At 41.8% G+C, this 57,671-nt stretch carries 59 protein-coding genes and 4 pseudogenes (1 of these 63 running past the window's edge); 14 read left to right on the top strand and 49 right to left on the bottom strand.

The features are described 5' to 3' along the window. Positions 1–55 precede the first annotated feature (55 nt). Positions 56–601, top strand: a pseudogene (gene ytvI, locus ACYQY7_RS05600) (sporulation integral membrane protein YtvI); the annotation flags it as partial. A gap of 24 nt (positions 602–625) precedes the next feature. Here ytvI and ACYQY7_RS05605 read toward each other — a convergent pair. The 7 genes and pseudogenes from ACYQY7_RS05605 to cyoE all read right to left on the bottom strand — a co-directional run. Continuing rightward, the gene (locus tag ACYQY7_RS05605) at positions 626–1,084 is read right to left on the bottom strand and encodes a DUF420 domain-containing protein (RefSeq protein ID WP_461201125.1); all 459 of its coding nucleotides are present in this window, start codon (positions 1,082–1,084) and stop codon (positions 626–628) included. A 14-nt stretch (positions 1,085–1,098) separates the two neighbouring features. After that, a complete protein-coding gene (gene ctaG / locus ACYQY7_RS05610) occupies positions 1,099–1,968 on the bottom strand; it encodes a cytochrome c oxidase assembly factor CtaG (RefSeq protein WP_461201180.1) in 870 nt (289 codons plus the stop codon). Positions 1,969–2,050: 82 nt separating this feature from the next. After that, positions 2,051–2,383: a cytochrome c oxidase subunit IVB gene (ctaF, locus tag ACYQY7_RS05615; protein WP_461201126.1), complete on the bottom strand. Its 333-nt coding sequence runs from the start codon at positions 2,381–2,383 to the stop codon at positions 2,051–2,053. A 4-nt stretch (positions 2,384–2,387) separates the two neighbouring features. Beyond that, a complete protein-coding gene (locus tag ACYQY7_RS05620; protein ID WP_461201127.1) occupies positions 2,388–3,008 on the bottom strand; it encodes a cytochrome (ubi)quinol oxidase subunit III in 621 nt (206 codons plus the stop codon). Continuing rightward, positions 3,008–4,876, bottom strand: coding sequence for a cytochrome c oxidase subunit I (gene ctaD / locus ACYQY7_RS05625; protein ID WP_461201128.1), 1,869 nt, complete (start codon positions 4,874–4,876; stop codon positions 3,008–3,010). Before ctaD ends, ACYQY7_RS05620 begins: the two co-directional genes overlap by 1 nt. Before the next feature lie 29 nt (positions 4,877–4,905). Next, complete coding sequence (coxB, locus tag ACYQY7_RS05630) at positions 4,906–5,970, bottom strand: cytochrome c oxidase subunit II (RefSeq protein ID WP_461201129.1); 1,065 nt, start codon at positions 5,968–5,970, stop codon at positions 4,906–4,908. Between the two features lie 86 nt (positions 5,971–6,056). Next, a pseudogene (cyoE, locus tag ACYQY7_RS05635) lies at positions 6,057–6,908 on the bottom strand (heme o synthase); the annotation flags it as partial. Between the two features lie 433 nt (positions 6,909–7,341). Between cyoE and ACYQY7_RS05640 the strand changes: the two are divergent. Continuing rightward, positions 7,342–8,289: a COX15/CtaA family protein gene (locus tag ACYQY7_RS05640; RefSeq protein ID WP_461201130.1), complete on the top strand. Its 948-nt coding sequence runs from the start codon at positions 7,342–7,344 to the stop codon at positions 8,287–8,289. Positions 8,290–8,313: 24 nt separating this feature from the next. Here the strand turns inward: ACYQY7_RS05640 and pyc are convergent, their stop codons facing one another. The 3 genes from pyc to ACYQY7_RS05655 all read right to left on the bottom strand — a co-directional run bounded on the left by pyc (position 8,314) and on the right by ACYQY7_RS05655 (position 13,386). After that, positions 8,314–11,754 (bottom strand): pyruvate carboxylase, encoded by a 3,441-nt coding sequence (gene pyc, locus ACYQY7_RS05645; protein ID WP_461201131.1) that lies wholly within the window; start codon positions 11,752–11,754, stop codon positions 8,314–8,316. A gap of 64 nt (positions 11,755–11,818) precedes the next feature. After that, complete coding sequence (gene ftsW, locus ACYQY7_RS05650) at positions 11,819–13,021, bottom strand: putative lipid II flippase FtsW (RefSeq protein ID WP_461201132.1); 1,203 nt, start codon at positions 13,019–13,021, stop codon at positions 11,819–11,821. 74 nt (positions 13,022–13,095) lie between these two features. Next, a complete protein-coding gene (locus ACYQY7_RS05655; protein WP_004891276.1) occupies positions 13,096–13,386 on the bottom strand; it encodes an Fpa/YlaN family protein in 291 nt (96 codons plus the stop codon). Between the two features lie 140 nt (positions 13,387–13,526). Here ACYQY7_RS05655 and ACYQY7_RS05660 point away from each other — a divergent pair, with 140 nt between their 5' ends. Then, positions 13,527–14,021, top strand: coding sequence for a peptidyl-prolyl cis-trans isomerase (locus tag ACYQY7_RS05660; RefSeq protein ID WP_461201133.1), 495 nt, complete (start codon positions 13,527–13,529; stop codon positions 14,019–14,021). 23 nt (positions 14,022–14,044) lie between these two features. Here ACYQY7_RS05660 and ACYQY7_RS05665 read toward each other — a convergent pair whose 3' ends face one another. Further along, on the bottom strand, positions 14,045–15,376 hold the full coding sequence (locus ACYQY7_RS05665) for a PhoH family protein (RefSeq protein ID WP_461201134.1): 1,332 nt from the start codon (positions 15,374–15,376) through the stop codon (positions 14,045–14,047). A gap of 110 nt (positions 15,377–15,486) precedes the next feature. On the opposite strand from ACYQY7_RS05665, the gene ACYQY7_RS05670 reads away from it, so the two are divergent. Then, positions 15,487–16,071: a YhcN/YlaJ family sporulation lipoprotein gene (locus tag ACYQY7_RS05670; RefSeq protein ID WP_461201135.1), complete on the top strand. Its 585-nt coding sequence runs from the start codon at positions 15,487–15,489 to the stop codon at positions 16,069–16,071. A 19-nt stretch (positions 16,072–16,090) separates the two neighbouring features. Here ACYQY7_RS05670 and ACYQY7_RS05675 read toward each other — a convergent pair whose 3' ends face one another. After that, positions 16,091–16,546 carry a pyridoxamine 5'-phosphate oxidase family protein gene (locus ACYQY7_RS05675; RefSeq protein ID WP_461201136.1) on the bottom strand — a complete coding sequence of 152 codons (456 nt, stop codon included), beginning with the start codon at positions 16,544–16,546 and terminating at the stop codon, positions 16,091–16,093. A 255-nt stretch (positions 16,547–16,801) separates the two neighbouring features. On the opposite strand from ACYQY7_RS05675, the gene ACYQY7_RS05680 reads away from it, so the two are divergent. Continuing rightward, positions 16,802–17,002 (top strand): YlaI family protein, encoded by a 201-nt coding sequence (locus ACYQY7_RS05680; protein ID WP_461201137.1) that lies wholly within the window; start codon positions 16,802–16,804, stop codon positions 17,000–17,002. A gap of 98 nt (positions 17,003–17,100) precedes the next feature. On the opposite strand, the pseudogene ACYQY7_RS05685 reads toward ACYQY7_RS05680, so the two are convergent. The 4 genes and pseudogenes from ACYQY7_RS05685 to typA all read right to left on the bottom strand — a co-directional run bounded on the left by ACYQY7_RS05685 (position 17,101) and on the right by typA (position 20,438). Further along, positions 17,101–17,896: pseudogene (locus tag ACYQY7_RS05685) on the bottom strand (Rpn family recombination-promoting nuclease/putative transposase). Between the two features lie 114 nt (positions 17,897–18,010). Continuing rightward, positions 18,011–18,292 (bottom strand): hypothetical protein, encoded by a 282-nt coding sequence (locus tag ACYQY7_RS05690; RefSeq protein ID WP_461201138.1) that lies wholly within the window; start codon positions 18,290–18,292, stop codon positions 18,011–18,013. After that, positions 18,289–18,591, bottom strand: a complete 303-nt coding sequence (locus tag ACYQY7_RS05695; RefSeq protein WP_461201139.1) for a YlaH-like family protein — start codon at positions 18,589–18,591, stop codon at positions 18,289–18,291. Before ACYQY7_RS05695 ends, ACYQY7_RS05690 begins: the two co-directional genes overlap by 4 nt. Positions 18,592–18,602: 11 nt before the next feature. Then, positions 18,603–20,438, bottom strand: a complete 1,836-nt coding sequence (gene typA / locus ACYQY7_RS05700; protein WP_461201140.1) for a translational GTPase TypA — start codon at positions 20,436–20,438, stop codon at positions 18,603–18,605. A gap of 105 nt (positions 20,439–20,543) precedes the next feature. On the opposite strand from typA, the gene ACYQY7_RS05705 reads away from it, so the two are divergent. Continuing rightward, entirely contained in the window at positions 20,544–20,726 is a 183-nt protein-coding gene (locus ACYQY7_RS05705) for a DUF5325 family protein (RefSeq protein WP_461201141.1), read from the top strand. Here the strand turns inward: ACYQY7_RS05705 and ACYQY7_RS05710 are convergent, their stop codons facing one another. The 8 genes from ACYQY7_RS05710 to ACYQY7_RS05745 form a co-directional block, all read right to left on the bottom strand. Further along, on the bottom strand, positions 20,727–21,509 hold the full coding sequence (locus ACYQY7_RS05710) for an inositol monophosphatase family protein (protein ID WP_461201142.1): 783 nt from the start codon (positions 21,507–21,509) through the stop codon (positions 20,727–20,729). It lies immediately after the preceding gene. 50 nt (positions 21,510–21,559) lie between these two features. Beyond that, on the bottom strand, positions 21,560–21,748 hold the full coding sequence (locus tag ACYQY7_RS05715; RefSeq protein WP_461201143.1) for a hypothetical protein: 189 nt from the start codon (positions 21,746–21,748) through the stop codon (positions 21,560–21,562). Positions 21,749–21,833: 85 nt separating this feature from the next. Beyond that, positions 21,834–22,103 carry a UPF0223 family protein gene (locus ACYQY7_RS05720; protein WP_461201144.1) on the bottom strand — a complete coding sequence of 90 codons (270 nt, stop codon included), beginning with the start codon at positions 22,101–22,103 and terminating at the stop codon, positions 21,834–21,836. Between the two features lie 31 nt (positions 22,104–22,134). Then, on the bottom strand, positions 22,135–23,094 hold the full coding sequence (locus ACYQY7_RS05725) for an NAD(P)H-dependent flavin oxidoreductase (protein ID WP_461201145.1): 960 nt from the start codon (positions 23,092–23,094) through the stop codon (positions 22,135–22,137). A 192-nt stretch (positions 23,095–23,286) separates the two neighbouring features. Next, positions 23,287–23,937 (bottom strand): ABC transporter ATP-binding protein, encoded by a 651-nt coding sequence (locus ACYQY7_RS05730; protein ID WP_461201146.1) that lies wholly within the window; start codon positions 23,935–23,937, stop codon positions 23,287–23,289. An 18-nt stretch (positions 23,938–23,955) separates the two neighbouring features. Beyond that, entirely contained in the window at positions 23,956–25,476 is a 1,521-nt protein-coding gene (locus ACYQY7_RS05735; protein WP_461201147.1) for a hypothetical protein, read from the bottom strand. After that, positions 25,477–26,259: an ABC transporter permease gene (locus ACYQY7_RS05740; RefSeq protein WP_461201148.1), complete on the bottom strand. Its 783-nt coding sequence runs from the start codon at positions 26,257–26,259 to the stop codon at positions 25,477–25,479. An 86-nt stretch (positions 26,260–26,345) separates the two neighbouring features. Then, entirely contained in the window at positions 26,346–26,726 is a 381-nt protein-coding gene (locus tag ACYQY7_RS05745) for a hypothetical protein (RefSeq protein ID WP_461201149.1), read from the bottom strand. A 344-nt stretch (positions 26,727–27,070) separates the two neighbouring features. On the opposite strand from ACYQY7_RS05745, the gene ACYQY7_RS05750 reads away from it, so the two are divergent. Then, the gene (locus ACYQY7_RS05750) at positions 27,071–28,537 is read left to right on the top strand and encodes an aminotransferase class I/II-fold pyridoxal phosphate-dependent enzyme (protein WP_461201150.1); all 1,467 of its coding nucleotides are present in this window, start codon (positions 27,071–27,073) and stop codon (positions 28,535–28,537) included. 116 nt (positions 28,538–28,653) lie between these two features. Here ACYQY7_RS05750 and ACYQY7_RS05755 read toward each other — a convergent pair whose 3' ends face one another. Beyond that, on the bottom strand, positions 28,654–28,767 hold the full coding sequence (locus ACYQY7_RS05755; RefSeq protein WP_019417972.1) for a GapA-binding peptide SR1P: 114 nt from the start codon (positions 28,765–28,767) through the stop codon (positions 28,654–28,656). A 132-nt stretch (positions 28,768–28,899) separates the two neighbouring features. After that, the gene (locus ACYQY7_RS05760) at positions 28,900–29,199 is read right to left on the bottom strand and encodes a DUF3055 domain-containing protein (RefSeq protein WP_461201151.1); all 300 of its coding nucleotides are present in this window, start codon (positions 29,197–29,199) and stop codon (positions 28,900–28,902) included. Between the two features lie 127 nt (positions 29,200–29,326). Here ACYQY7_RS05760 and ACYQY7_RS05765 point away from each other — a divergent pair, with 127 nt between their 5' ends. Next, positions 29,327–29,707, top strand: a complete 381-nt coding sequence (locus tag ACYQY7_RS05765; RefSeq protein WP_461201152.1) for a DUF1885 family protein — start codon at positions 29,327–29,329, stop codon at positions 29,705–29,707. On the opposite strand, the gene ACYQY7_RS05770 is transcribed toward ACYQY7_RS05765, so the two are convergent. From ACYQY7_RS05770 to pdhA, 5 genes are all read right to left on the bottom strand, one after another. Next, positions 29,695–29,931 (bottom strand): hypothetical protein, encoded by a 237-nt coding sequence (locus ACYQY7_RS05770; protein ID WP_461201153.1) that lies wholly within the window; start codon positions 29,929–29,931, stop codon positions 29,695–29,697. The two genes, ACYQY7_RS05765 and ACYQY7_RS05770, sit on opposite strands and share 13 nt — an antisense overlap. A 78-nt stretch (positions 29,932–30,009) precedes the next feature. Beyond that, positions 30,010–31,422 (bottom strand): dihydrolipoyl dehydrogenase, encoded by a 1,413-nt coding sequence (gene lpdA / locus ACYQY7_RS05775; protein WP_461201154.1) that lies wholly within the window; start codon positions 31,420–31,422, stop codon positions 30,010–30,012. 4 nt (positions 31,423–31,426) lie between these two features. Continuing rightward, entirely contained in the window at positions 31,427–32,719 is a 1,293-nt protein-coding gene (locus ACYQY7_RS05780; protein WP_461201155.1) for a dihydrolipoamide acetyltransferase family protein, read from the bottom strand. Between the two features lie 48 nt (positions 32,720–32,767). After that, entirely contained in the window at positions 32,768–33,745 is a 978-nt protein-coding gene (locus ACYQY7_RS05785; protein WP_043968180.1) for an alpha-ketoacid dehydrogenase subunit beta, read from the bottom strand. Between the two features lie 3 nt (positions 33,746–33,748). Next, positions 33,749–34,855, bottom strand: coding sequence for a pyruvate dehydrogenase (acetyl-transferring) E1 component subunit alpha (gene pdhA / locus ACYQY7_RS05790; protein ID WP_461201156.1), 1,107 nt, complete (start codon positions 34,853–34,855; stop codon positions 33,749–33,751). 382 nt (positions 34,856–35,237) lie between these two features. On the opposite strand from pdhA, the gene def reads away from it, so the two are divergent. Next, positions 35,238–35,792, top strand: a complete 555-nt coding sequence (def, locus tag ACYQY7_RS05795) for a peptide deformylase (protein ID WP_461201157.1) — start codon at positions 35,238–35,240, stop codon at positions 35,790–35,792. Positions 35,793–35,867: 75 nt separating this feature from the next. Here the strand turns inward: def and ACYQY7_RS05800 are convergent, their stop codons facing one another. The 3 genes from ACYQY7_RS05800 to ACYQY7_RS05810 all read right to left on the bottom strand — a co-directional run bounded on the left by ACYQY7_RS05800 (position 35,868) and on the right by ACYQY7_RS05810 (position 39,171). Beyond that, entirely contained in the window at positions 35,868–36,644 is a 777-nt protein-coding gene (locus ACYQY7_RS05800; protein WP_461201158.1) for a Cof-type HAD-IIB family hydrolase, read from the bottom strand. A 544-nt stretch (positions 36,645–37,188) separates the two neighbouring features. Then, positions 37,189–38,079 (bottom strand): hypothetical protein, encoded by an 891-nt coding sequence (locus ACYQY7_RS05805; RefSeq protein ID WP_461201159.1) that lies wholly within the window; start codon positions 38,077–38,079, stop codon positions 37,189–37,191. Positions 38,080–38,121: 42 nt separating this feature from the next. Then, positions 38,122–39,171 (bottom strand): hypothetical protein, encoded by a 1,050-nt coding sequence (locus ACYQY7_RS05810; RefSeq protein ID WP_461201160.1) that lies wholly within the window; start codon positions 39,169–39,171, stop codon positions 38,122–38,124. Positions 39,172–39,731: 560 nt separating this feature from the next. Here ACYQY7_RS05810 and ACYQY7_RS05815 point away from each other — a divergent pair. From ACYQY7_RS05815 to ACYQY7_RS05825, 3 genes are all read left to right on the top strand, one after another. Further along, positions 39,732–39,947 carry a DNA-dependent RNA polymerase subunit epsilon gene (locus ACYQY7_RS05815; RefSeq protein ID WP_461201161.1) on the top strand — a complete coding sequence of 72 codons (216 nt, stop codon included), beginning with the start codon at positions 39,732–39,734 and terminating at the stop codon, positions 39,945–39,947. Continuing rightward, the gene (gene rnjA / locus ACYQY7_RS05820; RefSeq protein WP_461201162.1) at positions 39,944–41,611 is read left to right on the top strand and encodes a ribonuclease J1; all 1,668 of its coding nucleotides are present in this window, start codon (positions 39,944–39,946) and stop codon (positions 41,609–41,611) included. The genes ACYQY7_RS05815 and rnjA overlap by 4 nt, the downstream gene beginning before the upstream one ends. Before the next feature lie 412 nt (positions 41,612–42,023). After that, positions 42,024–42,515 carry a hypothetical protein gene (locus tag ACYQY7_RS05825; RefSeq protein WP_461201163.1) on the top strand — a complete coding sequence of 164 codons (492 nt, stop codon included), beginning with the start codon at positions 42,024–42,026 and terminating at the stop codon, positions 42,513–42,515. A gap of 95 nt (positions 42,516–42,610) precedes the next feature. Here the strand turns inward: ACYQY7_RS05825 and ACYQY7_RS05830 are convergent. From ACYQY7_RS05830 to fadH, 9 genes and pseudogenes are all read right to left on the bottom strand, one after another. Further along, positions 42,611–43,288 (bottom strand): annotated as a pseudogene (locus tag ACYQY7_RS05830) (potassium channel family protein); the annotation flags it as partial. Then, positions 43,276–43,734 carry a TlpA family protein disulfide reductase gene (locus tag ACYQY7_RS05835; RefSeq protein WP_461201164.1) on the bottom strand — a complete coding sequence of 153 codons (459 nt, stop codon included), beginning with the start codon at positions 43,732–43,734 and terminating at the stop codon, positions 43,276–43,278. The gene ACYQY7_RS05835 and the pseudogene ACYQY7_RS05830, both read right to left, overlap by 13 nt. Then, positions 43,731–44,873 (bottom strand): N-acetyldiaminopimelate deacetylase, encoded by a 1,143-nt coding sequence (locus ACYQY7_RS05840; protein WP_461201165.1) that lies wholly within the window; start codon positions 44,871–44,873, stop codon positions 43,731–43,733. The genes ACYQY7_RS05835 and ACYQY7_RS05840 overlap by 4 nt, the downstream gene beginning before the upstream one ends. A 43-nt stretch (positions 44,874–44,916) precedes the next feature. Next, positions 44,917–45,624 (bottom strand): 2,3,4,5-tetrahydropyridine-2,6-dicarboxylate N-acetyltransferase, encoded by a 708-nt coding sequence (gene dapD, locus ACYQY7_RS05845; protein WP_461201166.1) that lies wholly within the window; start codon positions 45,622–45,624, stop codon positions 44,917–44,919. A 61-nt stretch (positions 45,625–45,685) separates the two neighbouring features. Next, a complete protein-coding gene (cbpB, locus tag ACYQY7_RS05850; RefSeq protein ID WP_461201181.1) occupies positions 45,686–46,105 on the bottom strand; it encodes a cyclic-di-AMP-binding protein CbpB in 420 nt (139 codons plus the stop codon). A 431-nt stretch (positions 46,106–46,536) separates the two neighbouring features. Continuing rightward, entirely contained in the window at positions 46,537–46,776 is a 240-nt protein-coding gene (locus ACYQY7_RS05855) for a YkuJ family protein (RefSeq protein ID WP_003396622.1), read from the bottom strand. Between the two features lie 99 nt (positions 46,777–46,875). Next, positions 46,876–47,112, bottom strand: coding sequence for a hypothetical protein (locus tag ACYQY7_RS05860; protein ID WP_461201167.1), 237 nt, complete (start codon positions 47,110–47,112; stop codon positions 46,876–46,878). A 39-nt stretch (positions 47,113–47,151) separates the two neighbouring features. Further along, positions 47,152–48,366 carry an EAL domain-containing protein gene (locus ACYQY7_RS05865; protein WP_461201168.1) on the bottom strand — a complete coding sequence of 405 codons (1,215 nt, stop codon included), beginning with the start codon at positions 48,364–48,366 and terminating at the stop codon, positions 47,152–47,154. 93 nt (positions 48,367–48,459) lie between these two features. Further along, a complete protein-coding gene (gene fadH / locus ACYQY7_RS05870; protein ID WP_461201169.1) occupies positions 48,460–49,215 on the bottom strand; it encodes a 2,4-dienoyl-CoA reductase in 756 nt (251 codons plus the stop codon). Between the two features lie 145 nt (positions 49,216–49,360). Here fadH and ACYQY7_RS05875 point away from each other — a divergent pair, with 145 nt between their 5' ends. Next, positions 49,361–50,209 carry a metallophosphoesterase gene (locus ACYQY7_RS05875; protein WP_461201170.1) on the top strand — a complete coding sequence of 283 codons (849 nt, stop codon included), beginning with the start codon at positions 49,361–49,363 and terminating at the stop codon, positions 50,207–50,209. On the opposite strand, the gene crcB is transcribed toward ACYQY7_RS05875, so the two are convergent. From crcB to ACYQY7_RS05895, 4 genes are read right to left on the bottom strand one after another with little or no spacing between them, the layout of a single operon-like run. Then, positions 50,204–50,536, bottom strand: coding sequence for a fluoride efflux transporter CrcB (gene crcB / locus ACYQY7_RS05880; protein WP_461201171.1), 333 nt, complete (start codon positions 50,534–50,536; stop codon positions 50,204–50,206). The genes ACYQY7_RS05875 and crcB overlap by 6 nt on opposite strands. Next, the gene (locus ACYQY7_RS05885; protein ID WP_461201172.1) at positions 50,533–50,919 is read right to left on the bottom strand and encodes a fluoride efflux transporter FluC; all 387 of its coding nucleotides are present in this window, start codon (positions 50,917–50,919) and stop codon (positions 50,533–50,535) included. Before ACYQY7_RS05885 ends, crcB begins: the two co-directional genes overlap by 4 nt. Before the next feature lie 9 nt (positions 50,920–50,928). Next, a complete protein-coding gene (locus ACYQY7_RS05890) occupies positions 50,929–53,016 on the bottom strand; it encodes an RNA degradosome polyphosphate kinase (protein ID WP_461201173.1) in 2,088 nt (695 codons plus the stop codon). A gap of 2 nt (positions 53,017–53,018) precedes the next feature. Further along, positions 53,019–54,530 carry a Ppx/GppA phosphatase family protein gene (locus tag ACYQY7_RS05895; protein WP_461201174.1) on the bottom strand — a complete coding sequence of 504 codons (1,512 nt, stop codon included), beginning with the start codon at positions 54,528–54,530 and terminating at the stop codon, positions 53,019–53,021. A gap of 97 nt (positions 54,531–54,627) precedes the next feature. Here ACYQY7_RS05895 and ACYQY7_RS05900 point away from each other — a divergent pair, with 97 nt between their 5' ends. Beyond that, positions 54,628–55,068, top strand: coding sequence for a YkyB family protein (locus tag ACYQY7_RS05900; protein WP_461201175.1), 441 nt, complete (start codon positions 54,628–54,630; stop codon positions 55,066–55,068). An 84-nt stretch (positions 55,069–55,152) separates the two neighbouring features. Here the strand turns inward: ACYQY7_RS05900 and ACYQY7_RS05905 are convergent, their stop codons facing one another. Both ACYQY7_RS05905 and ACYQY7_RS05910 read right to left on the bottom strand, forming a co-directional pair. Beyond that, the gene (locus ACYQY7_RS05905) at positions 55,153–56,730 is read right to left on the bottom strand and encodes a putative bifunctional diguanylate cyclase/phosphodiesterase (protein ID WP_461201176.1); all 1,578 of its coding nucleotides are present in this window, start codon (positions 56,728–56,730) and stop codon (positions 55,153–55,155) included. Between the two features lie 92 nt (positions 56,731–56,822). Next, positions 56,823–57,671 carry the 3' portion of a Ger(x)C family spore germination protein gene (locus ACYQY7_RS05910; RefSeq protein WP_461201177.1) on the bottom strand. 264 nt of this gene lie beyond the right edge of the window, so 849 of the gene's 1,113 nt are visible here — the last part of the coding sequence; its start codon lies beyond the right edge, outside the window; the stop codon is at positions 56,823–56,825.

Genomic DNA, 57,671 nt, shown 5'->3' on the forward strand with positions numbered 1-57,671 from the left:
CCGTTTGTCTCTTTTTAAATGGTAATTATTGTAACAAAAATTGCTCAACTACAGTACTTTATTTTTATTTATGCACGACTTACCGAAAATACGCGAAGCGATCTTTTCGCATTTAACAGAGGAAACGAAAGAAAAAGTACATTTTATGATGTCTCGTCTATCATATGTCGTATTCGGCTTTTGGAAAGCACAATTTCTCGTTAGTTTAATTATTTTTGCCGTATCGCTAGTAGGATTGTTGCTTATTACACCAAAAGTGGCGTTGTTTACTGCGTTTATCATTTGGGTGGTCGACTTCATTCCAATTATTGGTTCCATTCTCGTGATGGCTCCATGGGCTATTTTCCATTTCATCACAGGGGACACTGTATTAGCCACAAAACTATCAATTCTTGGCGTCGTTTTGCTTATTTTACGCCGCACAATTGAACCGAAAATCATGGGAGCGCATATCGGGTTGTCGCCGCTAGCCACGCTCATTTCCATGTATTTAGGTGTAAAAATCATGGGGGGGCTCGGACTTATCTTATTCCCACTGCTACTGATCGGCATAAAATCAGCGAAAGAAGCAGGTATTATTAAATTCAACTTTAAATTGTAAAGAGGGTGACAATTCACCCTCTTTTTAAAATCCTAAAATGGCTTTAATGACAGATGTCGTTTCACCGCCACGGTAAAACACGTATAACAACAAATAAACAGCAACGCCTGTTGTTGCGGTGAAAAACCAAACGATGCTTGTCACTGGACCAATTTTTTTATGGCGTACCCAATTTTTTTTCACCGCGGAAAGCAACGTCACAATGCCAAAAACGGCACCCGCAGTCGCTAAAAAAATGTGGAAAAACAAAAAGATTGTATAATAAATTTTTATATCGTCTGGACCACCGAAACTTGTATTGCCAATAAAGATCGTACGCGACAAGTAAATGATGAAAAAGGCAAGCGCAAAAGCGGCGGCAAGCCACATCGTTTTTTCGTGTTTCTTCACTTGCTTTTGGCGAATAAAATACCAGCCAACCGCTACAAGAATCGCACTAATGACAATAAAGCTTGTACTAATCGTAGGTAAAATCGGTACCATAACTTCTCCCCTCTTTATTTTGTTGTTTGAACAGCGATCGTTTCCTCATCTCGTTCTTTCCGATACCATGCAATAAAAATGTAAAACAACATGACTCCGTATACAATTTCTTGAATAATTTTCATCAATACACCACCGAGCTGTTGGTCGTGTAGTAACGACATCGAGCTAAACATTTCTGGTCCGCTCAACTCAAGCGATGATAACGTGCTTTGTGGCACACAAAGCGCTAACGCGTTCATCCATGCAGCAGGATCGTAATATGTGGCATATAACGGCGTATCGGCAAAAATAATGAGCGCACATGCTGGTGTAAGCAACACTCCATCAGCGAAAATGTAGCCGATTTTTTTCAAGCCAGATAATGTTGAAAAGCCTTTTACTTCATTGACGAGTGGCCACCACATGATCATCGCGGAAATAAAAATGGCAATTGTCATGAACGCATGTAGCCACATATTTGTTTTTACAACATCGAAAATAAGCGGCACATGATATAACGAGAAAATCCCATTAAACAAAAATAAGGCGATGAGCGGCTTCGTGAAAAACATAAACGTTGAACGAATGATTTGAATACGAAAAAGCGCTTCAAACATCCACGATGGAATGCCTTTAATGAGAAGCGGCGGCACCATTAAATAAAGGACAGCCATTTGCGTCATATGCGCACTAAACATTAAATGACCTAACAAATCGACCGGAGAACCTTTGCAAATGTAAAGCAAAACAATCGCAGTAACAAACAACGTTTTTTGTTTTGTCGTCGTCGGCTGTTTTGAACGGTTTACGAGCCAAAAATAGGCGATCGTCACAGCGACTAAAAAAATGAAAAAGTACGGACTCCACATCGCTTCAAAACCAAATATACTTAACGGCATCATATTCACCTCGCTTTTTTCCGATTTTATTATACTACAAACGTAACAAACGTGAAAAGAAAAGAAGCTAGCAGATGCTAGCTTCTTAAATCCAAACGATCGTTAAAAATGCCCAAATGGTAACGAACGCTACAACGACACCACCGTATAAGAAAAGCGCTGGAAGTTCATGCCCTTTATGACTCATATGCATAAAGTAATACAGTTGGAAAATGACTTGCACAACCGCTAACAACAAAATGAACGGTACAGCAAACCAAGCGGAAAATCCTTCATATCCAACCGCAAAAAAAGCGATGAGCGTTAAGAAAATCATTAACGTAAATGAAATGATTTGATGTTTCATTTCTTCCGCATTTTTTTTACGACGATATTGCACATCTACTTTTGGGTTTTGTACATGTGTATGATTTGCCATACAATCACCCCACCATTCCCATTAAGTATACGACCGTGAAAATGAACACCCAAACGACGTCGATAAAGTGCCAATATAAGCTTGCGACGTAAAACTTCGGTGCGTTATATAAGTTTAACCCACGTTTTGCGTTACGAACCATTAATGTAATAATCCAAAGTAAACCGAACGCCACGTGACCGCCGTGCGTCCCAACTAACGTATAAAACGCTGAAGAAAACGCACTCGTTGAAAACTTAAATCCTTCATGTACGTACTCTGTAAACTCGTAAATTTCAAGCGCTAAAAAGGCTGCGCCAAGCAATACGGTAATGCCGAGCCAAAGCTGCATTTTTTTAAAGTCAAAATTACGCATATGATGCATTGCGTATACGCTTGTTAAGCTGCTTGTAAGTAGTAGCATCGTCGCTAAAAAGACGATTGGCATTTGGAACAATTCTTTTCCAGATGGCCCGCCTGCTACAGAATCTTTCAGCGCTAAATATGTGGCGAAGAGAGAGGCGAACAATACCGTCTCTCCCCCGAGGAAAAACCAGAAACCTAAAAACTTATTTTTCCCTTCAAGGGTCGCTTTTTCAGGCTCTGCCGGAAACGTCTCTGCCGTTAATTTTTCTTCCACATGCATTATGCCCCAGCCCCCTTCTTCTCTGCTTCCATCACTTCTTCTTTATGAATATGGAAGCCGTGGTCATCGATAATTGAACGGAAGAACATCGCACCAAGCGTAATAAGTAATCCGACTACGCCAACCGGTGTTCCCCACGCATGATCTTGATGGAACAAGAAACCGAATGCCGCTACAAATAAGCCAAGCGAAATGATAAAAGGTAAAATGGATGGATTTGGCATATGAATGTCACCAAGCGGCTCTGCTGGTGTTAACCCTTTTTTGCCTTCCATTTTTTCAATCCAATATGCATCTAAACCACGTACAAGTGGCGTTTGCGCAAAGTTGTACTCTGGCGCTGGCGAAGATACTGCCCATTCCAACGTGCGTCCATCTTCCCATGGATCGTTGCCAACGCGCTTTCCTTTTACTGTTGTCATAACAACGTTTGCTAATAACACGACTGTACCTGCTGCCATGAAAAATGCACCAACAGTACTAATCATATTTCCTGTTTCAAATCCTTGACCAGGCAAGAATGTGAACACGCGACGTGGCATACCCATTAAGCCAAGGAAATGTTGAATAAAGAACGTTAAATGGAACCCGATAAAGAATAACCAGAATGTTACTTTTCCTAATTTTTCATCTAGCATTTTACCAAACATTTTTGGCCACCAGTAGTGAGCCCCGGCGAGTAGCGCAAATACAACCCCACCGACGATAACGTAGTGGAAGTGGGCAACGACGAAATAGCTGTCATGGTATTGATAGTCTGCCGCAGCTGTCGCGTTCATAACCCCTGTCACCCCACCGATAACGAACGATGGAATGAACGCTACCGCATACATCATTGGCGTTGTAAAGCGAATGCTTCCGCCCCACATTGTAAATAGCCAGTTGAAAATTTTAATTCCTGTTGGAACGGCAATTGCCATTGTCGCAACCGCAAAGATGGCGTTCGCAATTGGACCCATACCAACTGTAAACATATGGTGCGCCCATACCATGAAGCCTAAAAATCCGATTAACACCGTCGCAAATACCATTGAAGAGTAACCGAATAAACGTTTGCGCGAGAACGTTGCGAAAATTTCCGAGAAAATACCAAACGCTGGCAAGACGAGAATGTATACTTCTGGGTGACCGAAAATCCAGAACAAGTGCTCCCAAATAATCGTATTTCCACCAAGCGCTGGGTCAAAGAAGTTTCCACCGAACAAACGATCCATCATCATGAAAATCAAACCGACTGTTAATGGCGGGAACGCGAATAAAATAAGCGCAGATGTAACAAACGTTGCCCATGTAAACATCGGCATGCGCATATATGTCATTCCTGGTGCGCGCATATTAATGATTGTAACGAGGAAGTTAATCCCACCAATTAACGTTCCGAGACCAGAAATTTGTAATCCTAACACGTAAAAGTCAATACCGTGTGTTGGTGATGCGAGTGATAACGACGCATACGATGTCCAACCTGCATCAGGTGCTCCACCTAAAAACCACGATAAGTTTAAAAATACACCACCGAAGAAAAACAACCAAAATCCAAGCGAGTTTAAAAATGGGAACGCTACGTCGCGCGCACCGATTTGAATCGGTACAACAGCGTTCATCATCGCAAACACGAGCGGCATCGCCGCAAGGAAAATCATCGTCGTTCCGTGCATCGTTAACACTTCATTGTAGAAACCCGCACTAATGAAGTCATTGTTTGGCACGGCGAGCTGAATGCGAATAATCATCGCTTCTAAACCACCGAGCAGGAAGAAAATTCCGCCGGCAATTAAGTACAAAATCGCAATCTTTTTATGGTCTACTGTCGTTAAGTAGTCCCAAATGACTGCGCCGACACCTTTTTTCCGAGCTAACGTACTCACAGTTTAACCTCCCTTTATCGATAATCCCCTTACTCAACTGATAATGTCATTAAGTATTTTGTTAATGCTTCAAGCTCTTCATCAGACAATGCTGGATAAGTGCCTGTCATTTTGTTGCCTGGTTTAATTTTCTCTGGATCTTTTAACCAAGCTTTTAAGTTTTCTTCATTATGTTCTAAAATGCCAGCAATGCGTGAACGGTCTGCAAAGTCCGCTAAGTTAGGCGCCAAGCGTGCTTGCTCTGGACGACCATCAATCGGTGTCACCGCGTGACAGCCAATACAGCTTTTGTTAAAAATTTCTTCCCCTCGTTTCACAACAGGATCTGTGGAAGCAACAGGTTTTGCATTTTTCATTTTTTCTATCCATTGATCAAACTCAGCGCGAGGAAGCGCCTTCACTTTAAAATCCATTAAAGCGTGTGACGGACCGCAAAGCTCCGCACATTTTCCGTAAAATAGACGTCCTGCCTCTTCGGCACGTTTGTCATCAAATGTGAGGAAAAATTGGTTTGTGTTATCTGTATTTGTATCCATTTTTCCTCCAACTGCAGGCACCCAGAACGAGTGTTTGACGTCAGATGCTTTTAAGTTGAAATATACACGCTCACCTGTTGGGACAACTAAATCTTGGCTTGTAATAATGCCGTAGTCCGGGTACTCAAACTCCCACCAGTATAAGTTCGCGCGAACATTTACGACAACGACGTCGCGTTCTTTTTCGTTCATCGGTTTTACATCCGCCAGTTTAAACGTGTATAAAACCGTTGGAACAGCTAAGATGATGAGTAAAATGATCGGAATAACTGTCCAAATAATTTCAAGCGTGTGGCTTCCTTCCACTTGCTTTGGAATTTTGTTTTCTTCCCCTTTCCGACGACGGAAGCGAGTCACAACGTAAAGGAAAATGATTGTTACAACCGCAATGACGATGACCATGATGGCCGTGCTGAGCAGCATAAGTTTGTACTGCATGTCAGCTACTTCTCCTGCTGGCTGAAGCGTCGATAAAAACGGCTTACCGCAACCAGCTAGCAAAAGCGCCATGGCGGATACGAGAGAAACCAAGCGCCAATTTCGTAGCCACTTCTTCATAGCCTAATCAAACCCCTCTTTCGATTATGAAATAAAGTGAAATATATACATTCTTTCTTTACAAAAAGAAAGAATTGTAAACCTTTTTAATCAATCGTGACAATAACCATGGTGACAAATAAAATGGTCAAATAGTTTAACGAATAAATGAACATCCATTTCGCCCATTTCATATCGTCTTTCATCTTAAAGCCCGCTAATCCGAGCGCTAGCCAACCGACGTTTAACAACGTCGCAATGACTAAAAACGGAACACCTAATGAAAATAAGTAAAATGGAAGCGGTAAAAGTGCCACAATCCAAATGACAATTTGTCGTTTTGTCACCGCAAATCCATGAACGACAGGGAGCATCGGAATGCCCGCTGCACGATATTCTTCACATCGCTTCATCGCCAGCGCTAAAAAGTGCGGCGGCTGCCATAAAAACATAAGCAAAAACAAAATAATCGGAACGATGTGGAAGGCGTCATCGACTGCCGTCCAACCAATAACCGGCGGAACTGCACCAGAAATGCTTCCGATGACGGTATTAAACGTATTGCTTCGCTTAGACCACATCGTGTATAAAAAGACGTACGTCACAACGCCAATCAGTCCAACGACCGCAGCAGTAACGGTTGTCATTAATAAACTTAGCGTACCGACGGCGACAAGAAGGACGCCAAACCAAAGCACACGCTTTGGATCTACACTTCCGCTTACCGTTGGACGACTTTTCGTCCGCTCCATTAAATGATCAATATCGCGATCGATAAAATTATTTAATGCGCACGAACCTGCAATGACGAGCGCAGATCCAACAAGCGCGAAAAATACAGTATGCAAATTGCTTAAAAATCCTTTTCCTGTAAAATGAAAAGCTAGCCAAAGTCCTGTAAACGTCGTAATTAAATTGGAGTTGACGATGCCAATTTTCACGACTGCCAGCACATCTTTTAAAGCACCTGATTGTATTTTTGTTGTTTTTACATCTTCGACTACATCCGCCATGTGCCGCCACTCCTCTCTTATGCCTTTGAAGGCGTTTCCATTATATACACGATAACGATATGTCGTCTCTGTATATTAAAGCACATTTCTTCGTCAATTTGTGAACTTTTTTTGTCTTAATTGTGTCGAATTTGTGTCAAAAAGAGATTATTACGATGAAAACGTTGAAAAATAACTGCACTTATATTTCTAGCAAACTCCATACAAATATTCAACTACATTTGTCACGTTTGCTATATTGTAAAATAATAAAACTTTGCGCTTTTCGACATTTTCCGCTAATATGAGAGTAGAATTTTTCACACGTATTTCACATTTATTATACAGTTTTTACTAGACATTTGCTATATAAAATTTTTATGTTAAGGAAGTGAATACATTGCAACGTCTTTTAAAATGGTTTGCTGTAGCGACGACAATCGGCATGCTTTTCGTTTTAATTGGTGGAGCGCTTGTAACGAAAACAGGATCAGGTATGGGTTGTGGTCGTTCGTGGCCGCTTTGTCACGGACAGCTCATTCCGTCTAATATTACGTCAGAGCTGCTGATTGAATTAAGCCACCGCGTCGTCTCCGGTGTCGTTGGATTGATGGTGCTTATTTTATCAATTTGGGCTTGGAAAGCGATCGGGCATATTCGTGAAACGAAATTTTTGGCGATCGTTTCATTCGTCTTTCTCGTTTTGCAAGGACTGATCGGTGCCGCTGCAGTCGTGTGGGGACAATCGGACGTTGTCCTTGCGCTTCACTTTGGGATTTCATTAATTTCATTTGCAGCCGTCTTTTTATTGACGTTGTTTATTTTTGAAGTCGATAAAAAATTTGATGCCGCATCTGTTGTGCTTGATCACAAGATGAAATTTCACATTTACGGCATTATTGCGTATTGCTATATCGTCGTGTATACAGGTGCGCTCGTTCGGCATAAACAGGCGAGTTTAGCGTGCCCGAGCTGGCCGTTTTGCGCGCAAACACGGTTGTTCCCGACGCAACTACATGAATGGGTACAAATGGGACACCGTTTTGCAGCAGGGTTATTGTTTGTTTGGATTTTAGTGGCAACGATCGATGCGATGAAACGATATAAACAGCAACCGATTATATATTGGGGTTGGCTTATTGCGCTTATTCTCGTCAGCTGCCAAGTCGCCACAGGAGCACTCGTCGTCTTTACGGAATTGAATTTATACGTCGCCTTAGCTCATGCGTTTTTCATTTCATGTTTGTTCGGCGTGTTAAGTTACTTGGTTCTACTGGCAACGCGCAGTAAAAAAGGAACGGAAGCACGACATGAATCAAACGTTATTCCATCTGCCGTATTGAAATAAAAGAACGAGGGATCCCTCGTTCTTTTATTTTTCGGCTAATTCAATTAATAAATCTCCCGTTTGAATCGCGTCGCCGCCTTTGACGTAAATATCTTTGACAACGCCTGAAAACGGGGCTTGAACGGTCGTTTCCATTTTCATCGCTTCCGTAATCATTAGATGGTCCCCTTTTTTCACTTTCTCTCCTTTTTCCACAAGCACTTTCACAACCGTCCCTGGCATCGTCGCAGCAATATGGTTCGGATTGTTACGGTCTGCTTTCACACGCGCCACAATCGTCGTTTTAATGCTTTCGTCTTTTACGACAATTTCACGTGGCTGACCGTTTAGTTCGAAGTAAACAACTCTCGTTCCGTCCGCTTGTGGCTGACCGATCGCCACGAGCTTGACGATTAACGTTTTTCCTTTTTCAATTTCGATTTCAATTTCTTCACCAAGACGCATACCGTATAAAAATGTTGGTGTATCTAAAACAGATACGTCACCAAACTGTTCAACGGTGCGTGCGTATTCGACAAATACTTTCGGATAAAGCGCGTAAGCTAACACATCGTAGTCAGTCACTTCACGCTGAATGAGATGGTACAATTCCTCTCTTAACTTTTCAAAGTTGACTGGCTCTAATAGTTCACCCGGACGAACGGTAATCGGTTCGCGCCCTTTTAAAATAATGCGTTGCAATGTTTTCGGAAATCCGCCATGCGGTTGACCGAGATAGCCTTCAAATAGCTCAACAACAGAATCTGGGAAATCGAGCGTGTCCCCGCGTTCGTAAATGTCTTGTTCTGTTAAATTGTTTTGTACCATATATAGCGCCATATCGCCAACGACTTTCGATGATGGCGTCACTTTTACGATGTCGCCAAATAAATCGTTAACACGGCGATACATCTCTTTTACTTCATCCCAACGATCTCCTAAGCCGACTGCTTTCGCTTGTTGTTGCAAGTTGCTATATTGTCCGCCCGGCATTTCGTGCATATATACTTCCGTATGCGGCGCGTTCATGCCGCTTTCAAAGTCTGCATAATATTGGCGCACATCTTCCCAATAACGCGACAATTTTTCAAGCGATGCGATATCCACTTCTGGCGCACGCTCCGTTCCTTCTAGCGCATAATAAAGCGTATTGGCGCTCGGCTGTGACGTTAAACCAGCCATGGAGCTAACAGCGACATCTACAATATCTACCCCTGCTTCAATCGCTTTCGCGTACGTATAAATGCCGTTGCCGCTTGTGTCGTGCGTATGCAAATGAATCGGAATATCGACGACCTCTTTTAAAGCGGAAATAAACGTATACGCTGCTTGCGGCTTTAATAGTCCTGCCATATCTTTAATCGCTAAAATGTGCGCGCCTGCTTGTTCGAGCTCTTTTGCTAAGTTTTTATAGTAGTCGAGATTGTATTTCGTGCGCGCCGGATCGAAAATATCACCCGTATAACAAATCGCTGCCTCCGCTACTTTCCCAGATTGACGTACCGCATCGATTGCAACCGTCATTCCTTTCACCCAGTTTAAACTATCGAAAATGCGGAATACGTCAATGCCTGCTTCGGCTGATTTCGCAACGAACTCACGAATGACGTTATCTGGATAGTTTTTATATCCAACAGCATTGGAGGCGCGAAGCAACATTTGAAACAGGACGTTTGGAATTTTTTCACGCAATTGAATGAGGCGCTCCCATGGATCTTCTTTTAAAAAGCGATATGCGACATCAAACGTCGCTCCGCCCCACATTTCCATCGAAAACAGTTGCGGCCATAAACGCGACGTCGGCTCCGCGATGCGCATCAAGTCGTTTGTTCGCACGCGCGTGGCTAAAAGCGATTGATGGGCATCGCGAAACGTCGTATCCGTTAGCAACACCCGATTTTGCTCTTTAATCCATTGGACAAGCCCGTCAGCTCCGCGCTCATCTAAAATTTGTTTCGTCCCTTTTGGCATCGGTTCAATATAGCTTATTTTCGGAATGCGCGGTGGATCAAATACTGGCTTTTTCTTTTTTCCGATGCCTGGGAATCCATTTACGGTGACCGTTCCAATATATGATAACAGTTTCGTCCCACGGTCTTTTCGTTTCGGGAAAATAAAGAGCTCAGGTGTCGTATCAATAAACGATGTATCATATTCCCCTGTTAAAAATTTCGGATGTTGGACGACGTTTTCTAAAAACGGAATGTTCGTTTTAATGCCGCGAATACGAAACTCCCGCAGGTTGCGCAACATTTTCGCCGCCGCTTGTTCAAACGTTAACGCCCACGTCGTCACTTTCACTAATAGCGAATCGTAATACGGCGTAATGACCGCCCCTTGAAAACTATTTCCTGCATCTAACCGAACGCCGAAGCCACCGCCTGAGCGGTACGCCATAATTTTCCCTGTGTCTGGCATAAAGTTATTTAGCGGATCTTCTGTTGTAACGCGCGACTGAATCGCATATCCGTGCACATGAATATGTTCTTGTTTCGGGATGCCAACTTTTTCGCTATGTAGCGCATGACCTTCCGCAATTAAAATTTGCGATTGGACAATATCAATGCCCGTAATCATTTCCGTAATTGTATGCTCGACTTGGATGCGCGGATTTACTTCAATAAAGTAAAACTCATCGCCAGAAACGAGAAACTCGACGGTTCCTGCGTTGACGTATTGCACGTTTTTCATGAGTTTGACTGCTGCTTCGCAAATTTCTTCGCGAAGCTCCTTAGAAAGCGATACGCTTGGCGCCACTTCGACCACTTTTTGATGGCGGCGCTGCACCGAGCAATCTCGGTCGTATAAATGAACGATGTTGCCGTATGCATCGCCTAAAATTTGCACTTCAATATGTTTTGGATTTTCAATTAATTTCTCGACATATACGTCATCGCTACCGAAAGCTGCTTTCGCTTCCGATTTCGCGCGCTCGTATGCTTCTTTTACTTCCGATTGCGAACGAACGATGCGCATCCCACGACCGCCGCCACCTAATGCCGCTTTGATGATCATCGGATAACCGTATGTCTCACCGAAGCGCAAGACGTCCTCCAAGCTTTGCACAGGGCCATCGCTTCCCGGAATGACCGGAATACCCGCTTGTTTCGCTTGGTGACGCGCTTTTACTTTATCGCCAAACATATTTAAATGCTCTTGGCGTGGACCGATAAAAATGATGCCTTCTTCTTCGCATCGTTTCGCAAATTCGATGTTTTCCGATAAAAATCCATATCCTGGATGAATCGCATCGACATCATGCATTTTTGCGATTTCAATAATGCCTTCAATGTCTAAATACGCTTCAATCGGCTTTTTTCCTTCCCCAACTAAATACGCTTCATCTGCCTTATAGCGATGGTACGATCCTGCGTCTTCGCGCGAATAAATCGCAACGGTGCGAATGCCAAGCTCGTTGCATGCGCGAAAGACACGAATCGCAATTTCCCCACGGTTTGCGACAAGTACTTTTTGAATACGCCTCATATGTGATCCTCCCCCTATTCTTCATATAAAAACTATAACGAATTTTCTGTATTTGTAAATAGGATTACAAAAAAGAAATATCATTTTTTTGAATATTGCTTTTTTCATTTTTATGCTTTTCGTAGTTTGTCACTGCAGAAATGTTTGCTAATATGCCGACAGACATCATAAGTAAAACGAGCGATGAACCGCCGTAGCTCACAAACGGCAAGGTAACCCCTGTAAGTGGAATGATTCCTGAAATTCCACCGAGATTGATAAATGCTTGAAAGCCAATCATCGTCGAAATGCCAATCGCTAATAAGCTGCCGAACGCATCGTGGCATTTTCTTGCAATAACAAAACCACGCAAGACGATAAATGATAATAAAAGAAGGACGAATGAAACACCAAATAAGCCAAGTTCTTCTGCGATGACCGCCATAATAAAGTCCGTATGCGCTTCCGGCAAATAGCCGTACTTTTGAATGCCTTGTCCAAGTCCCAGCCCTTTTAAGCCTCCGTTTGCGATCGCAAAGTACGAGTTAATGAGCTGGTATCCTTCTTTTTGAGGATATGCAAACGGATCGAGAAAACTGTAAATACGCGCCATGCGTACTTTTGTGAAAACTTTGTCATATATAAACGGACCGGCAACAAGCGCGACAAGACTAGCAATTAATCCGAACAATAACAACTGTTTCATTAATAGCCGTTTGCTGGCGGCAGAAGAAAAAATAATCGCTGCGCAAATGAACGCGATAATCACCATCGTTCCAACGTCTGGCTGCAAGAAAATAAGCAAGCAAATGAACAGCACATAATAAATCGGAAAGAGCACGTCTTGCGAGGAAGTTTGCAATTTTTTTTGTTTGTTTGCTAGCACCCCGCTTAAATATACAATTAAGCCGATTTTCGCAAATTCAGCGGGCTGAATGTTAATAGGTCCGATTTTAATCCAGCTCGTGGCATTGTTTGCTGTATGTCCAAACAAAAGGACATAAATGAGCGGCAAAGGCATGGCAAAAAAAACGAATTGCAAAAACTTTTTGCGCGCATAATGTTTGTACGGAACAAATGCAATGAATAAAAACATACATGCCCCGATGATCCACGCCCATTTTTGTTTTTGAAAAAAATAATCGCTCGCCGTATGAAAACGAGTAACTGCTGTAATCATGCTTGCGCTATATACCATGATAAGCCCAAACAACGATAATAAAAATACAGCGATGATTAACGGATAATCATGATATTTCATAAACGTTTTCAAGCGCATCTGCCCCATCTTCCTTTTCACTTTCTTATTTGCATTGTACTATAAAACAGAAAAAACCCAAACGAAATTCGTTTGAGTTTTTGTCATTTTTTCTTCTTTTTCGTGCATGCTTCATGCAATGCTGAAAGCTCGCGCTCAAGTCGGTCTAAAATGGCCTTCCCGTCTTTTTCATCGACAAGTCCTAATCGAACCGCAAAATCAATTTCACGGGATAAACCGAACATTTGCGTATCTAACACTTCTTCATATAGCGGACACTGCGGCATCGTTAAGTGATCCATTTGCACTTGGATTAGTTTTACAATTTTTTCCGCATCGGCTTGCAATAACGAATAGGCTCTTTCCCGAAAATTTATCGCCACTTCAGGCGTCACGTCGACCCCTCCGTTCCGTACGTTCCTGTTTCTTCATCTTATCGTGAATACGAAAAAAATGCAAGCATCGTGTCTTGACCGATTCATTTTACAAACAAGCGCTTTCGTCATATAATGAAAGGCATATAGGGGGGATAAACATGGTCATCGTCATCAAAGGGAACGTCAAATTTACGATTACACTCGATCCGAGCGTATGGATTTTTGACGATCGAAAAGTAGATGTACATACTTATTTTACACATCATCGACAAATCGAACAACGAGAACACATAGACGACATTCAAAACATTTCAGCGTATTGGGATCGTGAAATTCAAGAAGGAGCGGTGTCGCCTCCGACGCTGCAAACGGAAAAGCAATTTGAAAAAGAAAAAATATTAACCGGTACGTTCGGCATGCCGTTTGCCCCATTTTTACGCAACGCACAACCGAACGAGAATGCAACACGTTTCACTATCGTCACAGAAAACGGCGATACGACGATTTCGCTTGCTGATGCTTATGAACTATTATTATGTTTTTCAAAAGACGGCAAACCGCTCAAAGAAGACGGGCCTGTCCATATTTATTTTGGCGATGGTTCAAATCGCGACAACCCAATCACCCACGTTCGGGCGTTTATCGTCGAGTGAAAAGAGGCGTTTTGCCTCTTTTCTCACAAAAGGTCTGCCGCAAGCTGCGCAAGCGATGAGCGCTCTCCTTTAACTAACCGCACGTGCCCAGCTACTTTTTGTTCTTTAAATTTTTCAACAACATATGTGAGCCCGTTATTATATTCGTCTAAATACGGATGATCGATTTGGGCCGGATCGCCCATTAACACAATTTTACTTCGCTCCCCAACGCGCGTTAAAATCGTCTTCACTTCATGTTTCGTTAAATTTTGCGCCTCATCAATAATAATAAACTGCTCTGGAATGCTTCGTCCGCGTATATACGTGAGCGCCTCCACTTCAATCGAGCCCATACCTGATAAAATCGCATCAAGCTCCCCCGGCTTTTTTGTATCGAATAAAAAGTGTAAGTTATCAAAAATTGGTTGCATCCACGGTCGTAATTTTTCTTGCTTCTCGCCTGGCAAATAGCCAATATCTTTCCCGACAGGTACGATGGGGCGAGCAACGAGCAACTTTTTATATAGCCGCATATCTTCCGTCTGCATCAGTCCTGCCGCTAACGCCAGTAACGTTTTTCCTGTCCCTGCTTTTCCGATGAGCGTCACAAGCGGAATGTCGGTGCGAAGCAACAGTTCACATGCCATCGTTTGTTGTACGTTGCGCGGACGAATGCCCCAAATATGGTCGTAATGAAACACAAGTTTGCGCACTTTTTTTCCTGTATGATCGACGATGCCAAGCGCTGATGACGAACCGCCAAGCGCATCTTTCATAATAATAAATTGGTTCGGATAAAATGGATGGTTTGTAATTTCCGCCAGCACAAGTTCGCCTTTTTCATAAAAGCGCACTAAATGTTCTGGGTCTATGTACAAATCTAAAAATCCCGTGTAAATATGGTCAATTTCAACGACGCGGTCGCTTAAAAAATCTTCCGCCTCCAGCCCAATCGCATCGGCTTTGACACGTACGAGCGCATCTTTACTGACTAAAATAACAGGGCGACCGTTTTCTTTCGTCTGTTCTTCAAGCAATAAATTTTTCGCAACGGCTAAAATGCGATTGTCGTTTGTTTTTTCAACAAAAATTTCTTGTAGTTGCTGAAACGAGCGGTGATTTAATTCAATGCGCAACACTCCGCCATGATCGAGCGGAATTTTTTCATGCAACTTCCCGTTTTTTCTTAAGCTATCAATAATTTTAGATACTTGGCGAGCATTTCTTCCTATTTCATCCATATATCGTTTTTTCGAGTCCACTTCTTCTAATACGACAGCCGGGATGACCACTTCATTATCTTGAAAGGAAAAAATGGAATACGGATCTTGTAAAAGCACGTTTGTATCTAATACGTATATTTTTTTGCTCACGCTTTTTCCCCCTTGACGACCGTCGTTGGACGGGATTGTTGTTTATATATTATGAACGGACGCATAAAGATAGAAGAAGTTTTGCAAAATAAAGTTAAAGACGAAAAGGGGTGGAACGATTGAAATATATCATCATCTTCATGTTGCTTTTTATAAGCGCTTGCGGACAACAAGCGCAACCGAATGATCGCGACTCGCTCGTTCATGTGAAAAATACGACAAATGAAAAAACCGTCAATAAATCCGGGCAACAAATCGCGCGTCATCTCGCAAATCTTGCGAGCAGCGTGCCGAATGTGAACGATGCGACCGTGTTAGTTGTCGGGAAATATGCGTTAGTAGGCATCGATGTGAACGCTAAGCTTGATCCGTCGCGCGTCGGAACAGTGAAATATTCCGTTGTGGAAAGTTTGCAAAAAGATCCGTACGGGGCAAATGCAATCGTCATTGCGGATGCAGATTTAAATACGCGGCTGCGAGCCATTCAAAAGCAAGTAGAGAAAGGAAAACCAATTCAAGGATTTATGGACGAATTAGCCGCTATTGTCGGACGGGTTATGCCTGAAATTCCGAGCGACTTTTTACAAACGACAAATCCGCGCTCCACAAGACAAAACGATAAGCAGTTAAACGGTGGTGAACAAAAGCAACTAGAAAAAGAGCAACAAAAACAATCAAACGACCATATGAAATAAGCCGAGCAATATGCTCGGCTTATGCTTGTTTTAACGCGCTCATCACTTGTTGATCGAGTTTGGCGGCAGCTTGCGCATCATACGTTTTTTCGTATTTCGGCTCGAGTGCAATTTTTGCGCCGTAAAACATAACATCACGCACTTCCTCAATATTTACTTGAATAACTGCAAGCTTCAACGGAACGTTTTCTAGCTTTTCAACTTTCACATGCGCTTTTCCGCTAATGGAATACGTCGATTCGTTAGCGATCAAAACGATGGACATAGCTGGATTAGCCTGCACGTTTGCGACGATGCGCGAGCGTTGATCGACGGCAAAATACACTTTATCATTCGCCGGCGCGTACACCCATGAAATTGCGCTTGCATTGGGCGCGCCTGTTTCATGGTCGATCGTACATACAATGATAAATCGTTCTTTTTGCAACGCTTGGAACAAAGGCTCAATTAATGTCGGTTCTACCGCATTTGGCATATGTATCCCTCCTTATTTTTATCATACCTTTTTTTCACACACTTTCAAATGATATGATATACTAATTTTCAAGAAAAGCGCAAAGCGCCCGCCTATCGGCGAAGAGCGAACAAGCCCCACCGGGGAGGCTGTCGCCGCCGCAGTGTGGGGCGAATCGACTCGAGCCGATGGCGCTTGGAGCTAGACATCAATTCGAAATTTTATACTTTCTTATCTTTTTTAAAAAATTTTCAAAAAAACATGTGAGGGTTTACGATGAGAGTACGATGCATTCTTTGTGAAAAAATAGATACGTTAGACGACGAAACGTTGCTGGCAAAACGGTTGCGCAACCGCCCGATTCATACATATATGTGCCAACATTGCCATGATCGCATTGAGAAAAAAACGAAAGAGCGGCTAGCTACCGGCAAATTTCGCTTTTTTCGCACGAGCAAACATGAAACGGAATGGTAATGAAAAAAGTCCTACATGTGAAAAAGTTATAGAAAACAAACTGTCGTCACCCATAGAGATTGGTGGGCGACGACAGCTATAAATAATGAGTAAGTAACTTATTTTTCTAAAAGTTGTTTCACTTCTTCTTCCGTAAGATCTGTGATGTGTGCAATATCTTGGACACTCATTCCTTTCCGTACCATCGTTTGTACAAGATGCTTCATGCCTTGTCGTTCATACGAAATCATGAGTTCCAACACTTGTTCTTTTTCTTTCGTCCCCATTTCATTCACCTCGCTTCGCAGTCTTCGTTCTTCTTCATCGGATAGTTTCACATATGTTTCAAAAAAGCCAAACAATAACCGTTGTTTCGCTTCGTCTAATTCCATTCGGACAAGCATGCGTAAAAATTGTTTTTTCAACTCTACCCGTTCACTTTCAGTATACCCCATTTTACTTAGTAGTGCAGCGGCGATCGGGTTGTCTTGACGAATGTAGTTTCGCCAGTTTTGTTTACGAAGCTCCACAGTAAAAAAGTGAAAATTAAGCACATGACCAAACGGAGATGGGAGGGTAAATGTCGATGGTTCATCGCGGATCGGATCGTAGCTAAAGACGGCAATCGGTACGATATGTTTACGGTATTTTTCAAACAAGCGGCTAAAGTAAATAAACATTCGTTCGGGAAACGACGGTTGGACGTAGCTTTGATTTTCGATATGAACGATAATCAAACTATCCTTGCCTTTCAGTTTTCTCCCCTGCCGTTACATCGGTAAATAGTTCCTCCGACAAAAACGATACGTGGCGAAAGTCGATATGCTCATGCATCATTGGGAAAAAGAGAACGATAAATTCCTCAAAAAACGTTTGGATCAACTCTTTAAACAGACGGTCGTGGTCAATGGACATACATTCACCTCGCGTACTTTTTTAGATGTCTTTATTCGACAAATAAGGATCATTTTTCCTCCATATGTTAAACGATTAAAATAAGGAAAAACGCCCTGCATCATGCATGGGCGCTTATTGGTAATTTACATATTTTTCAGGTTCGCGATTGATTTGATCGAGCATCGTTTCGACGAGCTCGGCTGGAAAGCGAAACGTGCGCGATTCGTTGTTTACAGTAAATGTAACTGTATAGACGTCGTCTTCTTTTGTATATGCGATTTGCTCAACCGCATGATCTTCACGCAACAAATCGGCAAAAAATCGTTCTGTTTCTTGTGCTGCTGTATCGTCCGGGCGCGCCTGTGCGACCACTTTAATCGTCAACCAATTGTACACTGCATCTTGTAGTTTCACGCGCGTTCCCCCTCACGGCGAAGCCGCCATTTATAAATGATTAATACGATCGCTGCGACAAGCAATCCTTCTGCGACAGGTAAAAAGACGGCAAAAAACGTTAAAATCGTGCAGCCAAGCACAAGTAGCGCATAAATGACAACGTTTTTTAATAGCGGCAGCTCGCGGGCAAAGCCGAGACGATAGACGATGATCGATAAAACGATGATCGTCACGTACAACAGCCACATCCCTTTTGTCGGTTGTTCATGCACGTTGTATAGCGAAGCGAAAAACGACAGGCGACCGATCACATCCATGACGACTCCCCCTATTTCTTTTGCTCAGCAAGTTTTTTCTTTTTCGCGATTTTTTCGCGTTCGTTTTTATCTAATATTTTTTTTCGCAAGCGAATCGATTGTGGCGTCACTTCGCAATATTCGTCGTCGTTTAAATATTCAAGCGCTTCTTCTAACGTCATGAGGCGCGGCTTTTTCATCGTCACCGTTTGTTCTTTCGTCGACGAGCGGACGTTTGTCACATGTTTCATTTTGCATACGTTGACGACTAAATCGTTGTCGCGGCTATGTTCGCCAACAATCATCCCTTCATACACTTCCGTTCCCGGTTCGATAAAAATGACACCGCGGTCTTCGACTTGCATAATGCCATAAGCCGTCGCTTTTCCTGTCTCCATCGAAATGAGCACACCTTGATGTCTCCCGCCAATTTGACCTGGGATGACAGGTTGATAACTGTCGAACGAATGGTTTAAAATGCCGTATCCGCGCGTAAGCGACATAAATTCTGTCCGATAGCCGATTAATCCGCGCGCAGGGACGAGGAAAATAAGACGCACTTGTCCGTTTCCGTTGTTGATCATATCGATCATTTCTCCTTTGCGCGCCCCAAGCGACTCCATAATCGCCCCCGTATATTCTTCAGGAATGTCGATTTGCACGCGCTCGACTGGCTCGCACATGACGCCGTCGATTTCTTTCATAATGACTTCTGGCTTTGATACTTGTAGCTCAAATCCTTCACGGCGCATATTTTCAATTAAAATGGATAAATGAAGCTCCCCGCGTCCTGACACGATCCATGCATCTGGCGAATCCGTTGGCTCAACGCGAAGCGACACGTCTGTTTCTAACTGTAAGCGAAGACGCTCTTCAATTTTTCGCGCTGTCACATGTTTTCCTTCCCGTCCAGCAAACGGGCTATTGTTGACGAGAAACGTCATTTGTAACGTCGGCTCGTCAATGCGAAGCGGAGGTAACGCTTCTTGAGCATCAAGCGGACATACCGTCTCGCCTACGTTAATATCTTCCATACCAGAAACGGCAACTAAATCGCCTGCTTTTGCTTCTTCAATTTCAATGCGTTTTAAGCCGAGGAAGCCAAACAGTTTTGTCACGCGAAACGTTTTCACCGAGCCATCTAGCTTCATCAGCGCCACTTGCTGCCCCACTTGCATGCGTCCGCGGAAAATGCGTCCAATCCCGATGCGACCGACGTAATCGTTATAATCGAGAAGCGCCACTTGAAATTGCAGCGGCTCATCGCTATTGTCGATTGGCGCTGGAATATGTTCAATAATCGTTTCAAATAGCGCCGTCATATCATCGTCTTGTTTATCGGCATCTAAACTTGCCGTCCCGTTAATCGCTGAAGCGTACACAACTGGAAACTCAAGCTGATCTTCTGATGCACCAAGTTCAATAAATAAATCGATCACTTCATCGACAACTTCGTGCGGTCGAGCAAATTCCCGGTCAATTTTATTGACGACGACAATAGGCGTTAAGTTTTGTTCAAGCGCCTTTTTCAAGACGAAGCGCGTTTGCGGCATACATCCTTCGTACGCATCGACAACGAGCAACACCCCATCGACGAGCCGCATAATGCGTTCGACTTCGCCACCGAAGTCCGCATGTCCCGGCGTATCTAAAATGTTAATGCGCGTGCCTTTGTATTGAATGGCTGTATTTTTTGCTAAAATCGTAATGCCTCGTTCACGTTCTAAATCGTTGCGGTCAAGCGCCCGTTCTTCCACTTGTTCGTTCGCCCGAAACGTTCCAGATTGGCGAAGCAATTGGTCGACTAACGTCGTTTTCCCGTGGTCAACGTGCGCAATGATCGCGATGTTGCGAATATCGTTTCTCAATTGTTTTCAACTCCTATTTTTCAACATTGCGCGTCTATTATAGCACAAACATAGTAGAAAAGCGGAATGTTTTGTTGTAATCTAAAGGAAAGAGGAGGGGAACTTATGAATCGATTTCAACCGCTTTTTTTTATGATAGCGCTACTTGCGACGATGACGTTAATGAGCACCGGCATTGCGATCGCTTATCGACATGTGCCAGCGATCATCGGCTCGATCATTGTCTTTTTTGGCGTGATGGGGCTTGGGTTTTCACTTAAAAAAAGAAAAAGCGCTAACAATCGGTAGTTAGCGCTGAATGATCGCAAGTATTTCTTCATGCAATCCCGGCTTTGAAACGAACACTGAGCTTTTTTCAATCATATTGAGCGGCTCACCGTACAAGTTTGTCACCACACCGCCTACTTCTTGCACGATGACCATCCCGCCGGCAATATCCCACGGCGACAAACGAAGCGTAATGTAAGCATCAAGTTTACCTGATGCGATATACGCCATTTCTAACGCAGCAGAGCCGTATGAACGCGTGCCGCGCGCTTTTTTAACAAGCGGGGCAAGCACGGTCGGGTCAATATGACGATTTTCCGTCACCCACGTCGTGTTTAGTGAAATGATCGCACGGTCAAGCGACGTTTTTTCAAGCGGTGGAAGCGGCGTGCCGTTGACAAACGCTCCTTTTCCTTTTTGTGCATAATATAGTTCGTCAAACGCCACATCGTAAATGTAGCCAAGCATGCCGACGCCATCTTGAAACACTCCGACAGAAATCGCAAAATGGCGCTGTTGATGAACGAAATTCATCGTTCCATCAATCGGGTCGATGATCCAAACGACGCCGTCTAGCGCTTCAAGCGTATCGCCGAATCCTTCTTCTCCTAAAATGCGATGCGTCGGATACGTCCGACGAATGCGCTCAATAAAAAATTGCTCAATTTCCCGATCGACGTTTGTCACTAAGTCGGATGGGCTTGATTTCGTTTCGATTTTTAGTTTCGTTTGAAACGCATCGCGTATGCGCTCCCCTGCTTCGCGAATCCAATGCTGCATATGTTGATCAATTTCGTTCCACATATAAAACCTCCTGCATATACTTATGTAGAAAAGGCGGCGCTTGCCGCCTTTCATGTCGACAGACGAATAAGTTCTTGGCGTAGTCTTTCTAATTTTCGTTTGCATTCGTTTTTTTTCGCTTCGTTATTTTCTAACATCGCTTCATAAAGGGTGGCTAGTTCGTAATCGACTTCAAGCTTTAATACTTTTATTCGTCGTTCTCCGTCCATTTTCTTAAATGCATCAGCTGTTTTTTTCATATTGTGCACCCCTTCCGTTTGAAACATTCTTTTTTCTGAAAATTCCTTTTTTACATACTATGTAACGGAAAGGGGATATGCAACTTTACATTTTCACAATATCTCCGGCGGACAACTCTTTTCCTTTTTTTATCGTTTCGTACGGCGAATAGCTGCTTACTTTTTCAAATTCATCGCATAGTTTTCGCTCTTCCGCTTTGCTTGGGACGATTTGTTTAAAGCGGCGATATAAGTTCATAAGCTGCTCTCGTTTAATGCCTTGTTCGTACGCTTGCTCAATCCCTTCATAAAATTTAATGACGTCGATGATTTCTTCTGTTGACCAACTGTAATCAATCGGGTATGCATATTTCATGATTGTTCACCTTTCTTTTTCGCTGTCTGTTTTAGTTTGCCCAACGTGCGCGAATTTGTTCCGCCTCGTTGATCATGCGCTCAAAAAGTTCACTCACTGTCGGCACGTCACGAATAAGTCCGATCACTTGTCCCGCCCATGCAAATCCATCTTCCGTACGACCGTCGTAAATGAATCGTTTGTTCGCCTTTCCGCTAATGTACTCTTTTAACTGTTCGTATCCTTTTCCTTCTTGTTCAAACTGTAAAATTTTTTCCGTCCATTCGTTTAACAAGGCGCGGGCAGGCGCACCGAGCGACCGTTTAATGACGACCGTATCGCTTTCCGAACGTTCAACGAGCATTTGCTTATATACGGGGTGCGCATGAATGCATTCTTTTGTCGCAATAAAGCGCGTACCCATTTCGATACCTTCTGCTCCAAGCGCAAGCGCAGCCATCAACCCGCGCCCATCTCCGATCCCTCCTGAAGCGATGACAGGAATCGATACGGAATCGACGACGCGCGGCACTAATACGAACGTCCCGATATCATCCTTTCCGAGATGCCCGCCCCCTTCTTGCCCGACGACCATGACCGCATCTGCTCCAAGCTCTTCTGCTTTCACGGCTTGGCGTACCGCCGCAACGAGCACAAGCTTTTTCACCGGCACGCCTTTTAACTGTTCAAAAATAGGGGCAGGATTTCCGCCCGTCATCGAAATGACCGGCACGTTTTCTTCAATTGCTACTTCAAGCATATGTGCAAACGGACGTCCATGTTGTCCGATCGCAAAATTGACCCCAAACGGTTTATCCGTTTTTTCACGCACTTTTTTAATTTCTTCTCGCAACTCATCTGGCGTCTCAAGCGACATTGCCGTAATTTGCCCTAGCCCCCCAGCATTCGATACCGCCGCCGCTAAATCAGCATACGCCAAATACGCCAATCCACCTTGAATGATCGGATAACGGATGCCTAACAGCTCGGTTACTCTCGTGTTCCAGTTCACACATCATTCCCCCTTACATGCAATTATAATATGCTTCGTGCCAATCTATCTATTTTCCTGTTAGGCAAATATATTGTTATGAATTTTCAATCAAAATTCATAACAATATATCTTATGTATGTATTTTTTACGAGAAAAGGGTGACCAATGATGGGACACCCTTTTCTACTTTCTGATCGCATTTATGAGAGACTAGCGCTTCGTTAAAGCGACAGGCTCTAATTTATACCGATTAATACGAAAAACATCGTCGCACAAAATATCAATATCTTCTTGGTTATGACTTGTCAATAAAATTGTACGTCCTTCATTTTTAAAAGATAATAATAAACGACGAATGGTATCTACACTTTGTGCGTCTAATGCATTAAATGGCTCATCTAATATAAGTATTTGTTGATCTTCCATAATTGCTTGAGCAATAGCCAGTTTTTGTTTCATACCTAAGGAGTAATGTTTCACTTTTTGTTTAGCCTTCGGTTGCAATCCCACCGATTCCATCGTTTCGAAAATTTTTCCATCACCAATCTTCCCTCTAATCATTGCTAATTCTTTTAAATTTTGAAAACCTGTCTTATTGGCTATGTAACCGGGGCGGTCTATAATAATACCGATATCATCTGGAAACCTTTTACTTTTACCAATTTCTACTCCATTAACAATAATAGTACCTTCATCCGGGAATACAAATCCACATATCATTTTAAATAAAACAGATTTACCAGAGCCATTCGGTCCTACAATACCGTATATTCTTCCTTTTTCCACATTCAAGTCAATGTTTTCGAAAAGTGTCAATCCTTTGTAAGATTTACTTACATTTTTTAAAGAAATAATAGACATTTTTCATCCCACCTATTTTTATATGTTCAAGCTTTGTTTTAACAAATATCGAATGATAACATATGAAATCATATTCGCTATAACTAAAATAAAGGTTAAGTAATAAGGGAAATAGTCCGCTAAATAAACGATACTATTCAATCCTACAGGAATGAGTGCCTTTGCATTGATTCCAGGCAACATAACGACCATAAGTATGCTCATCAAAGCGACACCGTATATTGACTCTCTGCTTATCCAAGAAACAATAAAAATTAGACTTACGTAAAAAATCATTTGTAAAAAACCGTTGATGAAAAAGTGGTAACCGATCTCAAATAAAGAGTTCGGAAGTAACGTCACGTAAAAGTCGGTATTTGCACCAAAACAAACAGCTATCGTAAATGAAAGAATGACTAGTCCAAATAAAAATACAACGATAATTACCATTAACTTCTTCATCCAACTCCAAAACCATTTATTTAAACTTCTAAAACGAATGATTTTATAGTATCCTAATTGTTCAATCTCGTTACTTAAAAAAAGCAGCTGGATTAAATAAGTAAATCCAAAAAACACAACTAAGTAAAAGAAAAAAGGAATATAAGCAAAACGTTCAGCACTAACTCCGGCAAAAGACATGATGAGAACATCTGAAATTGTCGCATGCGAAGATTTGACTGATGATTGAGCTGTTGCACTCACTCCCATGACGCAAAGAGAAAAATAAATAACAATCGGCGTGTTCGATTTTATTGATGAAATATATCGTCCTTTATTTACATCTAAAAATTGCAAAAGCCATACACAGAAGACAAGAAAAATAATAACTACGCTATAAACTGGTATAGGAGAATGAAAAGTATTCACTCCACTCGTAATTGAAAAAAACGTAACAGGAGATAAAAAGGCAATCTCATTTGGAAACAACTTAAATCCTATAATGTTGAAAAGAAAAAATAATATACTAATAAAAATTACAACGTGCTTACTTTTAGTTAATACATATATAATCGCAAAAACAATATGTAACAATGAAAATGTTAAAAGCACTAAAATAAACTGAGCGATAAATGCGAATATCGGTTTTTTAAAAAAATATACGAGTTCGTGAAGAGTGTTAGTAAAATGTGCTGCTTCGCTCAGTTCACTCCAGTTCCATGAGTACGGAAATCCAATTGTCATAAATAACGACATAAAAAACCATAAAAATAGCAACGGAAAAATGTTCATCCAGAAGTTTCTCAGCGAATAATATACCCATTTCTTAAATGACCTTAAGCGAATTAAAATTTGATAATCAAAGTCCACAAAAATAGATTTTACTAAAAAAAATAGCACAATCGGAATAATAAAATAAATAATGAGATATGCATCGTTTAGTAAACGTAAAGTGATATCCCAATTGTTAATATGTAATTTTTTTTCATAAGCAACTTGAACAATTTCTTGTTTTAGCATCATGCTGTGAAAGTAAAAAACAACACCTACAACGATCCACTTTACACCAAACATATGTTCTATACTTTCTTTTATCGTATATTTCCATCGCTTCCTCACTTATATCATCCATTCTTCCTTATTTTTCATAGAAAATATAAAAATGATGATTAAAACAATAAATAAAAGTGAAAATGGGACGAGCACGGTCCATAAAGGCTGCTGTTCAATATTAAACGGAAAAATCGTACTAAGTGGTGAAAACATCGGTACATGAAGTAAACCTGTTACAAAGTTTAAAATATGGTAAAAAAGAAAAGGAAGCGATAAAGCAATAAATGGGTTGCTTACATTCAGTAATAGCATGAAAGCGATTGTCGAGTAAACTACACCGTTTATAGCAACCCACAAAGAATAAATGAATCCGTACGCTAACTCTCCGTACGTTAAAAATTGAGAAAAAGTCACAGTCGGTATATGTACGTTTTCATTTAGAGAGCTGTAATGAATCATTCCTAAACTTTTCTCAACATACATGATAAAAATAAATGGAATAAAAATAAGCAAAAATGTAACCATGCCGGTTAACAAAGCATTCATTAACGCTTTACTCATGATATAAATACGCAATGGAACCCTAGTACGAGTATATGTGATAAACTTGTTTCTTTGTTCTTGCAAAAAAGAAGGCAAGTAAATAATAATAGCAATAACAGGAAAAAGCAGCGGAATGATTCCTGATACGGTTTCCTGAAATACTTCAACCGGTTCATAAAATTGATAGCCATTTCTTATCATATGAAATCTGATCGTTGGCAATAAAACAATCACGCTTAACCACAGAAATACATTTCTTTTTGTAAATGCCCTTTTTAGTTCTACTACTAATTGGTTATGTAACATTTCCCCACCTCATTTCGTGAATCATCGCGAAAAAACCAATCGTGATTGTCTAGGTAATTCCCCAACGATCACGATCATCACTTTTTTTAATTGCTTCTCCACTTTCCAGACACTTGAACATCAACTGGTGTTGTAATATCATTACTGAATTCAACTCGTGCATTTAGCCCTTTAGGAACAGAGTTCGGTAAATTACGATAATCATTATCTGTAATACTTCTTACCCATGATCCTGTCCCAGAACTAGCCTCCATTCTCGCATCAACAGTATATGAGCCGCCAACCACAGCTGAATTTAATTCACCATACGTTCCGGACGAAGCTTTTGTTTGATAACCTGTATAGCCACTTCCATTAAATTTTGGAACAGTTGTATTATATTCTGACCAACTAGCACCTGCTTGTACTGCCCCACCAAAAGCTAGCAAACTTACAGATAGACCAAATAAAACCAACTTTCGTTTCAAGTCAAAATACCTCCTATTTGAATTTTTGGTACATTCTTATTATATTATTACTTTTTTTTTTAGAAAGAATTTAATAGAATATTTTAGTTTATTCAACCAAAAATTCAAATTACAAACACCTATACAACTGTTTATCGTTTTAGATGTATATGAAGAGTACGAATATTACGATGTATATATACAGAAAATTTGATCATTTACAGTCATACAATCAACACATATGTGCAATAATTATTACATGAAGTTTTATGAAACGCCAAAAAATCATCTTTCCAAACGTATAAAGAAGTGCTATAATTCACTTTGTTTTATGTAAATCCAAGTTAAAGAGGTGTGCAGCGAAATTGTCACAGTATGAAACACCGTTATTTACCGGACTGTTAGAGCATATAAAGAAAAATCCGATTCAATTTCATATTCCTGGTCATAAAAAAGGAGCAGGAATGGACGAGCAGTTTCGCTCCTTTATTGGAGAAAATGCGTTAGCGATGGATTTAATTAATATCGGTCCGCTTGATGATTTACATCAGCCAAAAGGAATGATTAAACGCGCCCAACAGTTAGCAGCGGAAGCGTTCGGGGCGGACTATACGTTTTTCTCCGTGCAAGGAACGAGTGGCGCTATTATGACGATGGTTATGTCTGTCGCAGGCCCTGGCGATAAAATTATCGTCCCACGAAACGTGCATAAATCGGTCATGGCGGCGATTGTCTTTTCGGGAGCGACACCGATTTTCGTTCATCCTGAAATTGATAAAGAGCTTGGTATTTCACACGGCATTACACCAGAAGCAGTAGAAGCGGCGTTAAAGCAACATCCAGACGCCAAAGGGGTGCTCGTCATTAACCCGACGTACTTTGGCATTGCAGGCGATTTAAAACGCATCGTTGACATTGCGCACGCATACGGCATTCCTGTTCTTGTCGATGAGGCGCATGGCGTACACATTCACTTTCATGAAGATTTGCCGCTATCAGCAATGCAGGCAGGTGCGGATATGGCAGCAACGAGCGTGCATAAACTTGGCGGTTCGATGACGCAAAGTTCAATTTTAAACGTGAAAGAAGGGCTTGTGTCGCCAAAACGAGTGCAGGCGATTTTAAGTATGTTAACGACAACATCGACGTCTTATTTGTTGCTTGCTTCGCTCGATGTCGCGCGCAAACGGCTTGCGACAGAAGGACATGAGCTTGCAGAACAAGCGATTCGCCTTGCGAATGAAACGCGCAAGCAAATTAACGACATCGACTATTTATATTGCGTCGGAAAAGAAATTATCGGCACAAAAGCGACGTTTGACTACGACCCAACGAAGCTGATCATTTCAGTTAAAGAGCTCGGACTAACGGGTTATGAAGTAGAAAAATGGCTTCGCGAACGTTACAACATTGAAGTTGAGTTGTCTGACTTATATAACATTTTATGTATTATTACATCGGGCGATACAGAACGGGAGACGAGCGTATTAGTCGAGGCGCTTCGTCATCTATCAAACGAATTTCGCCATCAAGCGGAAGTCGGAAAAAAACCGAAAGTGCTTTTACCAGACATTCCTGTCCTTGCGCTTACGCCGCGCGATGCGTTTTATTCGGAAACGGAAGTCGTGCCGTTTGACGAATCGGCAGGGCGCATTATCGCTGAGTTTGTCATGGTATATCCACCTGGGATTCCAATTTTCATTCCGGGGGAAATTATTACGGAAGAAAATTTAAACTACATTCGCAAAAATATAGAAGTCGGTTTACCTGTCCAAGGTCCAGAAGACGATACGTTGCGAACGTTGCGCGTCATTAAAGAGCATCAGAAATAAAAAAGCGGAGCTCGCATCGAGTTCCGCTTTTTTCAGCAACAAAAAGAGACCGACTGTGCCGATCCCTTCTCTCTATATTGTCTCCTCATCCCCCAAAATTCATTCCGCGCTATATGTTATTCTTCGTCTTCACAATCGCATCCGCTGCATTGACCGTACAATACCGTTACTTTTTCATCTTCAAAATGATCGATTGTCGCATTGCATGTTTGGCATACAATTGTACCCATCCCCAATAACCCCTTTTCCTTTGGAATGTTTGAAAACGTTTTACTGATTACATAATAATATGTCACATTTATTTTGTCAATAGGAATTAGTATGACATATTTAAACAAAAAAAGAGACGTATTTCACGCCTCTTACTCATATTGTTCAACATGAGGTGTAGAAGGTAAAATGTCTGAGAAAAATTCCGCTAAATCTTCAGCTTGTTCTTTCGTGTCAATGCGGAACGTTCGTTGTAAATAGTCGTGGTCTTCGATGTCTTTCGGATCGAGGAGAGCGGAGCGGCCTGTTTGCATACAGATGACAAGTGGTTTACCAAAAAACATATTCGTGTAAACGATGCCAAAATCGTAACGGACGTCTTTTGTCGTAAAGCCAACAAACCTCACTTTTACTTTTTCATGCTCATCATACAATTTTTCGAATACGTGCATATCATTCCCTCCTTTTGATAGATTAAATCTAATTATACCTTACCGTTTATATTTTCGCAATTATTTGTTTTTTTACGTATGTACGTGATACAATAAAAGTGATTTCAACATATATGAGGTGAACAAAATGGCTTATACGGCTACTATTGAACTTGTCCCTGCATCCACATGGGAGACGGTTACGTTAGAACAATGTAAACAATTGCTTGAACAATTTCGAGACATCGCGCAAAAAACGGGCGAACAGCTCGCTTGGGACTATGCGGAATCTGCTTTCCCGTATGACATCGTTGCAAAAGAAGATCGCATTGTATTAGTTGGAAAAAGCGACCGCTATCATATGATTGAATGTCGTATTCATGACCGTGCTGTGCAGTTTGTGTTACCGAAACAAGCGACGCACGGCGATAAAGGAAAAGCGAATGAACTATGCAAATTTTTCGCTAAACGAATGGCAGGAAAACTACATTTATTCAACGGACGTATCATGTATTACTATAAGCGATAAGCCCAAAAAAGCTGACGACAAAGAAAATAAATAGCAATCGTCAATAAGGTTGTCCAACATGCGCGCTTTCTCGTTAAGCGGAACCGAAGCGCAAGCAAAAAGGCAACGTACATAAACATCATAAACAGCAACGCTTTAAAAATAAAATGATCGTGGGCAGATCTCCATTCAACAAGTGAAAATAAGCTCCAAATAAGTAATTGAAGTAAAAAGACGACATACATGCTCACACACCCCTTACAAACATCATATGATCGCAAGGGAGAAATAATGAGAAAGAGGACGGCTAAGCCATCCTCTTTTTATTTGTTAATAATATGAATTGGGCTACCGAGCGCCACTTCGGCAGCTTCCATTGTAATTTCACCAAGCGTTGGATGCGCGTGAATCGTCATCGCGATATCTTCGGCTGTCATGCCTGCTTCGATCGCTAAGCCAAGTTCCGCAATCATATCTGATGCGTTCGGACCGACGATTTGCGCACCGATAATGACGCCATCGTCTTTCGTTAAGACGAGTTTTAAGAAGCCGTCTGCTTCGTTTAATGCAAGGGCACGGCCGTTTGCACCAAACGGAAACTTCGCTGTAATGACGTCAATACCTTCTTCAATCGCTTGTTTTTCAAAGTAACCGACAGATGCGCATTCAGGGTCAGAGAAGACGACAGCTGGAATGGCTAAGTAGTCAATTTCAGATGGATGACCAGCGATCGCTTCTGCGGCAATTTTTCCTTCGTATGACGCTTTATGCGCAAGCGGTGGACCCGCAACGACGTCACCGATCGCGTAAATGTTCGGCACGCTTGTGCGGCATTGTTTGTCGATTTCAATTAAGCCGCGTTCTGTCATTTTAATGCCGATTTGTTCAAGTCCCATTTCTTCTGTATTCGGACGGCGACCGACTGTAACAAGCACGTATTCAGCATCAATTGTTTTCGTTTCGCCGTTTACTTCAAATGTGACGGTTACGCCGTCTTCACGCTCTTCGACACCTTTCGCAAGCGCGTTTGTAAAGACGTCGACACCTTTTTTCTTTAAGCGGCGACGAACGACGGCGCTCATTTGTTTTTCGAAGCCAGATAAAATTTCATCCGCACCTTCTAAAATCGTAATTTTCGTTCCGAAGTTTGCGTATGCTGTCCCTAACTCTGTACCGATGTAACCGCCGCCGATGACGACCATCGATTTTGGAATGTCAGGCAAGTTTAATGCGCCTGTTGAGTCAAGGACGCGCTTTGAAAATTTAAACGTTGGCAACTCAATTGGACGAGAACCTGTTGCGATAATCGCGTTTTTAAATTTGTACGTTTGCGCGCTATTTTCTGTCATGACGCGAACGGTATTTTCATCAACGAAATACGCTTCTCCGCGCACGATTTCTACTTTATTTCCTTTTAATAAGCCTTCCACGCCGCTCGTTAATTTTTTGACGACGCCTGCTTTCCATTGTTGCACTTTGGAAAAGTCAACTTTTACGTTTTCTGCAAAAATACCCATATCTTGCGAATGTGTCGCAATTTCGTAACGATGACCGGCAGAGATGAGCGCTTTCGATGGAATACATCCGACGTTTAAGCACACACCGCCAAGGTTTCCTTTTTCAACGATCGTTACTTTTTGACCGAGTTGCGCTGCACGAATGGCTGCAACGTAACCGCCAGGACCTGCACCGACGACGAGAGTTTCTGTTTCAATTGCGAAATCGCCTACTACCATCGCATTACGCCTCCATTAATAATAATTCAGGATCATTTAATAAACGTTTAATATGATTTAACGCGTTTTGCGCTGTTGCACCGTCGATCATACGGTGGTCGAAGCTTAACGACAACGCTAATACTGGGGCGATGACAATTTCACCATCGCGCACGATCGGCTTTTCTGAAATGCGGCCAATGCCTAAAATCGCTACTTCTGGATGGTTAATGACCGGTGTAAACCATTGACCGCCTGCGGAACCGATGTTTGTAATTGTGCATGTTGCACCTTTCATTTCGTTTGGCGCTAATTTGCCTTCACGCGCTTTTGTTGCGAGTTCGTTAATTTCTTTTGCAATCGCAAAAATGGATTTGCGGTCTGCATGTTTAACAACAGGAACGAGCAAGCCTTTATCTGTGTCCGCTGCAATTCCAATGTTGTAGTAATGTTTATGAACAATTTCTTCTGTTGCATCGTCAATTGATGTGTTGAGCGCCGGATATTCGCGAAGCGCAGACGTTAACGCTTTAACGACATATGGTAAGAACGTTAACTTAATGCCTTTTTGCGCTGCCACATCTTTGAATTTCTTACGATGTGCAACAAGTTTTGTCACATCGACTTCGTCCATTAATGTGACGTGCGGCGCTGTATGCTTGGAGTTCACCATCGCTTTGGCGATCGCACGGCGAATGCCGCTCATTTTCTCGCGTGTTTCTGGGAACTCACCTTCAACGACAACTGGTTGAGCTGTTGGTGCTGCTTTTTGTTGTTGTGCTGGCGCAACGACTTCGACCGCTTGTTTTGGCGCTTCTGTTTGTGGCGCTGTGCCGCCTGCTAAATATGCATCGATATCTTGTTTTAACACGCGACCGTTTTTGCCTGTCCCTTGAACAAGGCGAATGTCGACACCTTTTTCACGCGCATATTTGCGCACAGATGGCATCGCGATGACGCGTTTTTTCGGCTGTGCTGGCGCGGCTTGCTCTTGTTTCACTTCTTCTTTCTTTTCTTCTACCTTTTCTTCTACTTTTGGCTCATCGCCATGATCGCCTTTGAACTTTAAGTTTTCGTATCCTGGCGCATCAAATTTAATTAACGTTTGACCAACTGTTGCGACGGTTCCTTCGCTCACTAAAATGTCTAATACTTTCCCTTTTACTGGAGATGGGATTTCGACAACTGCTTTATCGTTTTGTACTTCGCAAAGTACGTCGTCTTCGTTTACTTCATCGCCCGGTTTGACGAACCATTTGACAATTTCACCTTCGTGAATTCCTTCCCCGATGTCCGGTAATTTAAATTCAAATGTCATGTATCTCAACCTCCTATTTCTTAAATGCGGAGGGGACATTCCCCTCCATTAAAACGTCATGACTTTTTTCACTGTTTCGATCACATCTTTAAAGTTCGGCAACCATACTGGCTCTGCTTGTGAGAATGGATATACTGTATCTGGCGCCGCGACGCGTAACACTGGCGCTTCTAGGCTAAGAATCGCACGTTCATTAATTTCTGCAACGACGTTTGCGGCAATACCTGCTTGTTTTTGCGCTTCTTGTACAACGACTGCGCGGCCTGTTTTTTCAACCGATGCGATAATTGTTTCAATATCTAACGGTTGAACCGTACGCAAGTCTACTACTTCAACAGAGATGCCTTCTTTTTCAAGCTCCGCTGCTGCTTTTAACGATTCATGTACCATCGCACCGTATGTGATGACCGATACGTCTGTTCCTTCGCGTTTAATGTCCGCCTTGCCGATCGGAATTGTATATTCGCCTTCTGGCACTTCTTGGCGGAATGAGCGATACAATTTCATATGCTCTAAGAAAATGACAGGGTCGTTGTCGCGAATGGCTGAAATTAATAATCCTTTCGCATCATATGGCGTTGATGGGATGACAACTTTTAATCCCGGCTGTTGAGCGACAAGCCCTTCTAAGCTATCTGCGTGCAATTCTGGCGTATGTACGCCACCACCGAATGGCGAACGAACGGTAATTGGCGCATGGAAACGCCCGCCAGTACGATAGCGCATGCGCGCCATTTGACCGGAAATGGAGTCCATCACTTCATATACGAATCCGAAAAACTGAATTTCAGGCACAGGACGGAATCCTTGTAATGCTAAACCGATCGCTAAACCGCCAATTCCTGATTCTGCAAGCGGTGTGTCGAATACGCGGTCTTCGCCAAACTCTGCTTGCAATCCTTCTGTCGCGCGGAATACCCCGCCGTTTACACCGACGTCTTCACCAAACACAAGAACGTTCGGGTCTTTGCGCATTTCTACGCGCAACGCATCCGTGATTGCTTGAATCATTGTCATTTGCGCCATGGCTTATTTCGACTCCTTTTCTTTGTAGATTTCGTATTGTTCTTTTAAGAACGCTGGCATGTCTTCGTACATGATCGACATTAAGTCTGTTACTTTTTGTTTTGGTGTTTCGTCCGCTTTCTTAATCGCTTCTTTAATATCTTCTTTCGCTTGTTCAATGACGCGATTTTCTTCTTCTTCGCTCCATAATCCTTTGTTTTCTAAAAACTTGCGGAAGCGAACGAGCGGATCTTTTTTCTCCCATTCGTTTTCAAGCTCTTTTGAACGATAGCGCGTTGGGTCGTCTCCTGCCATCGTATGTGGACCGTAACGGAAGCAAAGCGTTTCAATGAGCGTTGGACCTTCGCCGTTAATCGCGCGCTCACGAGCGTCACGCACCGCCACATATACTGCAAGCGGGTCCATTCCGTCTACTTGAATGCCTGGAATACCAGCTGCAACTGCTTTTTGTGCGATTGTTTTTGCTGCCGATTGCTTTTCGACTGGTGTTGAAATCGCAAAACGGTTGTTTTGAACGATAAAGATCGCTGGTGCTTGAAATGCACCGGCAAAGTTCATTCCTTCGTAGAAGTCCCCTTGCGATGCACCGCCGTCACCTGTATATGTAACTGCGACCGCTTTTTTGCCGCGTTTTTTCATACCGAGCGCAACGCCGGCTGTTTGAATAATTTGGGCACCGATAATAATTTGTGGCGGCAACACATTGACACCTTCAGGAATTTGGTTGCCGTGGAAATGACCGCGTGAAAATAAAAATGCTTGGTAAAGCGGTAAACCGTGCCAAATCATTTGTGGAACGTCACGATAGCCCGGTAAAATGAAATCTTCTTTTTCTAACGCAAAATGGCTTGCTAATTGGCTCGCTTCTTGTCCTGCTGTTGGGGCATAGAAGCCGAGACGTCCTTGACGGTTTAACGAAATGCAACGTTGGTCAAGCACGCGCGTGTACACCATGCGGCGCATGAGCTCTTTCAATTGCTCATCTGTTAAATTCGGCATCGCCGCTTCGTTTACGACTTCGCCTTTTTCATTTAAAATTTGAAATGTCGGGAACTGCTCAGCGACTTTTTCAAGTTGCTTTTTCACATCAAATAGGGGCTTTTTACCCATGTTGTTCACCTCATCCTTTCTTTTTCAACACGTAAAATGATGCTCCTTTTAATTTGCCCAAAAACGATTTGTTTTTACTACGTTTTGTGTATGAAAAGCTGTATTAATGAAAAAAACCATTGTGATTAATACAACTGTCTTTTTACATCTTTCAGTTTACACCGTTCGACAACGCTCGTCAATTAGTTTGCTTGCAACGTTCTATATAAAAATGAAATTTAGAAAATTTTAACTGTGTTATGAATCTGTTATACTATTTTCTGTCGATCTGTATTATTTCTGTTTTACAACGTGGATATGTATGTTTCTCACGCAATTGCACTTTTTTATTCCATCCTTCATAATAAAAATGGTTTACAATGCGAGTAGGGAGTGAAACAACGTGATTACGATGAAAGATATTATTAAAGACGGTCATCCGACGTTGCGAAAAGTAGCTGAAGAAGTGCCGCTTCCCCCTTCTGAAGAAGATCGCCGCATTTTAGCGAGTTTATTGGAGTATGTGAAAATGAGCCAAAATCCCGATGTAGCGGAAAAATACGGGCTTCGTCCGGGCATCGGCTTAGCCGCACCGCAAATTAACGTCTCGAAGCGCATGATTGCGGTGCATGTGACGGACGAAAAAGGAACGTTACATAGCTATGCGTTATTTAATCCGAAAATTGTCAGTCATTCAGTCGAGATGTGCTATTTAACGAGCGGAGAAGGTTGTTTGTCTGTAGATGAAGCGATTCCTGGCTACGTGCCACGCTATATGCGCATTACCGTTACAGGAACGACGCTTGAAGGCGAAACGGTGAAACTGCGTTTAAAAGGATTGCCTGCCATCGTATTTCAACATGAGATTGATCATTTAAATGGCATCATGTTTTATGACCACATTAATAAACAAAACCCGTACGACGTGCCCGCTGGCGCGATTCCGATTGAACGATAATAAGAAAAGTGCAAAGCGCCCCCATTTCGCCTTATAAAAAAGGGCTAAAAAAAGGGCTGCCATGACGGAGCCCTTTTATTTTAACAAGCCAAGGTGACGTAAACCGAATAAAATGCCATCTTCCTCGACAGGTTTTGTAATAAAATCTGCCACTTTTTTTGCTTCTTCATGCCCATTTCCCATCGCTACGCCTGTACCGACGAATCGCAACATTTCGACGTCGTTTAATCCATCGCCAAACGCATAAACGTTTTCACGAGCAATACCGAGCTGTTCGATCATTTTTTTTATACCTTCTGCTTTTGATCCGCCATATGGCAATACATCCGTTGAAAGCGCATGCCAACGAACGAAGTGAAACGTCGGAAACGATGTAATATACGGCTGCTCTTCTTCAGGCTTACAAAACAAAAGCGCTTGATAAATGTCGTTTCGTTCGTCATACGTTTCATCATGTGGTGGATGAGTAAATTTTAAACTTCCCATGCTTTCGTGAATGTACGGATGATCCGCAACACTCGCACGCATCGTGTCAGCGTCCATAAAAATAAGCGGGTGGTCATGATTGTGCGCCATTTGTTTTAATGCACGAAGTTGTTCGCGATCAAGCGGTTGATTGTAAATGACTTCCTCTTCAAAAACGACATATTGTCCGTTAAAGCTAACAAACGATTGAATGTCAAGTTTTTCACGAATCCATTCAAACATAAACGGTGCTCTCCCGGTTGCAATCGCCACATATACTCCTTGTTTTTTTAACGCTTGCACCGCTTCATATGTCGAACGTGGCAACTGTTTATCATGGTCTAGTAACGTCCCGTCAATATCAAAAAAGACGATTTTTCTCTCCATGTTTCTCGCTCCTCGTGTAAAAGTTCACAAACCTACCGTAACGGAATTGAACAATATTGTCAATAAATTGGTGAGCACTCCCTTCACCACAAATTAAACTTGGACATCCAACATTCAGAGATGCACTTTGTAGCTTTCACACAAGCAAACATGATTTTTCGACTGCCGAAAAGACGGGGAGTTAAACTCCTCGTTTGCAGCTATACAAGTATTCATAAGGGGACAAAAAATACGAATTTTCCCTGCATAGTAAACAAGCCACTGGGGAAAAATTCGTATGTACTATCTTACCAAAATGAAGTAAATTTATAATACAAATGGATCTTCACCGAAAGTTGTACTTGATTATTTCAGAACACGCCCTTTCTATACTTATAAGGAAAAATAAGTAAATAAGATTTTCCGTGCACGGCGGCTCAAGAAAATTCCTCTCTTGTCAAGTACATGTTGTAGTGATGAACCATAAAAATACCAAAAAAGTAAAAAGAAAGAAGGAAGCACTTTTGATCAAACGCTCCCTTGGAACTTCAGTTCATTTCATTCGTCAATTTTTAATTGCAATTCGAGTAGTCGGAGACTTAAACATCGCCATATCATCACTCACACTCTCATAAAGAACATCTTGAAAAGAAAACGAGTGATCTTCATTGGCATGCACATAAAATCCCTCAACATCAATGTATTTATGGGTAAGATCTGAGGGCACAATTTCGACATACACATAGCCGAAGTGCTGACTATTTTCCTTGTTTAAAGAATTTTTTATCACATAACCGACAACAGAAGATTGATACGGCTTATTATAATGTTTTATGCTCATGTGAGATGCGTCGCGATATGTTTTGTAAGAGCTATAAAATTGATCGTAATCTACGACCGCATTTTCTGTCGTCAAAACTCCGTAAAAGTCCGCCTTCCTTTCTTTCGGATCTGTAAGCCATTTGTATGACAAAACGACGGCATATCGATGCTCTTTTCGGTTTAACAAGGAAACAGACATTGTCAATTCCATCACTCTCTTTTTGTGAATTGTGTAAATTGTCGTTGCGGTACATAACATCTGCTTATAGAGATCACATTGAATGACTTGATCATTTGTCTGTTTTTTAAAAATATCTCTTAACGTTTGCTCATTTAGGTCTTCCCGTTTATTTATCAAGCTTTTATTGCTAAAGAAATACAACTCCTCGATATTCATGTACTTCATTTCTTCTTTCGTCAACCCAAGCAGAAATAAATTTACAATATCTTTATTTTTAAACTGCGGGTTAATTGTATTATTCAGTTTTTCCGGCTCTCTGATGAAACTTTCGACCTCTTCTTTATCAAAACCTTGTCTTTTTTCATCCAAATGCTGAGCCTGTAAATGTATCTCCTGAGAACCACACCCGACTAGCATTGTACACAACAAGAAATAACTAAGGACTCGTTTCAATAGCAAGCCACCCTTCACTATATATCTACTTGCGACATAGTTTTATCTCGTAAAAGAAACTGCAGCATTTGGTATTTGTACGTAACTGGTTGTTCCAGAAACAGAAATCGACGCTCCTAGCGGCATCGACACACTAAATGAAGAGCTCCATCCAGTTTTCATATGAGTATAATTAGCATATGCAGAAGAATTCGCCCCAGAACTCCACTCAAATTCGGCATACGTATATCCTGAATCGTCTTGTGCACGTATCCATTTTCCATTATACTGCCAAAATTCTTGATGATCAGAAGAGTTTCTATCCAATTTGTGAACATACCCTGTCGAAAATTTATATGTCGCACCATTAAAATGAGAGGTTCTTCCTGCTACGTAACCATAATTATCATAATACTTCGTTGTCCAACTTCCAAATATTGATTCATAATCTACAGTCAAAGCCTCCTTATGTCCAGTTCCGAATAAATCCACGTGTCGCTCATTAGAATCGTTTACCCAATCAAAATCAGATACAATTGCATATTTAGACGAATGAGTAACTGCAACAGTAAGTTTCACCATGGATGACGAGTTTGATCCTTGACAAGTATTGTCTGGATCACATAAAAAGGCGGTTACTAATTTTGGATTATTTTTTATTTTGTCATCATATTCATCCCTTTGTTTTTTGTTTCTCTCAAATTCATATTTCGTTATAGGAGTGAGTTCTCCATTATTTCCGTCAATTTTAAAGTACGAAACATTCACATCTATCAATTCAGGTTGCTTCATATTCTTAAAATGATCCCAGTCATTTAGCGTGAAATGTTCAATTCTCTCCTTAGTAAATCCAAAGTGAGCTAAAAATAAGATATCCTTCTTTCTTAATTTCAAATTCCTTGTACCTTCATCTTGAAAATTTATATCTGCTACATCGGCTTTATTTGTTTTTAGATCTTTAACATCTTCTTTAGAAAAACCAAGTAACTCTAACATTCCATTTACATCCTTAATGTTTTTATCATTGGTGATGTTGGTAGCGGACGTCGAAGATCCTGTAGCTAAAATATAGAACATCACTAACATAAATAAACTAAGGAAAACTTTTCTCATTAAATCTCCCCCATTCCAATCCATTTAGCCTTCAAATAATTATATAAGAATTTTTTTAATTATAAAAAAAAAAACGTCAACATACTAAGAGAAATTTTTGTAATATTGATGTGCATTGATGTGCTTTTTCGCTCGTCAAAAAGCGTTCACTTTAATGAATGAGCAAAACATTTTAAAACATACTCATTTTAGACAGTATCTCTTCCGCCATGCATATGGTAGTAAATAGGTTATGTATATTTTCCCATGCAAAATTTGTCGATCATCTTCTTATAATAAATATATAGATAACACATTTACTTTCCGACAAAATCGGATACAATAAAAGTGAGGAGTGATGCGTCATGTTGAAAAAGTTGAAACGCAAGCTGCTCAAACAATGGAAAGAACTTTTGCGCAGAAAATCGATTGCATAGTTGTACGAGCCCTTCGATCGAAGGGCTTCTTTTCAATTTTGTTTCCCATTCCACACTTTATTATATATAATAAGAAAAGCGGAAAGCGTCCGGAGCTAAATATCGCTTTATTTTTAAACAAATGACAAAAAGGAGAGATGAACGTTGATTTTTAAAGTGTTTTACCAAGATACGATCGATGAAGTACCTGTAAGGGAAAAAACGAAGACGCTATATATTGAAGCGGATAGCGAGCGAGATGTGCGCCGAAAATTACAAGACCGTCATATCAATATTGAATACATTCAGCTACTTGAAGGTGCGCATTTAGCGTACGAGCAACAAAACCCTGATTTCTACGTATTGGAGATTGAACAATGAACATGTTAAAGGACAAGCAAGTTGGTATTTTCGCTCTCGGCGGTCTAGGTGAAATCGGGAAAAATACATATGGCGTGCAGTACGAGGATGAAATCATCATCATTGACGCCGGCATTAAATTTCCGGAAGATGAATTGCTCGGAATTGATTACGTCATTCCTGATTATAGCTATTTAGTGAAAAACGCAGAAAACATTAAAGGATTATTTATTACACACGGACATGAGGACCATATTGGCGGCATTCCGTATTTGCTTCGCCAAGTGAACGTGCCGATTTATGGCGGGAAGCTAGCGCTCGGACTCATTCGCAACAAGCTAGAAGAGCACGGATTGCTTCGTCAAACGAAACTCATTGAAATGAAGGAAGATGATGTCATTTCGTTCGGAAAAACAGCGGTCACCTTTTTCCGCACAACGCACAGCATTCCGGACAGCTACGGGATTGTCGTCAAAACGCCAGTCGGTCAAATTGTGCATACAGGTGACTTTAAATTCGACTTTACTCCCGTTGGCGAGCCAGCGAACTTAACAAAAATGGCTGAGATCGGAAAAGAAGGCGTTCTTTGTTTATTGTCTGATAGTACAAATAGCGAAATTCCACATTTTACAATGTCAGAACGGCGCGTCGGCGAAAGCATTCATGACATTTTCCGAAAAGTGCAAGGGCGCATTATTTTTGCAACGTTCGCTTCAAACATTCACCGCTTACAACAAGTGACGGAAGCAGCGGTATTAAACAATCGAAAAATTGCGGTATTCGGACGAAGCATGGAAGCAGCTATCCAAATTGGGCAACAGCTCGGCTACATTAAATGTCCGAAAGATACGTTTGTCGATGCAGCGCAAATTAATCGCCTCCCTGCCCATCGCGTCACGATTCTTTGTACCGGAAGTCAAGGGGAGCCGATGGCAGCGTTGTCGCGCATCGCGAACGGGTCACATCGCCAAATTCAAATTATACCGGGCGATACGGTCGTCTTTTCATCTTCCCCGATCCCGGGCAATACAGTAAGCGTCAACCGCATCATTAACATGCTCGCGCGCGCAGGTGCGGAGGTGATTCACGGACCGCTTAGCGACATTCATACGTCTGGTCACGGCAGCCAAGAAGAACAAAAACTGATGATTCGCCTTATGAAACCGAAATATTTTATGCCGATTCACGGAGAATATCGTATGCAAAAAATGCATGTGAAACTTGCCGTTGATTGCGGTGTGCCAGAAGAAAATTGTTTTATTATGGACAACGGCGATGTGCTTGGCATTAGTGAAGAAGGAGCAAGCATTGTCGGAAAAATTCCATCCGGCTCGGTGTATATTGACGGAAGCGGCATTGGCGATATCGGCAACATCGTCCTGCGCGACCGCCGCATTTTGTCGGAAGAAGGATTAGTTATTGTTGTGATTAGCATTAATATGAAAGAAATGAAAATTGTTGCTGGTCCAGACATTATTTCACGCGGATTCGTCTACATGCGTGAATCCGGCAACTTAATTAGCGATGCGCAACAACTGATTGCGAAACATTTACAACAGTTGCTCGAACAAGGAACAAATCAATGGTCGGACATTAAAACAGAAATTACCGATACGCTCGCACCGTTTTTATACGAAAAAACGAAACGCAAGCCAATGATTTTACCGATTATTATGGAAGTATAAGCAAGAAGGTGCCCGTTTGGACACCTTCTTTTTAAAACGTTGAAATACATTTTCTCCTTTACCTTCAAACATTTCATTCGTATGAGTAAAATGTTTGAGAAAAAAGACAGGTTCGTGCCTTGGTACAATGTCAAATATGTTCATTGACAGAATAAATTCCGTTGAATATAATGAAAATACAGGTGTAGGGTGTTTTAGTTACCTACGATTGGCTTTTCGCCATCATTAAAAATCGCGCCGACAAAAGGCTCTACAAATCATTTGAAAACTTGTCGCTCATCCGCAGGCGACTAATAAATGGCGGACTCGAAAACTTGTCGCTCATCCGCAGGCGACTAATAAATGGCGGACTCGAAAATTTTCCAAAAAAGAAGCGGGGTACCCGCTTCTTTTTCGATTGGGGTATTAAGGGATGTCTGAACATTTTAAAATTTATTTTATCAAGGAAGAATTTTTTTCGATTACCGACTGGTCACAATATAAAGTACCTATAAAAAAGAAAAGGCCTATGTTAATTTTAGTCATTGAAAAAGAAGAATTCCCTGATGGGCTTTTTTGTATTCCTATCACAAAAGATGATGATAAAAACGAAAAGATCAAATCATTATCGATGAAAAGACCAGATTTTATACACCCCATTAAAATAAATCGTTATGATAGTTATTTATTGATACAAAATATGTATATTATTCATAAACAATTCATTGGACAACCATATACTTTAAATGATGTTCCTTTTGAAATTAAAAACACAAAGATTCAAAGAGAAATAATGAAAAAAGTGAAAAAAGTGGATGCACTTTTGAAACAAGGAATCATTCATTACGTACCGAGGGAAAAAGTGTTTGAAATCCAATTGAAATATTTAGAAGAGAAAAAAGAATTGTTGAAAGGACAAAGATAAGTTTTATAAATAACTATACCTCGTGAAAAAGACGGAGATATACTCTGTCTTTCAGACTGTTGAAAAGAAGGTGCCCGTTTGGACACCTTCTTTTCCTATTCCCCAACGACTTCGCTTTCAAAGCGGTCAATGTCTTGATCGGCACCGATGACAATTAAAATGTCTCCCTCGTAAATCATTTCAGATGCGAGCGGTGAAACGATAATGTCGTTGTTTCGTTTAATCGCGACAATGTTAATGCCGTATTTCGCGCGAATGTCTAACTCGAGAAGCGAATGACCATGTAGCTTTTCGTTGGCGACAATTTCGACGATGCTATGGCGATCAGATAGCTCTAAATAATCGAGCACGTTGTTTGAAATCATATTGTTCGCAATTCTTTCGCCCATATCCCGTTCCGGATGAACGATATGATCAGCACCTATTTTTTTCAACACTTTTTCATGATAATCGTTCGTCGCTTTTACTGTAATTTTTTCGACGCCAAGCTCTTTTAAAATAAGCGTTGTTAAAATGCTCGCTTGAATGTTGTCACCGATGGCGACGATGACATGGTCAAAATTACGAATGCCTAAACTTTTTAATACGTTTTCATCCGTTGAATCAGCAACGACCGCTTGGGAGGCAATGGATGCATATTCGTTCACTTTATCTTCGTTCATATCAATCGCAAGTACTTCCATGCCTTGTTCGCTTAACGTACGGCACACGCTACCGCCAAACCGCCCAAGACCGATAACTGCAAATTCTTTTTTCTTCATCAAAAATCCCCTCTTGTTCGATTTTCTTCTAACACACGCACAATTCGTTTTTCTAACATGTGCACGCCACCGCTTCCTGCTTGATAGTGACGAAGCTTACCATCTGCATCAAATATATAATACGTTGGTACGCAGCGATTATCAAACGCCTCTTTTAAACGATGGTCATTGTCAATGAAAAGCGGATGGGTTATGCCGTATTGTTCAGCTAGCTGTTTGACGACTTCTACGTTTTCATCACCAGCGCGCCGTGGCATATGAATCGAAATGACGTGTAATTCATCTTTATAGCGATCGCGAAAAGCATTGACTTGTTTCATTCCGTCTTTACAAAGATGGCAACTCACCGCCCAAAAATGAATAAGCGTCGGTTTACCGATGAGCTGTTCGCGAGTGACGTTTCCATTTAATACGATCGTTGCTCCGTCTAATGATGGCATTAGTTCTCGTAATTTCATCGTTCTTCTTCCTTTGCATAATGATTTCCTTTCCAAGTGACATAACGGGTGAGCAGTTGGATGGCGACATCGATTGCTTGTTCGTTCGGATTTAATTGCGCATGATGCAAACCGAACGGGGATTGTACGCCGAGCCAAAACATAAAGCCGGGAATGCGCGCGAGCATGTAGCCGAAATCTTCGCCCGTCATCGCTTCTTGACAACGAACGAGGCGGACGTCTGTTTCTTTTTCAACAAATCGCATAAATTCATTCGTTAATGTCTCGTCGTTGTACACTTGATAATACATCGAACCGTAATCGATATGCGCTTCGCAGTCGTAAGCGACTTCGATGCCGCGCACGATCGCTTCGATGCGCCCCTTTACTTTCTCCATTGCTTCTGGCGAAAGGGTGCGAATCGTTCCTTCTAACCGTGCGCGTTCTGCAATAACGTTTTGTACCGTACCGCTTGTCAGTTTGCCAATCGTAATGACGGCGCTATCTAGCGGATTGACGTTGCGGGAGACGATCGTTTGCAGCTGCATAATTAAGGCGCTTGCCGCAACGACCATATCTTTCGTTTCGTGCGGAAATGCGGCATGCCCACCTTTGCCGATTAAATCAATAAACAGTTCGGACGTGTTCGCAAACAACAACCCTTCTTTTGTCGCAATCGTTCCGACCGGATATTGTGGAGCGATATGCAAAGCGACAACCATATCGGGCATCCATTGTTTCATTTCATCGCTTTCAAGCATCGGAAGCGCTCCACCCGGTCCTTCTTCGGCAGGTTGGAAAATAAACAACATATTATCGCGAATCGGATGATGAACGACGTAAGTAAGGACACCGAGCGCAATCGCCATATGCATATCGTGCCCACATGCGTGCATGCGTCCTTCATGCGTCGAACGAAACGGGACGTCTGTTTGTTCGTCAATCGGCAGCCCATCCATATCAGCGCGATAACCGATCGTTTTCGTTGGCGCTGTGCCAAGGACACGAACGAAAATACCTGTTTTCCACGTTTTGATTTGTATTCGTTCTTGCGGAAGCGTTGCGATATAATTCAATATGTATTGTTGTGTTTGAAACTCTTGAAAGCCGAGCTCAGGAATTTGATGCAAATCGCGGCGAATATGAATAAAATCGCTCATGTTAACCTCTCCTTTTGAAAAAAGCGTGGAATCGATCCACGCTTTATAGTTGACGAAGTTCTTGTTTAATTTCTACTTTTGCTTTCGTTTTTTCATCGATTTGTTTAATGACGCGCGCTGGAACGCCTGCGACAACCGTATATGGCGGCACATCTTCTGTCACAATCGCTCCTGCGGCGACGACTGCACCTTTTCCAACCGTTACGCCTTCTAAAATGACTGCGTTTGCTCCGATCATCACATCATCTTCCACAATGACCGGTTTAGCTGACGGTGGCTCGATGACACCAGCGAGAACTGCCCCAGCACCTACGTGGCAGTTTTTCCCTACTGTCGCCCGTCCGCCGAGCACCGCGTTCATGTCGATCATCGTGCCTTCCCCAACAACGGCACCGATGTTAATGACAGCGCCCATCATAATGACGGCGTTGTCGCCAATTTGTACTTGATCGCGAATGATCGCCCCCGGCTCGATGCGCGCTTTTATATGTTTTAAATCAAGAAGTGGAATCGCAGAATTGCGACGATCGTTTTCGACGACGTAGTCTTCAATTTTATGTTTATTTGCTTCAAGCGCCGCTTCAATGTCTGCCCATTCGCCAAATACGACGCCGATATGACCTGTAATAAACGTCTTCGCGCTCGGTCCGAAGTCGATGTCGGCGATGTCTCCTTTTATGTATACTTTTACTGGGGTTTTCTTTTTGCTGTTTTGAATAAATGAAATAATTTCATTGGCATCCATCATCATCGTTAGCTCCTCCTTATTGCTTTATTTTTTACTTTAACAAATGAAACAAACGGTGACAAGCTTATTGTCGCTTTTCATACATCGAGCGATTGAACCGCTTTAATATTTCACGCCGCGTCATAATGCCTACAAAGTAGCCCGCATCATTTTCGACGCAAACGAATGGGTGATCAATGAGCAACTTCAACGCTTTTAAAAATGAATCGTTCACATGTAAACGTGGAATGTTGCGTTGCATCACTTGTTCAACTTTCATCGTCTCTAATCGCTCAAATTCAATGCGCTCAAGACCTAAAATCGCATCCATAATCATTGTCATACTAATGAGCCCTTGCAGTTTGTACGTCATATCTAACACAGGAACAGCTGAATATCCTGTGCGTGTCAATACTAATAATGCGTGTTCTAAATGATTCCCCACTTGCACGTGCGCTACTTTATCGGACGGAATCATCAAGTCAATGAGCGGTGGTTGTTGCATCGTCATTCCGCCTTTCACAATATAATCCCCATTTGTCATTGTACCATGTTCATTTCAATAAGGAAAAGCGAGAAGTCATCCGATATGATACAATGATAAACATAGCCGTATGAAATGGGGATGGGAAGCCGTAAAACGTGAGCGATTGCGCCTAAAAAAGAAAGCAAAAAAGCGGAGTTAAATGAATGGCATGCGAAAAAAATAACATTAGCAAGCGGATGGATTGAAAACGAAACGACGCAAAAAAGCCGCCGAATCATCCGCGGTGGTGTGTATATGTGTGGACTAGTAGAAAATATTGGGACTGAACAACAAGATATATTTAAGTCAAACATATACATCGCCTGTCTTGTCACAGGCAACCTAGGGGCTATCTAATGAGCTTACTGCTCAATGATTAGATAGCTCCTTTTCATATGCCTTTTGAACAATTAATTCAATAAATCAAAAATTTCGATGGCGATCATATCGATGTTGTCGAACTGATACGACTTCGGTTTTTCTCCTTTTTCGTACACTTCTAATACGAACGTGTTTGTTTTTTCGTAATATGTGACGCTACATTTTTTTTCACCGTTCACTTCAAAGTTGCGTTGTGGCGCTTCGTTCGTTCCTGTTTTTTGTTCTTGTAAGCTAATTAAACGTTGAATAATGCCTAATAATTGCGACATGACGTTCATTCCTTTCCGATACGTATTTCAACGACTATTCACTACTGTACCAAGAATCGCGAAAAAAGTAAACAAAAACGAAAGCCCACAAAAGCAGGCTTACGTTTGAAGCGCGACGTATGCAATATAACCGAGTAAAAGGGCAACAAACACGATGTATGCAATAAAAACTGGATTGCGCACATACGGATGAGCAGCCACTTTTTCGCTGACGGGCGCATCGTATTCGCCTTGCACTTTTTGCCGCTTACCAACTTGATACGTATATACAAGCCCTCCGATTAATACCCCGCTTGCGATGAGCAAAAGCATCCAAGAAAATGTATCCATCATCATTCACCTCATATTTACTTTCCCACCGCAAGCGACGTTTTATTACAAATGAGCATTATGTTCAAATAAATACTCATACGTTAAATCAATAAATAAATAATGATGCTCATCAATCGGATACGAGTACGTACGAATCATTTCTCCTGTTTCAATATCGCTATATAAATCAGATAAAATGCCGCGTTTGCGTGAGCGCATACGAATGATGTTTTCGAGAAAATATGGGCGCCAGCTCCAGTTTTTCATTTCATATTGCGGCTGTAATTCCCACGTATTTCCTTTTTTAAACATGTTCGCAGACCGTTGAAAACCGTCTTCATCGCATATGTAAATGCGAAAACTACAATCGCTTAACTGTTTCGCTAAGGCGGAAATGAGCTCATTAAACGACGACGCCTTTTTATGTTTAGCGACAAGCTCTGATACGCGCGCTTGAAATTGTTCGGAAATATCGTATAACGTTTGCAGTTTCTTTTTTTCGTGTTGAATAAACGTATGAAATTGATCGCGCAATCGTTCTTTTAATAAATCGTTAGGAAGAAATGATGGCGAAGGTTCATGCAAATAATAACCTTGATAATACCTTCCGCCGTTTCGCCACGCATATTGGAGCTGAAAGGTGTTTTCAATATCTTCATACAACAGTGTTGCACCAATTTTGCGCGCTAAAAGCGAAATGGAATATAGTACATCATCGTACGATACGGTTGTTGCCGACGTGCGCAGCGAATACAAGTCAATTTTCAACAAATCGGGCGCTAGCAAACGAATGCGGTCTAAGTTGCTGCTTTCTTTTCCAATGTTATCGACCGCAATTTGAATGCCGTATGTACGCAAATATGTGAGCACGTGCCCAAGTTGTTGAATGTCGCCTTTAAAATGATGTTCAGTAATTTCAAGAACGACTTGTTTGAGCGACAACCCTTTTTCCTTGTATTGAAAAAGCAGTTGTAAAAATGATTCACCGCGGTCAATCATTAACACATTGGCGTCGCGGTTAATAAAAATAAGTGACGCGGGCTGTTCATTTACGAACTGTTCGAGCGCTTTTATAGTTACCGCATGATCGACTTCCATGCGGAACTCTTCTGGAATCGTTTCATCGTGAAAAAATGGGCCGAGGCTGATGACTTCGTTGCCATGTTGAAAGCGACCAAGCACTTCATAACCAACAATGCATTGCTCGTCAGCACTAAAAATCGGTTGATAATACGGAACGACTTGATCGATATGTGTTAAAATGTCTAGCGCATCCAAAACGACGCCCCCTCCCCCGTTTTTTCACTCATTATATCATAAGAAACGCACACATTCATCGTACAAAAAAAAGCGACGTCAAGAAACGTCGCATTAAAACGGATGTTGATTGAGCCATTGACCGCCGTCAACGGTAATGCACTCCCCGTTAATGTAGGCAGCGGCATCAGAAAGTAAAAAGGAGGCGACGCCGGCAATTTCCTCTGGCGTCCCGAAGCGACCGAGCGGTACGCTATCTTTCACGCGCTTTTCCATTTCTTCTGATAAAATGAGCTTTTCTGCCCCGCCTGTTCGCTCAATTGGACCCGGGGCGATGGCGTTTACACGAAAACCGTATTTTTTTCCCCATTCGACCGCTAACGTACGCGTCATCGTTAATACGCCTGCTTTGGCGCACGCCGAATGAATGACGCCCGCCCCTGCTCCCCAAGCGTATGTAGCAACAATATTAATGATTGACCCTTTTTGACCTTTTTCAATCCAATAGTTTCCGACTTCTCGGCTACAATAAAACGTGCCGTTTAAGACGATGTCAATGACGCTATTCCATCCGTTAATTGATAACTTTTCCGCTGGACAAATAAAGTTGCCAGCAGCATTGTTAATTAACGCATCAATTTTTCCGAAACGTTCATCCGTTTCTTTAACCATCGCAGCGACTAATTCTGGTTTGCGCACGTCCATAACGATCGGCAACACGCTTCCGCCAATTTCATTCGCTGCTTCCTCGAGCGCTTCTTTTCGTCTTCCGGTAATGACGACATGCGCTCCTTCATCCGCAAAACGCTTTGCCATATATTTCCCCATACCGCTTGAGCCACCTGTCACAATAATGACTTTTCCGTTCATTTCCTCATCCCCTTTATGAATGGTTATTCATTCATTTTTATTGTACTATATATTTAGAAAATTTTTAATATTATTTTTACTGTTTTTATCAACTTTTTTCTTTTATAATGAGTGAAGAATATTTTTATAGTAAGGTTTGAAGCGAATGAAACGACGAGATGTTTTGAAAACGTTTTTCTCTTTATTCGTCAAAGGAGCGTTGCTTTCCACGGCAGGATATATGTATGCGAAATATATTGAACCGCGACGGTTGACGGTACGCCGTTACGATATCGTGCATCGGCTCATTCCAAAAAGCTTTGACGGGTGTCGACTGCTCCAATTTAGCGATGTGCATTTAGGGTATCATTATACCGTTCGTCATTTTCAACAAGTAGTCGAACAAATAAACGCACTCGATCCTCATCTCATTTGTTTTACAGGAGATTTGCTTGATGAACCGAACAAATATGCACATGTCGATGCGATTACATCGCTGCTCTCCCAACTTCATGCTCCACTTGGGAAATTTTGCATTTATGGCAACCACGATCATGGCGGATACGGTACAGACATATATAAACGAATGATGACAGCAAGTGGATTTCGTTTACTTGTCAATGAATGGGTATCCGTTAAACAAGGGAACGAACGGATGGTCATTGCCGGGTTAGATGATTTTATGCTCGGTAAGCCAAATTTCGCAAAAACGGTGCAACATATGCCAAAAGAAACGTATACGATCGCTTTAATTCATGAGCCTGATCTTGCGACGCAAGCAAGTGTATATCCGTTTCATCTTCAGCTTTCCGGTCATAGCCACGGTGGACAAATTCAATTGCCGTGGATCGGTCCGCTCGTTACTCCTCCATTAGCCAAGCAATACGTCGAAGGATTTTACGGCGTCGGGCAGCTCACCTTATACGTCAATCGCGGACTTGGCACGACCCGCATGCCGTTTCGCTTTTTAACACCGCCAGAACTCACATTATTTACGCTAAAAGCCGGGTTATAACATAAACCCGGCTTGAAATAATATTATACTCCCAACGATTGACGCACCGATATAAATTAACGCTTCTTTATGTTGTTTATGCAATAATAGTTGAAGTGCTTCAACACTAAATGTTGAAAACGTCGTAAACGCTCCGAAAAACCCGACTGTCACGCCAATCGATTGAACGCCAGACGAAAGAGCAAAACCGAGCCCGAATGAACCGAGCCAGTTGATGAACAAAATGGATAGCGGAACAGATGACTGTTTTGTCCAACGCAACAGCCATACGCCAAGCTTGTACCGACACCACGCCCCTAACGCACCACCGATAGCAACATACATCATGACGTCTCACCTACATGTTTCGCACCAACTCGTTCACCGACATATATGCCTGCATAACAAAGAAGCAAACCGCCAACAAAAGACGCGAGCACATATACATTCGCTAATGCAACATGTGTATGCCATAACGTCACCGTTTCTTTACTAAACGTCGACATCGTCGTCAATCCGCCGCAAAATCCCGTACCGATCGCAAGTCGCAACCATTCTGCCATTTTCCGTTTTCCAACGTAAGACGTCAGCGCACCAAGCAAAAACGAACCGATATAATTGACGAGCAATGTCCCCCATGGAAATGTGAGAAACGGAAAGGCAAGCGCGGCGCCATATCGGCATAGCGCTCCTAACGCCCCGCCAAGGGCAACTGCCCCGCTTTCTTTCATCTTATCACCTCATTCTTCATCATCTGCGACATCGTACGCCATTTGAAATAATATCATTTGGCTATCGATTTCTTCTTCCCCATCTTTTCGTTTCACATAATGATATTCCCCATGTTCGTTTTGTTCACGCGCTTTGACATTATCAGCAAGCAACATGTGCAGCACCTCAACGAGCCGCTCTTTTAATTGTTGTCGGAAAATCGGGAATAAAATTTCAATGCGTCGATCCATATTGCGCGTCATCCAATCGGCAGATGATAAAAAGACGCGCGCTTGTCCGTGATGATGAAAATAGTATACGCGACTATGTTCTAAAAAGCGGCCGACGATGCTGCGAACGCGAATGTTTTCACTCACTCCTTCAATTTGTGGGCGTAAACAACAAATGCCGCGCACAATTAAATCAATTTGTACCCCCGCTTGCGACGCTTCATATAGCTTCATGATGAGCTGTTTATCTGTCAGCGAGTTCATTTTCGCGATAATGCGACCGTCACCGTATTGTTTATGATAGCGAATTTCTTCGTCGATGAGCTGTAAAAATTGTTGCCGTAAATCAAACGGAGCGACGGATAAATGATGAAATGGTGGCTTTTCCATATAACCGCTTAAGTAATTGAAAAAGTTTGTCGCATCTTCTCCAAATTGCTCGTTCGCCGTAATAAAGCCGAAGTCCGTATACACTTTCGCAGTCGCATCGTTATAATTGCCTGTTCCTAAATGAACGAACCGTTCAATTTTTCCTTGTTTTTGCCGAACGATTAACGTAATTTTACTATGCGTTTTTAAATGCGTCATGCCGTAAATGACATGGCACCCTGCTTTTTCAAGCTCTTTTGCCCATTGCACGTTATTTTCTTCATCAAATCGCGCCTTTAATTCAACAAGAACGGTGACTTGCTTTCCGTTTTCTGCCGCACGCTTTAACGCTTCAATAATCGGCGAATCACCGCTAACACGATATAACGTCTGTTTAATGGCTAACACATCTGGATCATCTGCCGCATCAGAAATAAAATCGATGACAGGTTCAAAAGACTCATACGGATGATGAAACAATAAATCGTGCTCCTTCGCTTTTTCAAATATGTCTTCCTCATCATCTAAATCTTTTGGCGGTTGTGGAATGAGCGTTTCAAAAATCAAATGTTCTTTGTATCGTGCCACTTCGAGATAAAACGAAAACAAAAACGTCAAATCAATGGGTCCGTCGATTTTGTACACATCTTTTTCATGAATTTCTAGCTCATCTAATAAATAGTCGAGCACCCATTCGTCGAATCCTTTTTTGCTCATCTCAAGCCGCACCGCAGCGCCCCATTTTCGCTTTTTTAACTCTTTTTCAATTTCTTTTAATAAGTCGCGTGCCCCTTCTTCATGAATCGTTAAATCCGCATTGCGCGTAATACGAAATTGCGTGACAGACAGCACCGTGTACCCTTTAAATAACATTTGAATAAACGTCGTAATGACATCTTCTAATAGCGCATAAGCATGCATACCACTATGTGTAGGCAAAGGAATGAAACGACGTAACACAGCAGGCACTTGTACAATCGCTAATTTTTTTTGATCGTCATCATCTTCTTCATCATCTTCAAGAACGATCGCTAAGTTTAAGCTTTTGTTTAACAACATCGGAAACGGGCGATACGCATCAACCGCCATCGGCGTTAACACAGGGAAAATGTTTTTCATAAAATACGTTTGTAAATATGTTCGTTGCTCCTCGTTCCATTCGTTTGGCGCAAGCAAATACACCCCTTCCTCGTGCAACATCGGCAATAACGTCCGATTGTACATGTCGTACTGCGACTGAACGAGCTCATGCGTTTTTTTCGCAATTTTTTTCAACTGTTCTTTCGGCGTTAATCCTGCTTTATTTTCTGGCTTATTAAAACCGGCTTTCACTTGATCTTTTAAGCCAGCGACGCGCACCATAAAAAATTCGTCTAAATTGGAGCTAAAAATCGCTAAAAATTTCAACCGTTCTAATAACGGATTGCGCTCATCCATTGCCTCTTGCAAGACGCGCTCGTTAAAGGCTAGCCAACTTAATTCGCGGTTGTTGTAATAACGCGGATGACTAAAATCCATATTCATCCCTCCAAATGAAACTGTAATTGAATCGGGCGTTTTAACATTTTTTCCACATGTTTTTTATGTTTTTCTGCTTGATACTCTTCCGCCTTAAACGATTGACTGCAAAAAAGATGCATGACGACTGTGTCCCCTTGAAGCTCAAGTTGCAGACGGTTAACAATATTTCGCTTCGTGTCGTTTAAACTATAAGCAAATTTTAGTAGCGCACCAAGAAAACGAAGCTTTTTTTGTTCAGCACGTGTAAACCACGAATGAAACGGCTGGACGTATTGTTTAAACAACGTTTTATTTTTAAACGAAGCAACAAGAGCTAACTGTACACGATCGCGATGGCTTAATCCGTCAATCGTTCGATTCGCTAAAAGGTAAAACGTATGTTGACTGCTTGCTTCTTCATCGACATATTGCCCTAAATAAAACACATGGGCAGCGCGCTTGAGTAACACGAGGTCTTCTCCTGTCAATGGAAAAAGAGCGAGCGAACGCATTTGTTCAAACAGTTGAATGACTAGTTTTAATACGTGCTGAACATGGTTTGTATTCACTTCGTAATCTTGGGCTAATTCAAAAAAACTTTCATCTAATACGCTGGGAAAAATGATCGGTCCAAACTGTTCGTAAAAAATACCGTCGCGCAATCCTTTTCGGCTTAAAATAAACATCGTCGCATCAACTGTTTCATATAACGTTTGAAATACTTCGACCGCTGGAATAATTAGATCGGCCCGATCTTTCGATAACGCTTCCACTTTTTGAAGTTGTTCAAATGTAAGAGCGCGTAAATATTTTTTCACTTGAGCGATATGCTCCCGATTCATTTCATATTGATGAATGCCCGCAATCGGATAGTTTTGCAACATTTGATGTACTTGTACGACGTTACGGGCGCTTCCGCCAATCGCAATAATCGGAAGTTTTCGTTGTTTTAGCCACGGAAGCGATTGAAATTGTTTTTCGACGTATGTTCGTAACGACTGTAGTTCTTCATCGGTCGGCACGTTCTCGGCGACAAATTTACGCTTTAACGATAGCGCGCCAAACGGAAAGCTATGATAATCGACAAGTTCACGATTGTAAAAATACGTCACTTCCGTACTTCCCCCGCCAATATCAATCGTAATCCCTTCATGAAACGATGTCGATTGAATGACAGCTAAAAAACCGTAGTATGCTTCTTCATATTCGGATAAAATACGAATACGAAAATCGGTTCGTTCCGCAACGATACGAACGATGTCGTCGCGATTGCGCGCTTGACGAATCGTTGCCGTTGCGACACATTTCACATCGTGCAACCGATGGAAGCGCGTCACGTCTTGAAACGTAAGGAGCCCGTCTAAAAGAACGTGCAATCCTTCCTCAGTAAACCAACCGTCTTCTGTTAAATGGTTGCGCAAGCGCGCAGCAATTTTTACGTTTTCCCTTTCGCGTAAACGACCGCTTTTACTTTGTTCATAAATGACTAGACGCATCGTATTAGAGCCAATATCAATAATGCCGTACTTCAACGTTCAACCTCCCTAAAAAATAAATTGAAAATTTTCCAAAAACATAAACGATCGTGTATAATATAAGTGTACCAAAATGAAAAGGAGTTGAGTAAACATGGAAACAGTCGAATGCACCGTTGAAAATTTGTCGGTCGCGCTGTTTACTGTAAACCGTCATGCAAAAACGGCTTTAAACCCTTCCTACTTGTATTTATTAAAGAAAAAAACGATTGAAAAAATGCTCGAGGAAGGGAAAGCGAAAAAAGTTGGGCTTCATTTTTCCCGAAATCCGAAGTACAGCCAACAAAAATCGGATGTGCTTGTGGCGATCGGCGCGTATTACTTCCACATACCTCCAACAAAAGAAGACTTCAAGCATTTGCCTCATCTCGGTACGTTGGACGATTCTTATCGCAACCCTGTTGTCAAAATGCCGTTGTCTCAAGCGAAGCGATTACTACAAGCATATACAGGCATTTCACCAGAAGATGTTAAGCCGAAAGTGAAACGCTACGACTGGTCACGTCCACATCGGTTCGGGAAAACGTTTCGATAAGGACAAGCCTATTTCGAAAAGTAAAGCGCATACTTTTATGATATTACACAAAAGGGCGCCCTCTTAATGAGATCGCCCTTTTTCTTATTGGACTAATTGTTCAAACTGCTCAGCTGAGAGCGGTTTACTGAAATAATAGCCTTGGGCGCGGTCGCAACCTTCTCGTTTTAAAATCGCAAGTTGCTCTTCCGTTTCCACCCCTTCGGCAACAACTTTCATCTTCAAGCTGTGCGCCACTTCAATGACAGCGCGAACGATCGATAAATCGTATGAATGTTTTACCATATCTTGCACAAACGAACGGTCGATTTTAATAATATCTACCGGCAATTTTTTTAAATAATTTAGCGATGAATAGCCTGTCCCAAAATCATCGACAGCTAGTTGTAATCCTAAATTTTTTAACGACTGCAACTGAGCGAGCACGTAATCTACGTGATGCATCGCCATACTTTCGGTAATTTCTAATTTTAAACAAAATGGGTCTAAATCGTACGTGTGCAATACATGTTCAATATGCTTCACTAAATCGGCTTGCAAAAATTGTTTAATTGATACGTTTACGCCAATTTGGACGTGTGGTAGTCCTTTTTCCTTCCATGTTTTACTTTGTTCACATACTTGGCGCAATACCCAGTCGCCAAGCGGTTGAATTAAATTTGTTTCTTCGGCAATCGGAATAAACGTTGCGGGTGAAATCCAACCGCGTTTCGGATGGAACCAGCGCAATAACGCTTCAACGGCAACAATATTACCTGTTTGAATATCGACAATCGGCTGATAATGAATCATAAATTCATTTTGTTTTAACGCTTTGCGAATGCTATGTTGAATGTATAGTTTTTCTTCGTTCGTCTTTTTTAATTCGTTCGTATAAAAACAGTACGTATTTCCCCCGTTTTCTTTCGCAATTTCAAGTGCCAAATCGGCACATGAAATGAGCGTCGTCCAATCGGTTGCATCATGAGGAAAGACGCTTATGCCAATGCTTGGCGTCACGGTCAACTCTTGTTCCGTTAATTGAAATGGGGTCGTAAATAGTTGAATGACATCCCCGATCATGCGACGTAGTTCGTTTCGGTCATTCGTATAAAAAGCGAGAAAAAATTGATCGCGATGTTGTCTTGCAACGATGGCACCTTCATAGCGACGCAACCGCTCCGCCACTTGTTTTAACAATTCGCTTCCGCACTCATACCCTATTAAATCGTTAATAAATTTAAATCGGTCTAAATTGAGCGACAACAAGGCGAACGGCTCGCGTTTATTCATGCGCGCGCGAAGCATTTGGCTAAATGAATCGTACGATAATACACCTGTCAATATATCTGAATCATCTTTGTCTAACAAAAAGCATCCTGTCCAAATGAGGTGCGAATGAAATGAATATACGTGCATATACGCAGGGCGATGATCGACAACGGTTTTCCCGTTCCACGTATCGTTCGTATGTAATGCGACAACAGCTTCATGGGCGTGGTCAACGAGTTGTTGAACGACGCCATAGCGACGTGACAACTGTTTCATAAACGAATCGCCCATATACACAATCGTTCCATCTTCATTCGTAATAAAAAAAATCGCATATTGGTCAAACTGTTGCCCAACAGCCTTCCATTTTATAAATGGAAGGTTTTGGTGCAGAAACTGCTGTTCATTCATGTTGTAATCCTCGCTTTTTGTTTTCTTTCCTCCCTCTTTATTAAAACATACGGTTCAACGATTGAAAATATTTTTCTATAAAGAAACATAAATTAGTCAATTGTTCCTGTTCGCAAAATCGATACGTTGACATTGACATCTATGCGGGCATCTTCATATAATTGCAACCATTGTTTATCCGTCAACTGTAACTTGCGTATCGAATGATCGTATATTTGCCCAAATCCGATCGGATCGGTATTATATGATTTTAATTTATTTAATAGATGCTCTATTTCTTTTTTCATTTGCTTCTCAATCGCTCGTTCAAGAATGTGGACGTTCGCTTGCATAATCGGCTTCATTTTTTCCGACATCTCTAAAATTTCTGCTTGCATGTTTACTGTGACTCGAAAATGTGGCGTCGGTTTTTGGCTGACGAGTTTAATTTCCCGTTTTGTGCGAATTTCGTTCATGACAATATTCACCTTTCCCCCTTTTTTCTTCATCAATAACGGGGCGATGTCATCGCGTGATACCGTGATATTTTTCAATCCGGTGTTATATTCCGACGCCAACATTTTAATATAAAAGCTTTCATCAAGTCGCACTGTTCCAACCAATTTGTCTCCACGAAATAGCGCCACTTTTTCAATAATCGGTTTATCATTACGCAATGATAGACAGGGCAATACCGGATCTTTTCCAACATCGTAATAACTATGAATAAATTCATGTAATGTCGCTGCTAATAGCGATTCGCTACGCAAATTTTTTTCAATTAATCGATATAAATACGTACCAACATCAGGTGTATCTTCATGCTTTTTACTTTTTATCACTTCCTTTGCGCTCGGCTCGGCAACCGCTAAATACACGAGCGAGCCAATATTCGCATCGCGCTGCAACGTATCCGTTAACGTAAAAATACCTTCTTTTTCTGCTAATTCTTTTCCGTATAC

It is taken from the genome of Anoxybacillus sp. TBDG-1, from assembly GCF_054815885.1.

What these genes read in the sequence shown, in the direction of transcription:
- ACYQY7_RS05605 (WP_461201125.1), bottom strand. Translation starts at nt 1,084, where the DNA reads ATGGTACCGATTTTACCTACGATTAGTACAAGCTTTATTGTCATTAGT.
- ctaG (WP_461201180.1), bottom strand. Translation starts at nt 1,968, where the DNA reads ATGATGCCGTTAAGTATATTTGGTTTTGAAGCGATGTGGAGTCCGTAC.
- ctaF (WP_461201126.1), bottom strand. Translation starts at nt 2,383, where the DNA reads ATGGCAAATCATACACATGTACAAAACCCAAAAGTAGATGTGCAATAT.
- ACYQY7_RS05620 (WP_461201127.1), bottom strand. Translation starts at nt 3,008, where the DNA reads ATGCATGTGGAAGAAAAATTAACGGCAGAGACGTTTCCGGCAGAGCCT.
- coxB (WP_461201129.1), bottom strand. Translation starts at nt 5,970, where the DNA reads ATGAAGAAGTGGCTACGAAATTGGCGCTTGGTTTCTCTCGTATCCGCC.
- pyc (WP_461201131.1), bottom strand. Translation starts at nt 11,754, where the DNA reads ATGAGGCGTATTCAAAAAGTACTTGTCGCAAACCGTGGGGAAATTGCG.
- ftsW (WP_461201132.1), bottom strand. Translation starts at nt 13,021, where the DNA reads ATGGGGCAGATGCGCTTGAAAACGTTTATGAAATATCATGATTATCCG.
- ACYQY7_RS05660 (WP_461201133.1), top strand. Translation starts at nt 13,527, where the DNA reads ATGGTCATCGTCATCAAAGGGAACGTCAAATTTACGATTACACTCGAT.
- ACYQY7_RS05675 (WP_461201136.1), bottom strand. Translation starts at nt 16,546, where the DNA reads ATGCCAAATGCGGTAGAACCGACATTAATTGAGCCTTTGTTCCAAGCG.
- ACYQY7_RS05680 (WP_461201137.1), top strand. Translation starts at nt 16,802, where the DNA reads ATGAGAGTACGATGCATTCTTTGTGAAAAAATAGATACGTTAGACGAC.
- ACYQY7_RS05695 (WP_461201139.1), bottom strand. Translation starts at nt 18,591, where the DNA reads ATGGATGTGATCGGTCGCCTGTCGTTTTTCGCTTCGCTATACAACGTG.
- ACYQY7_RS05705 (WP_461201141.1), top strand. Translation starts at nt 20,544, where the DNA reads ATGAATCGATTTCAACCGCTTTTTTTTATGATAGCGCTACTTGCGACG.
- ACYQY7_RS05710 (WP_461201142.1), bottom strand. Translation starts at nt 21,509, where the DNA reads ATGTGGAACGAAATTGATCAACATATGCAGCATTGGATTCGCGAAGCA.
- ACYQY7_RS05715 (WP_461201143.1), bottom strand. Translation starts at nt 21,748, where the DNA reads ATGAAAAAAACAGCTGATGCATTTAAGAAAATGGACGGAGAACGACGA.
- ACYQY7_RS05720 (WP_461201144.1), bottom strand. Translation starts at nt 22,103, where the DNA reads ATGAAATATGCATACCCGATTGATTACAGTTGGTCAACAGAAGAAATC.
- ACYQY7_RS05730 (WP_461201146.1), bottom strand. Translation starts at nt 23,937, where the DNA reads ATGTCTATTATTTCTTTAAAAAATGTAAGTAAATCTTACAAAGGATTG.
- ACYQY7_RS05740 (WP_461201148.1), bottom strand. Translation starts at nt 26,259, where the DNA reads ATGTTACATAACCAATTAGTAGTAGAACTAAAAAGGGCATTTACAAAA.
- ACYQY7_RS05755 (WP_019417972.1), bottom strand. Translation starts at nt 28,767, where the DNA reads ATGGGTACAATTGTATGCCAAACATGCAATGCGACAATCGATCATTTT.
- ACYQY7_RS05760 (WP_461201151.1), bottom strand. Translation starts at nt 29,199, where the DNA reads ATGCACGTATTCGAAAAATTGTATGATGAGCATGAAAAAGTAAAAGTG.
- ACYQY7_RS05765 (WP_461201152.1), top strand. Translation starts at nt 29,327, where the DNA reads ATGGCTTATACGGCTACTATTGAACTTGTCCCTGCATCCACATGGGAG.
- ACYQY7_RS05770 (WP_461201153.1), bottom strand. Translation starts at nt 29,931, where the DNA reads ATGTATGTCGTCTTTTTACTTCAATTACTTATTTGGAGCTTATTTTCA.
- lpdA (WP_461201154.1), bottom strand. Translation starts at nt 31,422, where the DNA reads ATGGTAGTAGGCGATTTCGCAATTGAAACAGAAACTCTCGTCGTCGGT.
- ACYQY7_RS05780 (WP_461201155.1), bottom strand. Translation starts at nt 32,719, where the DNA reads ATGACATTTGAATTTAAATTACCGGACATCGGGGAAGGAATTCACGAA.
- ACYQY7_RS05785 (WP_043968180.1), bottom strand. Translation starts at nt 33,745, where the DNA reads ATGGCGCAAATGACAATGATTCAAGCAATCACGGATGCGTTGCGCGTA.
- pdhA (WP_461201156.1), bottom strand. Translation starts at nt 34,855, where the DNA reads ATGGGTAAAAAGCCCCTATTTGATGTGAAAAAGCAACTTGAAAAAGTC.
- ACYQY7_RS05800 (WP_461201158.1), bottom strand. Translation starts at nt 36,644, where the DNA reads ATGGAGAGAAAAATCGTCTTTTTTGATATTGACGGGACGTTACTAGAC.
- ACYQY7_RS05810 (WP_461201160.1), bottom strand. Translation starts at nt 39,171, where the DNA reads ATGAGAAAAGTTTTCCTTAGTTTATTTATGTTAGTGATGTTCTATATT.
- rnjA (WP_461201162.1), top strand. Translation starts at nt 39,944, where the DNA reads ATGAACATGTTAAAGGACAAGCAAGTTGGTATTTTCGCTCTCGGCGGT.
- ACYQY7_RS05825 (WP_461201163.1), top strand. Translation starts at nt 42,024, where the DNA reads ATGTCTGAACATTTTAAAATTTATTTTATCAAGGAAGAATTTTTTTCG.
- ACYQY7_RS05835 (WP_461201164.1), bottom strand. Translation starts at nt 43,734, where the DNA reads ATGAAATTACGAGAACTAATGCCATCATTAGACGGAGCAACGATCGTA.
- ACYQY7_RS05840 (WP_461201165.1), bottom strand. Translation starts at nt 44,873, where the DNA reads ATGAGCGATTTTATTCATATTCGCCGCGATTTGCATCAAATTCCTGAG.
- dapD (WP_461201166.1), bottom strand. Translation starts at nt 45,624, where the DNA reads ATGATGATGGATGCCAATGAAATTATTTCATTTATTCAAAACAGCAAA.
- cbpB (WP_461201181.1), bottom strand. Translation starts at nt 46,105, where the DNA reads ATGCAACAACCACCGCTCATTGACTTGATGATTCCGTCCGATAAAGTA.
- ACYQY7_RS05855 (WP_003396622.1), bottom strand. Translation starts at nt 46,776, where the DNA reads ATGTCGCAATTATTAGGCATTATTCAACGTTTAATTAGCTTACAAGAA.
- ACYQY7_RS05860 (WP_461201167.1), bottom strand. Translation starts at nt 47,112, where the DNA reads ATGATGATGGATACATTTTCTTGGATGCTTTTGCTCATCGCAAGCGGG.
- fadH (WP_461201169.1), bottom strand. Translation starts at nt 49,215, where the DNA reads ATGAACGGAAAAGTCATTATTGTGACAGGTGGCTCAAGCGGTATGGGG.
- ACYQY7_RS05875 (WP_461201170.1), top strand. Translation starts at nt 49,361, where the DNA reads ATGAAACGACGAGATGTTTTGAAAACGTTTTTCTCTTTATTCGTCAAA.
- crcB (WP_461201171.1), bottom strand. Translation starts at nt 50,536, where the DNA reads ATGATGTATGTTGCTATCGGTGGTGCGTTAGGGGCGTGGTGTCGGTAC.
- ACYQY7_RS05885 (WP_461201172.1), bottom strand. Translation starts at nt 50,919, where the DNA reads ATGAAAGAAAGCGGGGCAGTTGCCCTTGGCGGGGCGTTAGGAGCGCTA.
- ACYQY7_RS05890 (WP_461201173.1), bottom strand. Translation starts at nt 53,016, where the DNA reads ATGGATTTTAGTCATCCGCGTTATTACAACAACCGCGAATTAAGTTGG.
- ACYQY7_RS05900 (WP_461201175.1), top strand. Translation starts at nt 54,628, where the DNA reads ATGGAAACAGTCGAATGCACCGTTGAAAATTTGTCGGTCGCGCTGTTT.
- ACYQY7_RS05905 (WP_461201176.1), bottom strand. Translation starts at nt 56,730, where the DNA reads ATGAATGAACAGCAGTTTCTGCACCAAAACCTTCCATTTATAAAATGG.